At 57.8% G+C, this 57,671-nt stretch carries 50 protein-coding genes and 1 riboswitch (1 of these 51 running past the window's edge); of the genes, 16 read left to right on the forward strand and 34 right to left on the reverse strand.

Annotation, left to right across the window (positions count from 1 at the left end):
• Window positions 1-601: HAD family hydrolase (locus IIY41_RS02040; RefSeq protein WP_287399456.1), on the reverse strand; the 601-nt coding region annotated here is incomplete at its 3' end.
• 215 nt (window positions 602-816) lie between these two features.
• Here IIY41_RS02040 and IIY41_RS02045 point away from each other — a divergent pair.
• From IIY41_RS02045 to IIY41_RS02065, 5 genes are all read left to right on the forward strand, one after another.
• On the forward strand, window positions 817-1,092 hold the full coding sequence (locus tag IIY41_RS02045) for a YlmC/YmxH family sporulation protein (protein WP_009325974.1): 276 nt from the start codon (window positions 817-819) through the stop codon (window positions 1,090-1,092).
• Between the two features lie 96 nt (window positions 1,093-1,188).
• Window positions 1,189-3,096: an LTA synthase family protein gene (locus IIY41_RS02050; protein WP_287399459.1), complete on the forward strand. Its 1,908-nt coding sequence runs from the start codon at window positions 1,189-1,191 to the stop codon at window positions 3,094-3,096.
• A 164-nt stretch (window positions 3,097-3,260) separates the two neighbouring features.
• A complete protein-coding gene (gene rpsB / locus IIY41_RS02055) occupies window positions 3,261-3,992 on the forward strand; it encodes a 30S ribosomal protein S2 (protein WP_009325971.1) in 732 nt (243 codons plus the stop codon).
• 21 nt (window positions 3,993-4,013) lie between these two features.
• Window positions 4,014-4,934, forward strand: a complete 921-nt coding sequence (gene tsf, locus IIY41_RS02060) for a translation elongation factor Ts (protein ID WP_287399461.1) — start codon at window positions 4,014-4,016, stop codon at window positions 4,932-4,934.
• Window positions 4,935-5,112: 178 nt separating this feature from the next.
• Complete coding sequence (locus IIY41_RS02065) at window positions 5,113-5,424, forward strand: YerC/YecD family TrpR-related protein (protein ID WP_009325967.1); 312 nt, start codon at window positions 5,113-5,115, stop codon at window positions 5,422-5,424.
• A gap of 136 nt (window positions 5,425-5,560) precedes the next feature.
• On the opposite strand, the gene IIY41_RS02070 is transcribed toward IIY41_RS02065, so the two are convergent.
• Window positions 5,561-6,601 (reverse strand): uroporphyrinogen decarboxylase family protein, encoded by a 1,041-nt coding sequence (locus IIY41_RS02070; RefSeq protein ID WP_287399463.1) that lies wholly within the window; start codon window positions 6,599-6,601, stop codon window positions 5,561-5,563.
• A 1,146-nt stretch (window positions 6,602-7,747) separates the two neighbouring features.
• Between IIY41_RS02070 and IIY41_RS02075 the strand changes: the two genes are divergently transcribed.
• The 5 genes from IIY41_RS02075 to IIY41_RS02095 all read left to right on the forward strand — a co-directional run bounded on the left by IIY41_RS02075 (window position 7,748) and on the right by IIY41_RS02095 (window position 12,598).
• A complete protein-coding gene (locus IIY41_RS02075; protein ID WP_050004554.1) occupies window positions 7,748-8,923 on the forward strand; it encodes an ABC transporter substrate-binding protein in 1,176 nt (391 codons plus the stop codon).
• Between the two features lie 226 nt (window positions 8,924-9,149).
• Window positions 9,150-10,031: a branched-chain amino acid ABC transporter permease gene (locus tag IIY41_RS02080; RefSeq protein ID WP_009325961.1), complete on the forward strand. Its 882-nt coding sequence runs from the start codon at window positions 9,150-9,152 to the stop codon at window positions 10,029-10,031.
• Between the two features lie 9 nt (window positions 10,032-10,040).
• Window positions 10,041-11,114 (forward strand): branched-chain amino acid ABC transporter permease, encoded by a 1,074-nt coding sequence (locus tag IIY41_RS02085; RefSeq protein WP_287399466.1) that lies wholly within the window; start codon window positions 10,041-10,043, stop codon window positions 11,112-11,114.
• Window positions 11,115-11,117: 3 nt separating this feature from the next.
• Complete coding sequence (locus IIY41_RS02090) at window positions 11,118-11,882, forward strand: ABC transporter ATP-binding protein (RefSeq protein ID WP_009325959.1); 765 nt, start codon at window positions 11,118-11,120, stop codon at window positions 11,880-11,882.
• Complete coding sequence (locus tag IIY41_RS02095) at window positions 11,882-12,598, forward strand: ABC transporter ATP-binding protein (protein WP_009325958.1); 717 nt, start codon at window positions 11,882-11,884, stop codon at window positions 12,596-12,598. Before IIY41_RS02090 ends, IIY41_RS02095 begins: the two co-directional genes overlap by 1 nt.
• A gap of 95 nt (window positions 12,599-12,693) precedes the next feature.
• On the opposite strand, the gene IIY41_RS02100 is transcribed toward IIY41_RS02095, so the two are convergent.
• The 12 genes from IIY41_RS02100 to IIY41_RS02155 form a co-directional block, all read right to left on the reverse strand.
• Window positions 12,694-12,990, reverse strand: coding sequence for an alpha-helical endospore appendage domain-containing protein (locus IIY41_RS02100; protein ID WP_009325957.1), 297 nt, complete (start codon window positions 12,988-12,990; stop codon window positions 12,694-12,696).
• Window positions 12,991-13,103: 113 nt separating this feature from the next.
• Window positions 13,104-14,279, reverse strand: coding sequence for a SpoIIE family protein phosphatase (locus IIY41_RS02105; protein WP_050004403.1), 1,176 nt, complete (start codon window positions 14,277-14,279; stop codon window positions 13,104-13,106).
• A 19-nt stretch (window positions 14,280-14,298) separates the two neighbouring features.
• Window positions 14,299-15,966, reverse strand: coding sequence for a [Fe-Fe] hydrogenase large subunit C-terminal domain-containing protein (locus IIY41_RS02110; RefSeq protein WP_058723249.1), 1,668 nt, complete (start codon window positions 15,964-15,966; stop codon window positions 14,299-14,301).
• Entirely contained in the window at window positions 15,963-16,220 is a 258-nt protein-coding gene (locus IIY41_RS02115; RefSeq protein ID WP_009325954.1) for a (2Fe-2S) ferredoxin domain-containing protein, read from the reverse strand. Before IIY41_RS02115 ends, IIY41_RS02110 begins: the two co-directional genes overlap by 4 nt.
• 263 nt (window positions 16,221-16,483) lie before the next feature.
• Complete coding sequence (locus tag IIY41_RS02120) at window positions 16,484-17,287, reverse strand: inositol monophosphatase family protein (RefSeq protein ID WP_287399470.1); 804 nt, start codon at window positions 17,285-17,287, stop codon at window positions 16,484-16,486.
• A 66-nt stretch (window positions 17,288-17,353) separates the two neighbouring features.
• On the reverse strand, window positions 17,354-18,874 hold the full coding sequence (locus IIY41_RS02125; RefSeq protein WP_117460292.1) for a bifunctional metallophosphatase/5'-nucleotidase: 1,521 nt from the start codon (window positions 18,872-18,874) through the stop codon (window positions 17,354-17,356).
• 2 nt (window positions 18,875-18,876) lie between these two features.
• Window positions 18,877-19,686 carry a phosphonate ABC transporter, permease protein PhnE gene (phnE, locus tag IIY41_RS02130; protein ID WP_009325951.1) on the reverse strand — a complete coding sequence of 270 codons (810 nt, stop codon included), beginning with the start codon at window positions 19,684-19,686 and terminating at the stop codon, window positions 18,877-18,879.
• 13 nt (window positions 19,687-19,699) lie between these two features.
• A complete protein-coding gene (phnE, locus tag IIY41_RS02135) occupies window positions 19,700-20,521 on the reverse strand; it encodes a phosphonate ABC transporter, permease protein PhnE (RefSeq protein WP_009325950.1) in 822 nt (273 codons plus the stop codon).
• Window positions 20,518-21,270: a phosphonate ABC transporter ATP-binding protein gene (phnC, locus tag IIY41_RS02140; protein ID WP_009325949.1), complete on the reverse strand. Its 753-nt coding sequence runs from the start codon at window positions 21,268-21,270 to the stop codon at window positions 20,518-20,520. Before phnC ends, phnE (IIY41_RS02135) begins: the two co-directional genes overlap by 4 nt.
• Before the next feature lie 90 nt (window positions 21,271-21,360).
• On the reverse strand, window positions 21,361-22,458 hold the full coding sequence (locus IIY41_RS02145) for a phosphate/phosphite/phosphonate ABC transporter substrate-binding protein (RefSeq protein WP_287399474.1): 1,098 nt from the start codon (window positions 22,456-22,458) through the stop codon (window positions 21,361-21,363).
• Between the two features lie 77 nt (window positions 22,459-22,535).
• Window positions 22,536-23,513 (reverse strand): LacI family DNA-binding transcriptional regulator, encoded by a 978-nt coding sequence (locus tag IIY41_RS02150; protein WP_050004399.1) that lies wholly within the window; start codon window positions 23,511-23,513, stop codon window positions 22,536-22,538.
• 136 nt (window positions 23,514-23,649) lie between these two features.
• Complete coding sequence (locus IIY41_RS02155) at window positions 23,650-24,828, reverse strand: cation:proton antiporter (RefSeq protein WP_050004398.1); 1,179 nt, start codon at window positions 24,826-24,828, stop codon at window positions 23,650-23,652.
• A gap of 53 nt (window positions 24,829-24,881) precedes the next feature.
• Window positions 24,882-24,956: riboswitch (Fluoride riboswitch) on the reverse strand.
• A gap of 120 nt (window positions 24,957-25,076) precedes the next feature.
• Here IIY41_RS02155 and IIY41_RS02160 point away from each other — a divergent pair.
• Both IIY41_RS02160 and IIY41_RS02165 read left to right on the forward strand, forming a co-directional pair.
• Window positions 25,077-26,204, forward strand: coding sequence for a LuxE/PaaK family acyltransferase (locus IIY41_RS02160; RefSeq protein ID WP_333492258.1), 1,128 nt, complete (start codon window positions 25,077-25,079; stop codon window positions 26,202-26,204).
• Window positions 26,201-27,493, forward strand: coding sequence for an acyl-CoA reductase (locus tag IIY41_RS02165; RefSeq protein WP_287399478.1), 1,293 nt, complete (start codon window positions 26,201-26,203; stop codon window positions 27,491-27,493). The genes IIY41_RS02160 and IIY41_RS02165 overlap by 4 nt, the downstream gene beginning before the upstream one ends.
• Before the next feature lie 64 nt (window positions 27,494-27,557).
• Here the strand turns inward: IIY41_RS02165 and IIY41_RS02170 are convergent, their stop codons facing one another.
• The 18 genes from IIY41_RS02170 to IIY41_RS02255 form a co-directional block, all read right to left on the reverse strand.
• Window positions 27,558-28,520, reverse strand: a complete 963-nt coding sequence (locus tag IIY41_RS02170; protein WP_117460286.1) for an aldo/keto reductase — start codon at window positions 28,518-28,520, stop codon at window positions 27,558-27,560.
• A 135-nt stretch (window positions 28,521-28,655) separates the two neighbouring features.
• Window positions 28,656-31,400 carry an ATP-binding protein gene (locus tag IIY41_RS02175; RefSeq protein WP_287399481.1) on the reverse strand — a complete coding sequence of 915 codons (2,745 nt, stop codon included), beginning with the start codon at window positions 31,398-31,400 and terminating at the stop codon, window positions 28,656-28,658.
• A gap of 619 nt (window positions 31,401-32,019) precedes the next feature.
• Window positions 32,020-32,343, reverse strand: coding sequence for a hypothetical protein (locus IIY41_RS02180; protein ID WP_009325940.1), 324 nt, complete (start codon window positions 32,341-32,343; stop codon window positions 32,020-32,022).
• Between the two features lie 95 nt (window positions 32,344-32,438).
• The gene (locus IIY41_RS02185) at window positions 32,439-34,067 is read right to left on the reverse strand and encodes a hypothetical protein (RefSeq protein ID WP_287399482.1); all 1,629 of its coding nucleotides are present in this window, start codon (window positions 34,065-34,067) and stop codon (window positions 32,439-32,441) included.
• Window positions 34,064-34,774 carry an ABC transporter ATP-binding protein gene (locus IIY41_RS02190; protein ID WP_009325938.1) on the reverse strand — a complete coding sequence of 237 codons (711 nt, stop codon included), beginning with the start codon at window positions 34,772-34,774 and terminating at the stop codon, window positions 34,064-34,066. The genes IIY41_RS02185 and IIY41_RS02190 overlap by 4 nt, the downstream gene beginning before the upstream one ends.
• Before the next feature lie 285 nt (window positions 34,775-35,059).
• Window positions 35,060-35,464, reverse strand: coding sequence for a hypothetical protein (locus tag IIY41_RS02195; protein WP_009325937.1), 405 nt, complete (start codon window positions 35,462-35,464; stop codon window positions 35,060-35,062).
• A 14-nt stretch (window positions 35,465-35,478) separates the two neighbouring features.
• Window positions 35,479-36,408 (reverse strand): hypothetical protein, encoded by a 930-nt coding sequence (locus IIY41_RS02200; RefSeq protein WP_287399485.1) that lies wholly within the window; start codon window positions 36,406-36,408, stop codon window positions 35,479-35,481.
• Window positions 36,395-37,480 (reverse strand): HAMP domain-containing sensor histidine kinase, encoded by a 1,086-nt coding sequence (locus IIY41_RS02205; RefSeq protein WP_009325935.1) that lies wholly within the window; start codon window positions 37,478-37,480, stop codon window positions 36,395-36,397. The genes IIY41_RS02200 and IIY41_RS02205 overlap by 14 nt, the downstream gene beginning before the upstream one ends.
• Window positions 37,477-38,148 carry a response regulator transcription factor gene (locus tag IIY41_RS02210; protein WP_009325934.1) on the reverse strand — a complete coding sequence of 224 codons (672 nt, stop codon included), beginning with the start codon at window positions 38,146-38,148 and terminating at the stop codon, window positions 37,477-37,479. The genes IIY41_RS02205 and IIY41_RS02210 overlap by 4 nt, the downstream gene beginning before the upstream one ends.
• Window positions 38,149-38,278: 130 nt before the next feature.
• Window positions 38,279-40,087 (reverse strand): ABC transporter ATP-binding protein, encoded by a 1,809-nt coding sequence (locus tag IIY41_RS02215; protein WP_009325933.1) that lies wholly within the window; start codon window positions 40,085-40,087, stop codon window positions 38,279-38,281.
• On the reverse strand, window positions 40,088-41,794 hold the full coding sequence (locus tag IIY41_RS02220) for an ABC transporter ATP-binding protein (RefSeq protein ID WP_287399488.1): 1,707 nt from the start codon (window positions 41,792-41,794) through the stop codon (window positions 40,088-40,090). It lies immediately after the preceding gene.
• Entirely contained in the window at window positions 41,791-42,213 is a 423-nt protein-coding gene (locus IIY41_RS02225) for a MarR family winged helix-turn-helix transcriptional regulator (protein ID WP_009325931.1), read from the reverse strand. The genes IIY41_RS02220 and IIY41_RS02225 overlap by 4 nt, the downstream gene beginning before the upstream one ends.
• Window positions 42,214-42,400: 187 nt before the next feature.
• Window positions 42,401-43,609, reverse strand: a complete 1,209-nt coding sequence (locus IIY41_RS02230) for an FprA family A-type flavoprotein (RefSeq protein ID WP_050004388.1) — start codon at window positions 43,607-43,609, stop codon at window positions 42,401-42,403.
• Between the two features lie 222 nt (window positions 43,610-43,831).
• Entirely contained in the window at window positions 43,832-44,530 is a 699-nt protein-coding gene (locus IIY41_RS02235; protein ID WP_009325929.1) for an ATP-binding protein, read from the reverse strand.
• Between the two features lie 412 nt (window positions 44,531-44,942).
• Entirely contained in the window at window positions 44,943-45,428 is a 486-nt protein-coding gene (locus IIY41_RS02240) for a hypothetical protein (RefSeq protein WP_009325927.1), read from the reverse strand.
• Between the two features lie 344 nt (window positions 45,429-45,772).
• The gene (locus IIY41_RS02245; protein WP_287399490.1) at window positions 45,773-46,396 is read right to left on the reverse strand and encodes a TetR/AcrR family transcriptional regulator; all 624 of its coding nucleotides are present in this window, start codon (window positions 46,394-46,396) and stop codon (window positions 45,773-45,775) included.
• Between the two features lie 123 nt (window positions 46,397-46,519).
• On the reverse strand, window positions 46,520-47,836 hold the full coding sequence (locus tag IIY41_RS02250) for a sodium-dependent transporter (protein WP_050004385.1): 1,317 nt from the start codon (window positions 47,834-47,836) through the stop codon (window positions 46,520-46,522).
• Window positions 47,837-48,022: 186 nt separating this feature from the next.
• On the reverse strand, window positions 48,023-50,674 hold the full coding sequence (locus IIY41_RS02255; RefSeq protein ID WP_502709813.1) for a cation-translocating P-type ATPase: 2,652 nt from the start codon (window positions 50,672-50,674) through the stop codon (window positions 48,023-48,025).
• 531 nt (window positions 50,675-51,205) lie between these two features.
• Here IIY41_RS02255 and pfkB point away from each other — a divergent pair.
• The 3 genes from pfkB to IIY41_RS02270 all read left to right on the forward strand — a co-directional run bounded on the left by pfkB (window position 51,206) and on the right by IIY41_RS02270 (window position 55,195).
• Window positions 51,206-52,108 (forward strand): 1-phosphofructokinase, encoded by a 903-nt coding sequence (pfkB, locus tag IIY41_RS02260; RefSeq protein ID WP_009325922.1) that lies wholly within the window; start codon window positions 51,206-51,208, stop codon window positions 52,106-52,108.
• Window positions 52,109-52,136: 28 nt separating this feature from the next.
• On the forward strand, window positions 52,137-53,846 hold the full coding sequence (ptsP, locus tag IIY41_RS02265; protein WP_287399494.1) for a phosphoenolpyruvate--protein phosphotransferase: 1,710 nt from the start codon (window positions 52,137-52,139) through the stop codon (window positions 53,844-53,846).
• 209 nt (window positions 53,847-54,055) lie between these two features.
• On the forward strand, window positions 54,056-55,195 hold the full coding sequence (locus tag IIY41_RS02270) for an MFS transporter (RefSeq protein WP_117460260.1): 1,140 nt from the start codon (window positions 54,056-54,058) through the stop codon (window positions 55,193-55,195).
• Window positions 55,196-55,307: 112 nt separating this feature from the next.
• Here the strand turns inward: IIY41_RS02270 and IIY41_RS02275 are convergent, their stop codons facing one another.
• The gene (locus IIY41_RS02275) at window positions 55,308-56,219 is read right to left on the reverse strand and encodes an N-acetylmuramoyl-L-alanine amidase family protein (protein ID WP_009325919.1); all 912 of its coding nucleotides are present in this window, start codon (window positions 56,217-56,219) and stop codon (window positions 55,308-55,310) included.
• On the reverse strand, window positions 56,216-57,052 hold the full coding sequence (locus tag IIY41_RS02280; RefSeq protein ID WP_287399498.1) for a polysaccharide deacetylase family protein: 837 nt from the start codon (window positions 57,050-57,052) through the stop codon (window positions 56,216-56,218). Before IIY41_RS02280 ends, IIY41_RS02275 begins: the two co-directional genes overlap by 4 nt.
• Before the next feature lie 288 nt (window positions 57,053-57,340).
• Here IIY41_RS02280 and IIY41_RS02285 point away from each other — a divergent pair, with 288 nt between their 5' ends.
• Window positions 57,341-57,671: the 5' portion of a RidA family protein gene (locus IIY41_RS02285; RefSeq protein WP_009325917.1), read on the forward strand. The gene runs 47 nt beyond the window's last position; only the first 331 of its 378 coding nucleotides appear in the window; the start codon lies at window positions 57,341-57,343; the stop codon falls past the right edge of the window.

Below are 57,671 nucleotides of genomic sequence, written 5' to 3' on the forward strand. Positions count from 1 at the left end.
CCACGCCGTAGCTCAGCAGCGCGCGCTGCAGCGTACGCACATTTTTGAAGTGGATCCCAGTGATATCCGCGTCGAAAGCGGCGGACGCATTGGCGGTGTTGTCGTCAATGAAAATGGATTCCGCTGCCGAAAGACCGTATTTGGCCAGAAGCGCATGGTAGATGCGCAGGTCGGGCTTGGCCAGCTTTACCTCACAGGAAGCAACTCCGCCGTCGAACAGCTGCCAGAATTTGCGCTGCTGCAGCATTTCCAGCACGTCCCAGGAAATATTAGAAAGGTAAAACACGCCGTATCCGCGCTTTTTCAACCGCTTGATGAGCTGCACGGTGTCGTCCTTGGTGCGCAGCATATCGTACCAGTCGTCCAGAATAACGCCCACCTCAAAGGAACGGCGCAGAGCCGCGCCCTTTTCGCGCATGATGCGGTCGCCTTCCTCGCGGGTGAGCAGCCCGGCGTCCATCTGCAGCCATTCCTCGCTGCCGAAGGTAATGTCGTAGAGCTGGTCCTCCACACGTTCGTTCATGAAATGGTCGACGAGGAATTCGCGAGGGTCAAAATCCACCACGACGCCGCCCAGATCAAAAATAATATTTTTATACAAAACGTTCACCTGTCCTGTGCGGGGGAACGCGTTCCCCTGGATTCTGCGCGCCTTATCCGGGGCGCCCGCCGCCGCGCGCGTGGACGGCCGGGACCCAAAAAGCGGCTTTCGGCAGCTTTTTCACTATTATACAACATTTTTTGCGGTATAGAAAGGGCTTCGTTCGGAATAGGTATGGAATGCCGGCGTGTAGCCGGAGAAGGGAGGTTGTCGTTATGACAGTATATGAGCTGTGCGAACGGGACGTTGTAAATGTTACCACAGGCCAGAACCTTGGTAAAGTGGATGATATTTCCTTCGAGCCGGAGACGGCCAGCATCACGGGCGTTATCCTGTACGGGCGGCTAAAGCTGTTCGGCCTGCTGGGCCGGGAGGAGGACACGGCCATCCCGTGGGGAGACATCGAAAAAATCGGGACGGATGTTCTTTTGGTGCGCACGGCGGTATCCGCGCCGCCCAGAAGCAGAAAAAAATTGTTTGGAGTGAAATAAAATGGGTTGACAAGGTGTTTTATAATAATGAAGTGGAAAACGTAAAGTTTTTGAAAAGCGGAAGCTTGGCATTTGAAAATCGGGAGGACGTTTGACGTGCAACAGATCGGACCCGGTGCGCAGCCCACGCGTTTTGCGAAGCTGCGCGCCTCTTTCTGGCTGAGCGCCGTATGGTCGGTGCTGGTGCCAACTGTTTTTTTTGTTACGATGGAGTGGATCCACCGCGGTACGCTGGGCGGCGATTTCTGGAGTGCCCGCGTGCAGCCGCATCCCTGGGGCTTTATTTTTGAGTGGCTGTTTTTGGTGCTGCTGTATGTGTTCATCAGCCAGCTTTCGGGCCTGCACTGGCTGGCCACGCTGCTTACGGGCATCATCAGCAACGTGCCGGGGACCGTCACCTATTTTAAGCTGGAGATGCGCGGCGAGCCGTTTCTGCCTTGGGATATCACCCAGGTAGGGGACTTTGCCGGCGTGGCCGGCAAGGTGGAGCTGGACATACAGCCCACGATGCTGTGGACGCTTGCAATTTTCCTTGTGCTTTTGGCAGCGAGCTGCTTTTTGCGCATGCCCTATAGAAAAGAGACGCGCTGGCGCTGGCGCATCGGCAGCGCGGCGGTTTCGGGCTTTTTGTGGTGCCTGCTGGTGTTCGGCGTATACCTGAACGCCTCCATGTGTGAATTTTTCGGCATTTATTCCGATATGTGGATGCAGGACCGTTATTACAAAAACTACGGCGTCATCACGGGGTTCATGACGAATCTGCAGGTGCTGGACATCGAAGCGCCGGAGAACTACTCTGAAAAATCGGTTCTGGAGCTGGCCGCCCGCGTGGAAGAGACGGCCGAAACGGCGAAGCCGCTGTATAAGGAATCCTACGCGGCCACGGCGGACGCGCCCGAGCAGCGGCCCAATATCATCTTTGTGATGAACGAATCGTTTTGGGATGCCTCCCGCCTGGAGGGCATATCCTATGACCGGGAGCTGACGCCCAATCTGACGGCGCTGAAAAACGAGGCGGCCTACGGCTACTGCTATACACCGTCTTTCGGCGGCGGAACCTGTGATGTGGAATTTGAGGCGCTGACGGGTTTTTCAGTGGAGCATCTGCCTGCGGGCAGCAAGCCCTATCAGCAGCATGTCACCCATGATATGTTTTCTCTGCCGCAGTATCTGCGGGCGCAGGGCTACGATACGCTGGCCGTGCACGGATACTACCGCAAGTTCTGGAGCCGCAACACTGCGTACCCCTACCTCGGCTTTAACGAGTTCATCGCCGCCGAGGATTTTGTGAACCCGCACACCCGCCGCGGCTTTATCTCGGACGCAGCCATGACGCAGCGCATTATTGAGGAATACGAAGCGCGGGACGGCGGCGCACCGCTTTTCATCCATGCGGTGACGATGCAAAACCACACGACCTACGACGCAAGCCGTTACGCGGCGGACGAACTGGTGAAGATCACGGAGCATCCCGGTCTTTCCACGCAGACGCTTTCCCAATTGCAGGATTTTGCAACGGGCGTGTATGAGGCGGACGCGGCGCTGGGCGCTCTGGTGGATTATTTCCGCAATGTGGACGAGCCCACCATCATCGTGTTTTGGGGCGACCATTTCAACCCCGTGGGCAAGGGCTACGAGCTGTTTGAAAAGACGGGCTATATCGAAAAGGGAGATACCGGAAGCCCGGACCTGCACCGCACGGACCTGCTGATCTGGAGCAACTACGGCGGCGCCTCCATCGACCTGGGCACCATCGCGGCCTATGATATCTCGCCTGTAATGCTGGACCTGTACGGCCTGGAAAAGCCGCTGCTGTTCGAGTATCTGACAGACAGCCTTTCGGTGATGCGTGCGCGCACCCGCGGTGTTACCGTGGAGACGGACGGCTCCTTCAGCGAGGAAATGACCGAGGCGCAGCGGCAGTGCTATGACGGCCACTGGCTGCTGCAGTATGACCTGATGTTCGGCAAGCCGTACCTGGAAGATTACACGCCGCAGGAATGAACGGCAAAAAAACGCGCTGTACAGCGAAAAACACTTGTAATCCGAGCGCGGGTATGGTATACTGATTCGGCAATACGCACGCATGTCTTTGGCGTCCGGTGCCTTCGGGTGGCGCGCCATGCAGGACATGCGGAGGAAAAAACAAATTTTAGGAGGACACAATTATGGCAGTAGTATCTATGAAACAGCTTCTTGAAGCCGGCGTGCATTTCGGTCATCAGACCCGCCGCTGGAACCCCAAAATGGCGAAGTATATCTTCACCGAGCGCAACGGCATTTATATCATCGACCTGCAGAAGACTGTGAAAAAGCTGGATGAGGCTTACAGCTTTGTGCGCGACACGGCCACCGCCGGCGGCAGCATTCTGTTCGTGGGCACCAAAAAGCAGGCGCAGGATTCCGTGCGTGAGGAAGCCACCCGCTGCGGCATGCACTATGTCAATGCGCGTTGGCTGGGCGGCATGCTGACGAACTTCCGCACCATCCGCCGCCGTATCGACCGCATGGAGCAGATCAATAAAATGCGCGAGGACGGCACTTTCGACATGCTCCCCAAGAAGGAAGTTGCGAAGCTGGAGCTGGAGCTGGAGAAGCTTGAAAAATTCCTGGGCGGCGTGAAGACGATGGATAAGCTGCCCGCCGCCATGTTCATTGTGGACCCGCGCAAGGAGCGTATCGCTGTTGCCGAGGCCCGCAAGCTGAACATCCCCATCGTGGCCATTGTCGACACCAACTGCGATCCGGACGAGATCGACTACGTCATTCCGGGCAACGACGACGCCATCCGCGCTGTAAAGCTGATTGCGGGCGCAATGGCGGACGCTGTGCTGGAGGGCCGTCAGGGCGAGCAGATGGACGAGGCCGAGGCTGAAGAAGAAGTCGCGGCTGCTGAATAATCGAACAGGGGGAAAAGAAAAATGGCATTTACCGCTTTAGATGTTAAGAAGCTGCGCGAACAGACCGGCTGCGGCATGATGGACTGCAAAAAGGCGCTCACCGAGTCTGACGGCGATTTTGACAAGGCTGTCGAGTATCTGCGCGAAAAGGGTCTTGCCGCCGCCGCGAAAAAGGCAGGCCGCATTGCCGCCGAGGGCATGGTCTACGCTGCGGCCGACGTGGCAAACAAGGTGGGCGTTGTCATCGAAGTGAACGCCGAGACCGACTTTGTTGCGAAAAACGACAGTTTCCAGACCTTTGTAAAAGAAGTTGCAGACGTTGTCATGGCGCAGAATCCCGCCGACGTGGAGGCTCTGATGGCCTGCAAGCTGGGCGAGCAGACGGTAGAAGCCGCGCTGCAGGAAAAGATTCTTGTCATCGGCGAGAACATTAAGATCCGTCGCTTCGCGCGCTTCGAGGGTGTTTGTTCCGCTTATGTGCACGGCGGCGGTACGCACGGCGTGCTGGTCCAGTTCGACACCGACGATGCGACGGCTGCGAAAGCTGAGTTCACGGCGTTCGGCAAAGACATTGCCATGCAGATCGCCGCGGCCAATCCCGGTTATCTGTGCGAGGCCGAGGTGCCCGCGTCTGTGATCGAGAAAGAGAAGGAGATTCTGCTGGCGCAGATCAGCAACGACCCGAAGCTGGCCGGCAAGCCCGAGCCTGTGAAGGTGAAGATGGTCGAAGGCAAAATCGGCAAGTTCTACAAAGAGAACTGCTTGGTGGATCAGGCATATGTCAAGGAGCCGGATATTTCTGTCTCCAAGTATGTTGAGAACACCGCTAAAGAGCTGGGCACGGACATCGAGATTGTCAAGTTTGTGCGTTTTGAGAAGGGCGAAGGCCTGGAGAAGCGCGCCGACGATTTTGCGGCCGAAGTTGCCAGCATGATGAAATAAGCGTATCGTTCGGATACAGGCCGCCCGCACGGAAGTGTGGGCGGTTTTTTGACGCCAGGCCTGCGCGCCCAATATTTAACAGATTCGTCATTGCTTTTTTGCATTTAATATGTTAAAGTATTAAAGCAATATCGGGAATGATATAAAAACGGAACCATCAAAAAGGACGAGGTGCATCATGGCAGAAAAAAATACCCGCAGAGACAAAGACATGGATGTGCTGTTCAAAGCGATCCTTTCTTTGGAAACGCTGGATGAATGCTACGATTTCTTCGAGGACCTCTGTACGATGAAAGAACTGGCGGATATGGTGCAGCGCGTGGAGGCGGCCAAGATGCTGCTGAGCGGCAATACATACGAGCAGATCGTCAAAAATGTCGAGATCAGCACAGCGACCATCAGCCGGATTAATCGTTGTATCCAATATGGAAGCGGCGGTTACGAGAAAATTCTGAATCGTGCAGAAAAAGCCAGTAAAATCAAGGGTTGAGTTTTTTCGCGGAAGTAAAATAGTGTAGGGATAGTGTATGAGTTGCATACACTATCCCTACACTATTTTTGCACCGCATTCTTACGCTCTATTTTATATGATGTATATTTTTTACTGACAAATGGACGTTTGATTCTCAGGCCATATCTTTGCAAGCCTTGGAAAGCATTTTGACATTTTCCAACGGAGTATCTGCACCCAAATCACACCCGGGGGCAAGAATGTGAGAATGCCCGTTTGCAATTTTTATCCGTTCGCATGCCTCTTTGTAAACTTCGCTGGGCGTACCGGTAAGGAGCGTGCCGGCTGGATTGATATTTCCCATCATAACCATTTTTTCGCCTGCTGCCTCTACAGCCTTTTCGAAGTCCACAAGATAATCTACCGAAAATACGTTCACTCCGCATTCGCGTAATGCTGCAACGCGGTTTCCGGATGCGCCGCAAACATGGGCGTAAAAATACTTATAAAAGGGGAGTTTTTCTTTTAGCTTTTTTAATGATGGAACAACCCATTCTTCGAACATTTCTTGGCTGATCAAACTGCCGCTTCCAACCGGTTCTGCAGGGAAAGCTATATCACACCCGTTCTCGTGCAATAATGTGAACATTTCAGCACTGACGCATACCGTAAAATCCAGCAGTTCATGCACAATTTCCGGCTCCTCCAGCATGAGCATGATAAAGTCACTTGTTCCGACCATGACGGCTGCCATAGTGAATGGCCCTGCTACATCCCCGAATATATATTTTTGATTTCCCACCAGGGCCTTGACATGCCGTGTCTGATTTATCATTTTTTGAACAAAATCATTAGCAAGAAGGGTATCACGAATTGTTTCTCTATTGAGTTGCGGAATCTCGTTTATTGGATCTTTAAAAACAGAGCCGGTATCGATTGCACCTCCAATTTTATCAATACTGATTGGGCAGCCAAATGCGTTGAGACATGCAGTGAAAACTCCAGAAACTGCGCTGATCATATCGCTGTCAATTTTGTTGAGATAATCTACAACAGATGAAGCCCCGCTGTCCGGCCTGCTATATAGCTCCCGATATGTCACCCCCTCTGTTTTAGCAATCCATGCTCCGCCATCGACTACGGTAAAAGGAGTGCGGTCTACAGCTTGGTGCTTAATAACTGCGTCAATTCTTTCTTTGGGTGTCATCGTTTCCATGGACAGTTCCTCCCATAATTGTTTTGTTTTACATAACATATTGGGCTTGTTATGTGTTTCATGCCTGTATCATACAATTGTTTCAATTCGAAGTATTGTACTATGATTTAATTTTTGGGAATATTTTGTTTTTTACTTAAAAAATTCCAAACCGTTTGAAAAGCGTGTGCAGATAGCCCAAAAGCTCTGTTCCTTTTTTAGCCAAGAAATTTCACGTTCAGTGTATACGCTTTTAGCGAGATCGTTTATTTCGTAACTACCCATGTACTTGATGGCGCACCCATCGACTTTGTGGTTCTCCGCCATTGCTGCAAAGTGCTTTCCACCATCGTGCGGTTTGTGCGCAGGGGTGTATATAAGATTGCCTCGAACTGTTATAGCGCCGGCTTTTAATACATACGTCTGCATCGGGGCATTTTCTTTGAGGACCTCTTTTTGGCTTTCGAGGTTGAGGCTTAGTTTATAGAGGGTATCCGTGGTGTGGGTACGACAAAGCCTTATCGCTTACTTGTTATTCGCACTCAGGCATTTTATGAGCACTGTTTTCTCCTTTCCGTTATTTGAATTAATATTTGTGAGAATATATTGTAGTATAGGAATTATCAACTCCGGCACTGTGAGGTGTGATATGGTTAGGAATAATGTATCGATCTGTCCTGTGTGCGGGGAGAATTTAAAGCCATACGATAAGATTTTGCGTATTGCATGTACGAAAGGGCGAAAAATACTATGGAAATGGGGGCTGTAAGAAAATTTTAAAGCATTCCAGAGAGCAAATGAACGATGCGCGAGAACGATGTGCGGGGCCGTAAACCGGCCCCGCGTTTTGCGCCGGAAACCGAGACCGGAAAAGCGTGACGGTGAAATTGGCCTTCTCGGTTCCGTTTGCCGTGTGCATTCTTGTGCAAAAAAGAGAGTGAATATACGTATACGGCGGACAACTTTGCCCGGTTGTACGGGAGCGACGGAGCTTTTTTCTGTTTTTTTATGCAATATCACACAATTGAACGCTTTAGCAAAGAAAAGTATGTAAAAATAGTGTATTGAATTTTGTGCATCTTCCGCGTTAAAATAGATTCAATTCCTATCAAAGGCTTTGTTGGAAGCTTTGTGTATGGAAAGTTTGAAACATTGGAGGAAGAAAGTATGAAAAAGTTTCTGAGCGCAGCGCTGGCCCTCTGCCTCGCCTTTTCGCTGGCGGCGTGCGGCGGTTCCGGCTCCAGCACACCGGCGTCCACCGCGCCGTCCGGCGGCACGGCGGGTTCCGGCGCGGCCATTAAGATCGGCGGTATCGGCCCTGTTACAGGCAGCACCGCGGTTTACGGCAATGCCGTGAAGAACGGCGCGGAGATCGCCATTGCCGAGATCAACGCGCTGGGCGGCCAGCAGTATGAGATGAAATTCGAGGATGACGAGAACGATGCCGAGAAGGCGATCAACGCGTACAACAGCCTGAAGGACTGGGGCATGCAGATCCTGATGGGCACCGTCACCAGCAATCCCTGCATCGCCGTTGCGGCCGAGACGGCAAACGACAATATGTTCCAGCTGACGCCGTCCGGCTCCGCTGAAGGCTGCATCGCAAACGACAATGCGTTCCGCGTTTGCTTCTCCGACCCGGAGCAGGGCACGCTTTCCGCCGATTATATCGTTGAGAACAGCCTTGCGGCAAAGGTCGCCGTCATCTATGACAGCTCTGACCCGTATTCCTCCGGCATTCACGATGCGTTCGTGACCGAGGCGCAGGAAAAGGGCCTGGAGATCGTTTCCGACGAGGCGTTTACCGCCGACAGCAATAAGGACTTCACAGTCCAGATTCAGAAGGCCCAGTCTGCAGGCGCAGAGCTGGTGTTCCTGCCCATTTACTACACCGAGGCGTCCCTGATTCTGACGCAGGCTGACAAGATCGGCTATGAGCCGGTGTTCTTTGGCTGCGACGGTCTGGATGGTCTGGTGTCTGTGGAGAACTTCGACACGAGTCTGGCCGAGGATGTCATGCTGATGACTCCGTTCACCGCTTCGGCTACCGATGACAAAACGGCCGCGTTTGTAAAGGCTTATAACGAAGCCTACGGCGAGGACCCCAATCAGTTCGCGGCCGATGCCTATGACGCCATTTACGCCATCCACGCGGCTGTGGAGAAGGCCGGCGTTACAGCCGACATGGATGCGTCCGCCATTTGCGACGCCCTGAAGGCCGCTTTTACTGAGATCACGCTGGAAGGCTTGACCGGCAAGGGCATTACCTGGGACGCCAGCGGCGCGCCTGCCAAGAGCCCGCTTGTCTACATCATCAAGGACGGCGTTTACACCGCGGCATAATTTCTGTTACAAAAAGGCCAAGAAGGCTGCCGGCTTTTACCGGCAGCCTTCTTTCCAATCGACATCTTTTCGGTGGAAAACAGCGTGCAAGGCCGTTTTTTGTGGTTTTCAATTGCCGGGCGGCACCCGGTATGGTATACTTATAAAGTCTGGTACCTGTGGAGCGATCCTCTCTTGGACGCCGGCGGCACGGCGTTTTATGGGAAACAAAAAAGGGGCGAAACACATGCAATTTTTATCTTACCTTGTGAACGGCATCAGCCTGGGCAGTATTTATGCGGTCATTGCCCTGGGCTATACGATGGTGTACGGCATTGCCCGTATGCTGAATTTCGCGCATGGCGACGTCATCATGGTGGGCGGCTACGTTGCTTTTGTAATGATGACGTCGCTGGGCCTGCCCGCGCTGGCGGCAATCTGCGCGGCGGTGGTGGTTTGCACGCTGCTGGGCGTTGCCATCGAACGCGTGGCCTATAAGCCGCTGCGGGAGGCGCCCAGCCTCGCCGTGCTCATTACGGCCATCGGTATGAGTTATCTGCTGCAGAACCTGGCGCTGCTCATCTGGGGCTCTGCGCCGAAATCCTTCACGTCGGTCGTGTCCATCGAACCGCTCCGTCTCTTCGGCGGGCAGCTCGTCGTCACGGGCGAGACACTGGTCACCATTGTTACATCCGCAGTCATCATGGTGGCGCTCACGTTGTTTGTCAACAAGACGAAAGTGGGGCACGCCATGCAGGCCGTATCCGAGGACAAAGGAGCCGCACAGCTTATGGGCATCAATGTGAACGCCACCATTTCGCTCACCTTTGCCATCGGCAGTGCTTTGGCGGCCGTCGCGGGCGTGCTGCTGTGTTCGGCCTATCCCACGCTGATGCCAACGACGGGCGCAATGCCCGGCATCAAGGCTTTTGTGGCTGCGGTGTTCGGCGGCATCGGTTCCATCCCCGGCGCGATGCTGGGCGGCGTGCTGCTGGGCATCATCGAGAGCCTGAGCAAAGCGTATATTTCGTCCCAGATGGCGGACGCCATCGTGTTCGGCGTGCTCATCATCGTACTGCTTGTCCGCCCTGCGGGCATACTGGGCAAGCAGACGCGAGAGAAAGTGTAGGTGGGCGCAATGAAAATGAAAACTTTGAGCCGCAGTTTCCGGCGCGATCTTGTGACCTATGGAATGGTCGTTGTGATGTTTTTGGCCATCCAGCTGCTTTCAGGCATGGGCATGCTCACAAATTCCCTGTCGGGGCAGCTCGTTCCGATCTGCGCATATATCATTATGGCGATTTCCCTCAACCTCACCGTGGGCATCCTGGGCGAGCTGAGCCTGGGGCATGCGGGCTTTATGAGCGTGGGCGGTTTTGTGGGGGCGTTTGTCTCCGTGTGTGTTGGGGACGCCGTGCCGGGCTGGCTCTGCTTTGCGCTGGCGTTGCTGGCGGGGACCGCGGCCGCAGCCTTGTTCGGTTTTTTGATCGGCATTCCTGTATTGCGCCTGCAGGGGGACTATCTTGCCATCGTAACGCTGGCCTTTGGTGAGATCATCAAAAACCTGCTCAATTCCTTCTATGTCGGCAGAGATGCGTCCGGCTTCCATGTTTCGCTGAAGGACGCGCTTTCGCTGAACCTGGACGAGACAGGCGATGTGATCATCAACGGCGCACAGGGCATCACCGGCATGCCGCGAAGCGCCACCTTCGGGCTGGGCTTTGTACTTATTCTCATCACGCTCTTCATCGTTCTGAACCTCATCAATTCCCGCACGGGCCGTGCGATCATGTCCATCCGGGACAACCGCATCGCAGCGGAATCCGTGGGCGTCAATGTCACGCGGTATAAGCTCATCGCGTTTACCATTTCCGCAGCGCTGGCCGGTTTGGCGGGCGCGCTGTATGCGCATAATTTCTCCTCGCTGGTGGCGAAAAAGTTTGATTACAACACTTCCATTCTGATTCTGGTGTTTGTCGTTGTGGGCGGTATGGGCAACATCCGTGGTTCCATCATTGCGGCTGCGCTGCTCACCATCCTGCCGGAGCTGCTGCGCGGCTTCAGCGATTACCGCATGCTGGTGTATGCTGTCGTGCTCATTGTGATGATGCTGTTCAACCAGAGCCCGCAGCTTGTGACCTGGCGCCGCAGGCTGGCCGCCAGGCTGCCGCTGCCGCGCAAGAAGGCTGCGGCGGGCGAGAAGGAGGTGTGATGCATGGCTTTGCTGGAAGTAACGAACCTTGGCATCGCATTCGGCGGCCTGCAGGCCGTGGAAAAATTTGCGCTTTCCATTGAAAAGGGCCATCTGTACGGCCTTATCGGTCCCAACGGTGCGGGCAAAACAACGGTGTTCAACATGCTCACCGGTGTGTACCAGCCCACGGAGGGCGATATCGTGCTGGACGGAAAAAGCATCGTTGGCCTCAAGCCGGCTGTCATCAATAAGGCGGGCATCGCGCGCACGTTTCAGAATATCCGTCTGTTCAAGGATATGACGGTGCTGGACAACGTGAAGGTGGGCCTGCATAACCAGGTGAAATACACTACGGCCACGGGAATTCTGCGTCTGCCCTCCTATTTTGTGAAGGAGCGGGCCATGAATGAAAAGGCAATGGAGCTGCTGAAGATCTTCGATTTGGACGGAGAAGCGGGGCAGCCGGCCTCCAGCCTGCCCTACGGAAAGCAGCGCAAGCTGGAGATCGCCAGAGCGTTGGCAACGAATCCCAAGCTGCTGCTGCTGGACGAGCCTGCGGCTGGCATGAACCCCAATGAGACTGCCGAACTGATGGAGACCGTCCGTTTTGTGCGGGATAAATTCGACATCGCGGTTCTGCTCATCGAACACGACATGAGCTTTGTTATGGGCCTGTGTGAGCATATCACGGTATTGGATTACGGCCGTATCATCGCGGAGGGCGACCCCGAGACCGTCCGCAGCGACCCAAAGGTTATTGCGGCATATTTGGGAGGTGAGGCGTAATGGGCGTGATGCTTTCGGTCAAGGACCTTGTTGTAAATTACGGCGCCATCAACGCCATCAAGGGCATTTCATTCGATGTGAACGAGGGCGAGATCGTCACGCTGATCGGCGCAAACGGTGCGGGCAAAACGACCACGCTCCATGCTGTTTCCCGGCTGCTCAAGCCCAAACAGGGGGAGATATCCTTTTGCGGCCAGCCCATCAGCAGCATGGAAGCGCATAAAATCATCCAGCTGGGCCTGACGCAGGTGCCGGAGGGGCGGCGCGTGTTTTCGCAGCTGACGGTGCAGCAGAATCTGGCGCTGGGGGCGTACACCCGAAAGGACGGCGCGGATGCCGTTGCGGCGGATTATGAGATGGTGTTTCAGCGCCTGCCGCGTCTGAAGGAGCGCCGCAGGCAGATTGCCGGAACGCTTTCCGGCGGTGAGCAGCAGATGCTGGCCATTGGCCGCGCGCTGATGTGCAAACCCAAGATGCTGCTGCTGGACGAGCCCTCCATGGGCCTGTCTCCGTTGTTGGTGCAGGAGATATTCAGCATCATCCACGATGTGAATCAATCCGGCGTGACTATTCTGCTGGTGGAGCAGAACGCCAAGATGGCGCTGGAGATCGCGAACCGGGCCTATGTCCTGGAGACAGGTTCCATCGTCATGTCCGGCGACGCGCATGAACTGGCCAATAACGACCAGGTGCGCAAAGCGTATCTGGGCGGTTGAAACAGCAAAACAGAAAGGAGCGCGTCCCTGTCGGGGACACGCCCTTTTCTTTTTTGCACGCCGCCAGGGGAGGCAGTAAGCCTGTGCGGCATGCCTCAGCAGCTTTCCCGGGAAGGGTAATAAAGGTTGTTGGAGATGAACTCCAGCTTGTCGCGGAGCGTGTGCTCCAGCTCGTTGACTGTGGTGACCATGTTCATGACGGTCTCGTTCACATCCAGGATTTGATTCAGCGAAACGTCTTCCATGGCGAGCACCTTTTGCAGCTTTTCGCCCTCTGCGTTCAGAATATGGCTCAAAGCCGTTTCCTCCAGCGCAATGGACTCGATGAGATCGGTAATGGCCTGGCTCATGGAGATGGGGTTCGGGGACGTTGTGATGGTGGGCATTGACATTGCGGTTTCCTCCCTTATCTGCGGTTGATTTCCATATCTGCCGTATGGTTATTATCAGTATATGAGAAACCGCCGAAACTGTGAAAACCCCGCCTTGCGGCGGGGTTTTCTGCTTAGAAGTAGCTCACTTTGATTTGTTTGCCCATCTTTTCCAGATATTCGGAAAGCTCTTGTACCAGGCGTATTTTGATGCCGAAGGTAATGGGCAGATCCGGGTTCTGGTGCGCCGGATTGATGGCCTTGCCGATAAAAAAATTGATGTCCGTGGCATACTCGAACAAAAGCTGGGCGATTTGCGAGGCTCCGTCCGTCTGCACGCTCCACAGGTTGGTAAGGTCGGTGCCTTCCACAAAGGCCTTGGCGTATTCCACCACTCGGCTCATGGTGATGACGCCCTCTGTCACAAGGTCCACGCCCTTCATATGGCCCACGGGAGGAATGGCGGGGTCGGTGCCGTAATCCAGAGAGGTGACGATGGTTTCGTGCAGATAGTCTGCCGCAATCTGGGAGGTGGTGCCGCCGCAGACGATTTTTTTGCCTTCCTTTGAGAAGAAAAGCGTCATCATTTTCGTTGCGTCGCGCGGGTCTGCGGGCGGGCCCATCAGCAGATTGACAGGCGTGCGTTCCCGGATGCGCACGGCGGCCACGGTGGTATCGTCGCCGGGCTCGCCTTCATACAGGCGGTTGCACTCGTCCACGATCATGGACGCGATCATCTTGGCCGAGAGCGTGTCGTCGTACAGGCGCTCGGCGTATTCGATGATATTCTCGCGCTGCCAGCCGAAATTCATCGTCTTGCCTACGCCTGCATAGATGGCGCCGTCGCTCATGGCGATGAACACATCATGCAGCTGCAGGGGAATGCGGCTTTCCAGTATGGTTTTGCCCTCGATGACGCGGCTGACGATGGGGTAATCCACGCTTTTGCCGTTCCGCAGCAGGATGACGTTGGGGTTATCGAACTGAATGATCTCGGCCGTGGTGTTGTCGGTAATGCGGATGATGGTGAATGTGGAATAGGCCACCTGCCGAACACTGCACACGGGCAAAGTTTTTGCAATGGTGTCCACACATTCCTCAATGGGCATGCCGTTTGCCATCATCGTGCAGATGATTTTGCTGGTGAGCGTAGAAAGGATGTTGGCCTTTACGCCGCTGCCCAGACCGTCCGCCAGCACCATTGTCAGAGATTTTTCATTGTTGCCGATGATTTCCACACGGTCTCCGCAAAGCTGCTCATTCACGTGGTTCAGGCTGATGTAGCCGGTGTCTGTCCAAAGGTTATTCATGGGTGCCTATGGCCCTCCTTTATTTTTGCAGGGCGTCCTTGAGCTGCGTCAGCGCGATCTTCGTCTCGGCGGTGGTTTCGCCCAGCAGGGAAGCGATCTCCTGCACCACGCGCATCTGCTTTTCAATCACTTCATTGGTGATGGCCACCGTCTTATTGCACAGCTCAGAGCGTTCGCTCTGGCGTTCCTCCTCGCTGGTGATATCGCGCATAATGCTGAACACGATGTGGTACTCGTGGTCGTAAACGATGGTTTCAGCCACATATTTTTTGTATTCGGCCAGATAGTGCTTTTTCTCCTTGATGGGCACTCCGCTGGTCATCACGCCCAGGTAATCGGCCGGGTTCAGCAGCCGCACGATGGGGGAACCCAGGATATCAGAAGGCGTTTTGAGGTTGAACAGCGCGCAGCCTGCTTTGTTGATCTGCTGTACGCACAGATTTTCATCCAGCACAAAAATGGCATTGGGCGTATTGTTGATGACATAGCCGGAGAATGTTTCGGCCTTTTCTTTCAGGAAAGGCAGGCACATGGAAAGATCGGCCTTGCCTTGATATACGGCAATGGCCTTTTCACGGCAGGTAGGATAACCGCAGCTGCCGCAGTTGAGCTCCTGCTCGGGGCTGGTTTTGCCCATCTTGGCCAGGATCTCTTTGATGGCTGCTTCTCCGGGTATCTTTTCGTGGGTGCCGATGTAGGGGATGTTCTTGAATGTGTCGATGGGCATCGCCACACGGAACTCATCGTCCCCGGCAAAGGCGACCACCTTTACCTCGCCGCTGAGCAGGGGCTTGTGATGATGGCTGATGGCCGGGCCGTTGATGCATGCGCCCTCGCAGGCGTTCATTTCGATAAAGCAGTTCTTCAGCGCACCGGATTCGATCTCCTTGATGGCGGCGATGCAGTTCTGTACGCCGTCCACGGCCAGATAAGTGAAACCAGTGTTTTCGGTGTGCATGCTTTTGATGATGCCGCCCTTGATGGGGAAGAAGCGGCCGCGCTTTCCCTCATCCGGCTCGGTGGAATCACCCGCGGGCACCACGCCGGCCTCGTTCATCCATGCCTCCAGCTCCTCGTAGGTGAGGGCAACGTCGCACTCGCCGTACAGCTCAGCCTCTTCCTTCTTGGAAATGCACGGGCCGATGAATACGGCGCATGCGCCGGGATTTTCCTCCTTGATGACGCGGCAATGCGCCAGCATGGGGGAGAGCACGTCCGCCAGATACGGCAGCACGCTGGGATAGTATTTCTGAATGAGCGCGTTGACGCTGTGGCAGCACGAAGAAATGATCACGTCGTGCTTGCCGGAGGCGATCATCTTTTCGTATTCGGTTTTGACGATGGTTGCGCCGATGGCGGTCTCCTGTGCGTCGGCAAAGCCCAGCTTCAGTAGAGCGCTCTTCATCGCGGCGAAGTCCATCAGCGGAAATTCCGCGATAAACGAGGGCGCCACACTGGCGATGACCTTTTTGCCGGAGGCGATCATCTCTTTTACGCGGGGCACGTCGTCGCGGATCTGTTTTGCGTCCTGGGGACAGTTTACGAAGCAGCGGCCGCACAGGATGCATTCATCCGGGATGATATTCGCCTGCCCGTCGGCAAATTTGATGCTTTTCACCGGGCAGTTGCGGATGCATTTGTAGCAGTTTTTGCAGTTCGATTTTTTGAGCTGCAGGAATTTGTTCATTCCGGCTTCCTCCCCAGCTTCGCCAGCACCGAGCCGGCAAAAATATCATCGAAGTTATCACGGTTCAGCCCGGTAACGATCTCGTCATCCACCTTGATGGAGACGCCGTGGGTGCATTTGCCCAGGCAGAATGCGGCCGAGAGATCCACCGTATCCGTGAGCCCGTACTTTTCAAGCGCCGCCTTCATCAGGTTGATGATGTCGTAGGAGCCTTTGAGGTGACAGGAAGAACCGACACATACGCAGATTTTCATAAGTACATCCATCCTTAACAAGTTTGCGCCGTTAAAAACATAACAACTGCAATTGTTTATATTATAATATGAATGAACAGGCGAGGTCAATCCGCAAAAGAAGCTTTTGTGGGAATTGAGGGCGCTTTTCCGCGAAATACACCGCCCGGTGTGCAGCAGAACAGCCGCCGGGCTTCACAGAAGGCCCGGCGGCTGTTTAGGGGGAGTGCACGGTCCAGAATACGTCGGTGCAGTGGCGCGGCCTCGGCCGGGCAAACGGTGCGTCAACCGTTCTCCCGGCTTGACGTATTTGCGGAAATGCCGGCGAGCACCTGTTCCAGAAGCGGGCGGGAACAGGCCGCAAGCACTGCGCTGCCCGTGTCCTGCGGCAGAGGGGCTCCGTCCAGCGCACAGATACAGCCTCCGGCCTCAGCCAGAATGATGCGCGCCGCGTTGTGGTCCCATGGACACGAACGCAGCGCCACAAACAGCTCTGCTTCACCCGCGGCCACGGCGCACAGCTCCAGTGCCACACACCCCATGCTGCGCACCCCGCGGACAGCTCCGGAAAGCTCTACAAGCCCAGCGCGCCGGGGGTGCTCCCGCAAAAAAGTGTGCAGAACGCCCGGTGTCGTGAGCAGTGCGTCCCGCAGCACGCCGCAGTGCGAAACATGAATGGGCGTTTCATCGCGCAGTGCGCCGCCGCCGTGCCGGGCGGAGTACAGTGCGCCGCGTTCAACGTCCAGCACAAGGCCGAAGGCAGGCACACCGTCCTGGTAGCAGCCCACAGACACCGCATAGTTGCGGTGCTGGCTGACAAAATTTGTTGTACCGTCGATGGGGTCCAGATACCACACGCAGCCCGTACCGCCCGGGGGCGTGGCGGGATATTCCTCGCCTACGATGGCGTCGCCCGGAAAGGCGGACAGGATGCCGCTGCGCAGGAACTGTTCCGTCTCGCGGTCACAACGTGTTACAAGATCCTGATGCCCGGTTTTCTCCCAAACCGCGCCGGCCTCCGGGCGGGCCAGACGCAGGCGCGCGCCCGCCGCCAGCACCAGCGCGCGGGCTGTATCAAAGCGGTCCATGTTCCTCCTCCTTTCCGCAACATCCTGCTTTTATCAAAGCATAACCGGCATATTGTGTCAAGTGTGTTACCATATAGCCTCCATCCGGCCGTTACACGGCAGGGAAACGGGACTGTTGGCGCGCACATACTCTGCCACAAGCTCAGGCATTTCCACGCTGCCGCGCCACAATACGGGGCATGTGCGCAGTGCGTCGTAGCCACCGGTGCCCGTGGCACGGTAATTGCTGGTACAAAGCCGCAGAGGCCCAGGCCCCAAGGGGGTGCCGTCAAGCCGGGAGAGCCGGGTCAGTCGGCGGCCCACAGGCTGCCGCAGATCAAACTGATAAGAGATTCCAGCGAAGAAATCGTAGTTGTAATGCTCCACCTTGGGGGCGAGAAAAGCATCGGACACCCGGGGCGTTCCGTTTTCCAGCGTGAAATAGGAGGCGCAGCGTTCCAGAAGCGCGCGCAGGATCTCTTCCGTAATCTCCAGCACCACCAGTGTGTTGGAGAACAAGTATGCCGCCGTAATGGCACGCATGGTTACGGACGCGGCAAGGCCTGCGGGTTCATTGCCGAGGCTGGTGCAGGAGATGTCGGCACCGGTGTGTGAAAGCTGGACTTGGTTGAACAATGCCGCCACAGCGCTGCCGTGCAGCGCTGCGCGCAGCTTTTCCTCAGGGGGGATGGCCTGCTCCAGATGCCCCACAGGTTCGTCCAGCCAGCGCTGTGCGGCCTGCTCCAGAGGAAGGAGGCGGCGGTAAGGCTGTTCTCGGTGTATGCCGCCCACAGGCAGCAGGCGTGCGGAAAATTCTGCACCGCCGTCCCGTACCGCGGCTTCCACCTGCAGATAGCGCCCGGCATTGGCGGGGGGCTGCACGGCGAAGGTTCCGCCGATGCGCACGCTTTCTACGGGCATGTGCTGGTGGCCCGTAAGAAGCAGGTCAAAGTCAAGCTCGCGCGCGATCCTGCACGCAAGGTTTTCTCCGCTGCCGGACAGCACCGCGCCCGTGTGCAGATCCTCTTCAAAGCCGCCGTGATAGATACACACGCATATGTCACATATCGGGCGCAAACGGGCACAGGCAGCACGCGCGGCGTCAAAAGCCTCGGTGATGCGCAGCTTTTTCAGATTCTGGGGCTGCTCCCAGACGTTTACATAATCGGTGACAATGCCTGTGATGCCGATGCGCAGGCCGTTTTTCAGCGTGTGGACAGTCTCCGGAAGCAAAGGCAGCGCGCCGCCCAGATCTTGTACATTGGCGCACAGGCACACGCCGTCCATGGCGCACAGATATGCGCGCAGCGCGTCATAGCCGAAGTTGAAATCGTGGTTGCCAAGTGTGAAATAATCACAGCCCATGGCATTGAAGGCTTCGGCCACAGGATGATGGGGAAATTCGTCCGCGTGCGCCAGATAATACTGCACCAGCGGCGTGCCCTGCAAAGAGTCTCCGCCGTCCAGCACCAGCGTGTTTCCGTTCTTGTCGATTTGTGCGGCCAGGTTCAGCAGGCCGGAGCTTTCGCCGCATCCGGCAGCGTAGTTGACAGGGAAGATATGCCCGTGCGTATCGGACGTATAAATAATTTTAAAAGTACGTTCCATGTTCAGCCTCTCGCCAATTTTATGCGGATTTTTGTTGAGAGCCACTCCACGGCCAGCACCAAAACGATCAGCCCGGCAAGAATGGCGCCGGCTTCGCTCCAACGGTAGCTGTTCATTGCAAAGATAAGCGGCGCGCCGATGCCGCCAGCTCCCACAAGGCCCAGAACAGTAGCGTCGCGCAGGTTGATGTCAAAACGGTAGATGGCGGTGGAAGCGAAGTTGGGCATCAGCTGAGGCAGGATGCCATAGCGGATCTTCTGCCAAGTGGTGCATCCGGCGGCGTCCAGAGATTCCAGCACGCGTACATCCAGGTCTTCTATGGCTTCAATATACATTTTGCTCACCATGCCCACAGAGCACAGCGACATCGTCAGTAGGCCCGCGAAAGCGCCCGGCCCCGTGACACGGATAAACATCAGCCCATAGATGAACGCGGGCACCGTGCGCACGGCCATAATGATGATGCGGCCGATAAAAGCAATGGGCTTCGGCGTCAGGTTGGACGCGGAGAGAAACGCCAGCGGAATGGAGATGACGGCGCCCACAACAGTGCCGAGAAATGCAATGCATACGGTCTCAAGAAGCAGATAGGGAACACCCTGCACCGTCAGATTGAACAGCAGGCCCGTGTCCGGATGAAAGATGCCGGAAAGGATGTTCAGAGCGATTTTGCCGCCGTTCTGCGTTGTACCGCTGGTTTCCACAGCTGTTGCGCTCCACACAATCAGAGCCGTAACGATAACCGCGACGGAAAGCTCAAAGACCCAGCGCTTCGGGCGCTGGGCATAGGCCTTTTCAATGCGTTCGTTCATGTCCTGCGCCTCCTTAAACCAGCCGTTTGCGCGCGGCGCGGCTGATGCTTTCGATGATGAATACTGTCACGAACAGCGCCAGCAGGATCATACCCACACTGGAATATTCGCGCCAGCCAATCTTTTCATTCAAAATCAGTCCAAGGCCGCCCGCCCCCACATAGCCCAGGATGGAGGCGTAGCGCACATTGCCCTCAAAGCAGAACAGGCAGTTGGAAAGGTAGGAGGGAAGCACCTGCGGCACGATAGAACTGATGAATGCGCGCACTTTGGTAGAACCCATGGCCTCCATGGCTTCAAACGCGCCCATGTCTACGGTCTCGATCTCCTCATACAAGATCTTGCCGATGTAGGCGAAGGTAAACACGGCAATGGCTGTGGTGCCGGCCAGCGTGCCCAGGCCGAACACATAGGTGGCAATAAGCGCCGTAACGAGCGTGGGCAGGGTGCGGATGATACTGAGGATCAAACGCATGACGCTGACGACCGCACGGTTGTGGATAATATTGGAGGAAGCCAGCATGGCGAACGGAACCACCAGCAGCGAGCCGATAACGGAGCCAAGCAGAGACATCTTGATGGTGTCGAACAGCGGCTGCCAGATCTGAGGCATATAACTCCATTGCGGCGGTATCATCTGTCCCAGAATGACGAAGAATTCCTTGATGCGCCGGGCCAGCAGAGACATGTCAAAGCCTGTCACCTTAACAGAGAGCACCGTGAGCGCCAAAAGCACAGCGGCGGCCAGCGGGGCGCGGGAGCGGGGCTTCGTCACGTTTTTTCCGTTGGGCAGTACAATGACTTTGGGCGGGAACACCTTGTCGTAAAGGTTCATGCCGTGGCCTCCTTCCGGTCCTGATAAATGGCGTCCAGGACGGCGCCGTCCACCTCACCGGCCGGGCCGTCATATACCACGCGCCCTGCGCGAATGCCAATGACGCGGGTAGCATACTGCAGCGCCAGGTCCACATGGTGGATGTTGATGAGAATGGTGATCCTCATGTCCCGGTTGATGCGTTGGAAATCATCCATCACCTGTTTGGCGGTGACGGGGTCCAGCGAAGCCACAGGCTCGTCGGCCAGGATGATCTGTGGATTCTGCGCCAGTGTGCGGGCCAGCGCGACACGCTGCTGCTGGCCGCCGGAGAGCTGGTCTGCACGGACAAAGGCCTTGTCCAGAATGCCGACCTTGTCCAGCGCTTCCAGCGCGGCTGTCTTTTCCGCTTTGGTAAAGATGCCGAGAGCTGCACGCCACCAGGGAAGCTCCGGCACAAAGGCGGTGAGTACATTCTTGATGACTGTGGTGCGTGTGACCAGATTGAAGGATTGAAAGATCATGCCAATGCGGCGGCGGAACGCGCGCAGGCTTTTGCCGTGCAGCTGCATCACATCGGTGCCGTCCACCGTCAGAGTGCCGTTCGTGATGTCATGCATGCGGTTGATGGTGCGGATCAGCGTGGATTTGCCTGCGCCGGAAAGGCCGATGATGGCCACGAACTCGCCTTGTCCAATGGTCAGGTCAATGTCCTTCAGCGCCTCGAAGCCGTTGGGGTATTTTTTGTTTACATGTTTGAATTCAATCATCTTATAAACCTCACACTCTCAAAAAAAGGAGGGAGCGCATAGCTCTCCCTCCTTTTCTGCATTACACGTTGTCCGTCTGTTTCGGGGAAATCAGGCGGCGCTGTTCAGCTCCTGGATCATTTTCTGGGCGGCGCGCTCGGAATCATAGTCAGAGGCCTGCGCGGGCTGATAACCCTGGTGGCTGTAAATGGAAATGACAGCCTTGCCCTCCTCGGTGTCGCCGATGTTGATGAACGCCTGGGAGAGAGCGGCTTTAAAATCATCGTCCATGATGGGGGATGATTTGCTGACACTGATGGTGTCGTTGTAAATGGCGGGGGTCACGCCGATGACGGCAGTATCCTCCCAGATACTGTTCGTCATCGCATACTCGCTGGTCCATTTGTCGGCATAGTCGCGGCGGGCGTCAGCGTAGGTGCACAGCACGTCGATCTGGCCGGATGCCAGGCGGGCGAAGGCGCTGCCGTAGGAATCGGACTGTACGGCGTGGGGCAGCTCGGTGATATTTTTGTCGAACTGCTCCTGCAGCCAAAGGGAGGGATAGATGTAGCCCGCGGGGGAAGAGGAACCCATAACGCTCCAGTTTACGCCGCTCACATCCTCCCAGGTGAGATCCTCGCCGGCGTTGACCTTGGCGGCAAGCGCCTGTCCCTTTTCGGACGGGCCGGCGATCATCAGAGCGCGGTAGCTGGTGACCTGGTTCGTGGTAGCCTCGGTGGGGGCGTTGTCATTCCAGTCCTTGGCGCTGTCGGAATCAATGGACAGGCCGTCGCGGGTGGCTGTCAGCAGTACGTCGCATCCATCGTCGTACAATACATAGGTGCCGCCCGGAATCAGGCCAACGTCGGCAGTGCCGGCGGAAAGGGCCTCACCCACAGCCTCATAGCTGGTGCCCACAGTGATCTCCACCTCGCCCACGTCATAGCCCAGGCCGGCAAGCTCGGCAGTGAGCATTTCTTTCAGAGGCTCGGTGGCGGTGATGATCTCCTCCGGTTCGCGGGAGGGAACAAAGGCGATGCTGAGCTTTTCGATGGATTTGCTGCCCGCTTCACCGGAGACAACGGACGAAGGAGCAGTGCTGCCGGAAGCGGCCGCAGAGGTGCCGCCGGATGTGCTGGACGAACTGCAGCCGGCCAGCAAGCCAGCGCACATCGCGCCTGCAAGGAGCAGGGAAACAGATTTTTTCATGTTAGGTCCTCCTGTGTTTTCTTGTTTGTGGCAGATATATTGTAAGGGACGACGCGCCCTTGCAACCGGAAAAGCGCTCATGCCGTATCGCCGATGCGGATGTGCGTGGGGACAACAACCGTGACCGCCTGCGTCCGCTTCTGGCTGATGCGCCCGAATAGGATCTCCAGCGCGTTTTCCCAGATATAGTCCGGAAACATTTCGATGCAGGTACCGGTGGGCCATTTGCTTTCCAGCGTTTGGATATCCTGATAAATGATGACGGCAACATCCTTGGGCACGCGCAGGCCCAGTTCACGGAAAGCCTCCAGCGCGCCTTCGGCCACCTCGTCACTGCCCAGCAGCATGGCCTCGGCCAGCCTGCCCTCGCGTGCGGCCTGCCGGGCAAGAGTATAGCCGCTTTCACGGCTGATGTCTCCCACATGGAACACAGTGGGATCATACAGGCCGCGTTCCTCTAAAATACGGCGCAAACCGGACAGGCGGCGGCCGCCGATGCGCACGCCGCCGTGCTCGTACACGCCCCCGATATAACCGATGCCGCGGTATTGCTTTTTGTCCAGCAGGTAAGCTGCCATCTGCTTCAGGCCCTGGTCGAAATCCACCTGGATCTGGTCGAACTCGTAATTGTGCTGGTCAGAATTGACGAACACGATGGCGAAAGACAGAGAACGGAGAAAATCCATCTCCGGCGCGGTGAATGCGCCAAAAGCGATCACGCCGTCCACGGGCTGAGGTTGGCCGAACATCAGTCGGATAAAGGAAACGTCGTACTGGTCCGTCATCATCTGCACCAGGCACGACAGAGAAGAAAGGCGGATGTTGGGCCTGTCCGGCCGGATGATGCGCCAATCAGCCACGCCGATGATGAGCTTTGTCTTTTCCGCCGCAGCCCTGCGCTGACGGGGAGAAACATAGCCCAGCGCATGGGCGGCCTGGAAGATGCGCATGCGCACCTCAGGCGTGACGGACATGTTGTCATCCCTGTTCAGCACCCGTGATACCGTTGTGGCAGAGACCTGTGCGCTCTGTGCAACGTCTTTGATGGTGGCCATGTGCAGTTCCCTCCTCTGGTTTTACAATTTAAGTATACCGGGCACGATGCCAAAGTCAACTATTTTTACTGATTTTTTACTAAAATAAAACAAAAAAGAACAGCGCGCTCTGAAGGAAACGCGCCGTCCGGCAGAGTCAGTTTTTTTTCAGCAGCCTTTGATAGGTACAGTCGATGGCAAACGCGCCCAGCGGCGCGGTGATGAGGATGGACAATACGGCCACTGTCAGCACGATATCACCGCAGGCAAGGCCCATGCCCAGCGGGATGGAGCCGATTGCAGCCTGTACGGTCGCCTTGGGACAGTAGGCCAACATACAGAATGCGCGCTCTCTGAGGGAAAGGCGGGTGCGCAGCAGGCACACCCATACGCCCAGCATTCGGAAGAGAAGTACCAGAAAGATGAGCAGCACCGCCTTTGTGCCGGCGCCCGCGGCATAGCGCAGGTCCACTGTGGCGCCCACCAGAACAAACAGCAGCAGCTCGGCGGCTACCCAAAGCTTTGCATATTTGGCCGAGAGCCGCGCGGCGACCTCACCCCGCTTCCGCTGAAGCGCCACACCGGCTGCCACCACCGCGATGAGACCGGAAAAGCCCATCCGGCCGCTGAGGCTATCCTCCAGCGTGACGAGCAGGAACGAAATGCTCAGCAGGATCAGCACCTTTGCGCTGTCCCGCAGACGAAGGCGGCGGAACACGGCCGCCAGCAGGGAACCGCATGCCGCACCCGCCAGAATGCCCAGCACAATGGAGAACGGGATCCGCGCAAGCGTGCCCGCCGAGATACCGCCGCCGTCCGCAAGCCCGGTGAAGGCCGTAAAAAGAACGATAACGAACACATCGTCCACCGAGGCGCCGGCCATGATCATTTGTGGGATGCCGGCGCGCGTACCTCTCCCTTCCTCCATTAGACGCAGCATTTTGGGAACGATCACAGCGGGCGACACCGCCGCCACGACGCTGCCCATGATGGCTGCGTCCAACACAGAGATGCCCAGCAGGCGCGGCGCAAGCAGCACCATTCCGGCGATCTCGAAGCAGGCAGGCACGAAGCAAAGCAGCACGGCAGGCCGTCCGGCCCGCTTCAGGTCGGCAAGCTCCAGGTTCAGGCCCGCGCGCGTCAGGATGATGATGAGCGCAATGCGGCGAAGATCGGCCGAGATGGCAAGGATGCTGCCATCCAGCACATCCAGCGCATGAGGACCGAGCAGGATTCCGGTGAGCAGCATGCCCAGCAGCGGCGGCAGTTTCAGCTTTTTACAGAGCCCGCCCAGCAGCATGCCGCACAGAAAGATCACGGCCAGACTGAATAACATAGTGTTCCTCCTTTTCGCAGAAACAAAAAAGCCGATGCTTCTGCGACGTAAATAAAATCGCAGAAGTCATCAGCTTGAAAAGCGGTTTTGGATAAAATCCAGGGGAGAACTTCATTCCCTGTAATGGATTATAACCTGGAGAAAAAGGCGTGTCAAGAGGGAGGGGCTTTTCTGGCGTTTCCGTATTCGCCGTGTTACAATGTGTTCAGAAAAAACAGCGTAGAGCTGCGCTGCAGATTGAAGGAGGAATGGATTTGAGATACAGAAGAAAGCTTTTCCGCTTGCGCGACCCTTACGACATAGAAGCTTCGCAGGATCTGTTTTTACAGGCTGTCCGGGAAAATTGTGCGTACCATTACGCGCATTGCGGAGAATACCGTGCGATTCTTGAGCATTTTCATTTCTCACCTGAAACGCTGCGTTGTGAAACGGATCTGGCCCGTCTGCCCGCCTTGCCCACCGCCTTTTTTAAAGGACGTGAGATTTATTCCATGCCGCGTGGGCGCCAGCTGGTCCGGGCAACGTCATCCGGCACAAAAGGACAGATGAGCCGGATCGGCTTTGATGCGGGAGGGCTGTTGTGCGGGCTGGAGATGGTGGTGCGCATCGCGCAGCGGCACAGCCTGTTTTCTGTGCGGCCCGCACATTACATTCTGCTGGGATACAAGCCGCACCGGGGCAACCAGACGGCTGTCACAAAAACTGCATTCGGAGCAACGCTTTTCACGCCGGCGCTAAGCCGTACCTACGCACTGCGCTATGGCCCGCAGGGGTATGAGCCGGACCTGGATGGCGTTGTTGCTGCGGTGCGGCGGCATGCGGATTCTGCGTTCCCGCTGCGGTTTATGGGGTTTCCGTCCTACACTTATTTTATGCTGCAGAAAATGGAGGAACAGGGAATGCGGCTGCGGCTGCACCGTGGGTCCAAGATCATGCTGGGCGGGGGATGGAAACAGTTTTACCGGCAGCAGGTAGACAAGCGCACGCTTTATGCGTTGGCGGAAAAAGTATTGGGCGTGGGACAAGAGAATATCGTTGAGTTTTTTGGGGCTGTGGAGCATCCGATCCTGTACTGCGCCTGTCCCAACCAGCATTTCCATGTGCCTGTATACAGCCGTGTGATAATCCGGGATGTGCGTACGCTTGCGCCCCTGCCGCACGGGAAGCCGGGCCTGGTGAATTTGATTACGCCGATGGTAGGCGCAACACCGGTCGTAAGCGTGCTTACAGACGATTTGGGGGTGCTGCATGACGGCGCCTCCTGTGGCTGTGGCATCGAAAGTCCTTATTTGGAGCTTTTGGGGCGTGTGGGCTTAAAGGAAATCAAGACCTGTGCGGCGGGTGCCGCGGAGCTGCTGGCGGGGGTGAACGGATGATACTGGCGAAGGGGAAGCTGTACGGCGAAGAAGAACGTGAAGTGCTGCTGGCACGGCTGGAAGATGAAATCAATGAGACACGTGTCCGCGCGCCGCTGCGCTCAGAAACGGTGATTGCAGCGCTGGACGCACTTGGGAGACATATCGAAAACGGACAGTTTGACGCACAGCTTGCTGCGCTGGGGCTTTCGCGCCGCACAGATGCGGTGCGTACAGCGACCGCCATGCTGCGGCGGGAAAATCTGGAATACCGTCTGCACATGGAACTGGGAATGCACCTGGGGAGTGAGTATCCGCTGACGCCGCCGAACGGGAGCGCACGGCGCATATGCCGCGCTGTGCCGCTGGGCACAGTGCTGCATATTGCCGCGGGCAATGCAGACGGCCTGCCGGTTCTGAGCCTTGCGGAAGGGCTGCTCACCGGTAATATTAATCTGCTCAAGCTGCCTCAGGCAGACGGCGGGCTTTCGGTTGAAGCGGTTCGCTGCATGCTGGAAATCGAACCGGAATTGGCGGATTATATCTATATCTTCGACACGCCTTCCAGTGATGTTGTTACGTTGCAAAGGCTGGCAGCCCTATGCGACGGCATCATTACGTGGGGAGGAGATGCGGCTATAGAGGCGGTGCGCCGTTTTGCACCTGTGGGAGCAAAATTGATCGAATGGGGGCACAGGCTGAGTTTTGCTTATATCTCCGGCTACGAGGATGAACAGCTGGAGCTGCGGGCCCTGGCGGAACATATCATTCAGACAAAGCAGCTGCTGTGCAGCTCCTGCCAGACAATTTTTCTGGATACAGAGGACATGGAACAGGTATATGCTTTTTGCGAGAAGTTTCTGCCATACTTAGAAGAAGCGTCACGGCGTTTCCCACAGGAAGGCATCGAGGAAACGGCGGAGCAGACGCTCCGCCGCTATCTGGATGAGATGGTGCAAGCCATACAGGGAAGAGCGACGGACACACGCGTGTACAGAAGAGAATTTTGCCGCCTTGAAGCGTGTTTGGATGACAATCTGGTGCTGTCGGGATTGTTCGGGAATTGCCCGGTCAAGCGTCTGCCGGCGGCACGTATGCTGCCGGTGCTGCGCAGAGAAAAGGGCAGGCTGCAGACGGCGGGGTTAATTTGTGCGCCGGAGCGCCGTTTGGCGCTGGCACAGCGCCTTATGTGCTGCGGCCTTGTGCGCATTACGCGTGCGGGAGATATGTCTGAGAGTCTGTGCGGAGAAGCGCACGATGGGGAATATCCGCTGCGCCGGTATGTGCGCATTGTGGAGGTGGAGCCCTGAAACACAAAAGGAGACGCGCCACACAGCGCGTCTCCTTTTATGGAAAAATGGTATGGTCAAATACTCACAGCGCTCCCACAACGCGGTGGGGGACGTACAGTTCTTCCAGATAAGCAACGTCTTCAGCGCTCAAGCGGACGTCCAGCGCACCGGCCGCGTCATCCAGGTAGCGGGCCTTCGTGGCGCCGATGATGGGTGAGGTCACGCCGCGGGCAAACTGCCATGCAAGCGAGATTTGTGTCATCGTGGCGGCGTGCTTTTGGGCAAGCTCATGGACGCGCAACACAATGCCGTAGTCGCTCTCCCGGGTGCTGTCATATTTGGAAACGGCGGTTTTGTCCGTCCGGCTGCGCTTGGTGTCTGCGTCCCATTCCAAACGGGAGAGCCGCCCCGCCGCCAACGGGCTGTACGGGGTGCGGGCCACGTTCTGCTGCGTGCAAATGGGGATCAGCTCCCGCTCATCCTCGCGGTAGAGCAGGTTGTAGTGGTTTTGCATGGAAACAAATGGCGTCCAGCCGTTGTCCCGCGCTGCAAGCTGCATGTTGAAGAATTGATAGCCGTACATTGCGGAAGCGCCCAGCGCACGTACTTTTCCCGCCCGTACAAGGCTGTCCAGCGCCTCCATCGTCTCCTCGACGGGCGTGTCTGCGTCATAGCGGTGGATGATGTACAGGTCCAGATAGTCTGTGCCCAGCCGCTGCAGCGTGCCGTCGATCTCGCGCAGGATGGCCTCCCGGGAGAGGTGCCCCTCGTTGAAGTAGACCTTGGAGGCGAGGATGACCTGGTCGCGGGGGACGTTGCTGCGGATGGCGCGGCCCAGGTATTCTTCGCTGGTACCCGCTGAGTAGGTGTTGGCAGTATCGAAGAAGTTGATGCCCAGCGAAAGCGCGTGCTTCACGATCTCTTCGCTTTCAGCAGGGTCCAGCGTCCAGGCGTGCATCCGGCTGGCCGGGTCGCCAAAACTCATGCAGCCTACGCAAAGGCGTGACACCGTGAGAGGTGAATTACCGAGCTTTACATATTCCATTGTATTTTCTCCTTTTTAACAATAGGGGGCTTCCTGTTGCACAGGCAGCTTCCGAGCCTTTACGCCGTTGTGGGCAGACATGCCCGCCCATAGCGGCCTTGCAGGAAAAGCTTATCATATGGAGTTCGCTCCAAGTCAAGCGAAATCGGAAAAAACACATTTTTGCAGTACAGCCGGTCCGTTTTGCGGCGGGGCGGAAGGAGTGTCTGATGCAGGCAGCGTGAACCAGAATACAGTGCCGTGGGGGTTGTTGTCACGCACGCCGATCTGGCCGCCGTGGGCTTCCACGATGGAACGGCACAGGGAAAGCCCGAGGCCGAGCCCGCGCCGTCCGTCGCCGCGCTTTGCCTGTGCGGTGTAAAACATTTCAAACAGCTTTTCTTTGGCTGCGTCCGGGATGCCGGGGCCGTCGTCAGCGACCTCCACGCGAACCGTTTCTCCGCTGCGCTGTGCGCTCACTGCAATGCTGCTGCCCGCAGGCGTATATTTTATGGCGTTGTCCGTTAGATTGATGAGCACCTGGACGATGAGCTGCGGGTCCATTTTGGCCATCAGAAGATCGTCGGGGACAGCGAGCGTGACGGTGTGCTCCGCGCTGCGGCGGTTTAAGTGACGCAGCGCCTCCTGGGCTACTTCGTCGATGAGCTCCGGCTCCAGTGTGAGCTGCATGGTACCGTTTTCGATGCGCGTTACGGTGAGAAGATTTTCCACAAGGCTGATGAGCCACATGGCGTCGTCATAGATATCGGTATAGAGCTGCTGTTTTTTCTTCTCGTCCAACAGCTCCGGGCCGCCCATCAGGATGCTGGCGTTGCCGGAAATACTGGTGAGCGGGGTGCGCAGATCGTGGGAAACAGCGCGCAGCAGATTGGCGCGCAGCTGCTCCTGGCGGGCCTGGATGAACAGCCGGTTACGGGCCTCGGCAGCCTGCTGGCGCTCCAGAGCAAGAGCAAATTCATTCAGCATCGCCAAAAGCAGATTGCGGTCGTAAACGTCGAGCGGGCCTCCGAGATCCATGGCGATACCCGCCACCGCGAACACCGTGTCCTGGCTGCGCACGGCAAGATAGAGGCACTTCGCGCCGGGCAATGTGTCCGTGCCGGCGCCGGCGTGCTTGTTGTTGCGGAATACCCACTCCGCCACGGCCTGTTCGCCGGGTGTGATATAGGGAGCGGTATCCGTGCCGGCGTCCGGGGCGGGAAAGACGGTTGGGCGGCCCAGCGTCTTTCCGTCGGCCAGGTACAGGCAGATGGTGCGCCCCAAAAGGCGCTGCATCTGCCGGGCCATTTGGCGGATGATGTCATCCTGCGTTTCGCTTTGCTGCAGCTTCTGGCTGGTCTCCAGCAGGACCTCGGTGCGGTAGGCCTTCAGGGAGGATTGCCGTGCCTGGCGCTGGGCGCGCACCGTCAGGGTGCTGGTGATGAATGATGCGGCGAACATGATTGCGAAGGTGACGGCATAGCCGGGATCGTTGAACTGGAGCGTGAAGCGGGGCACGGTGAAAAAGAAGTTGAACAGAAGCACGCTGAAAAATGAAGCAGCGGCACCGTAAATACGGCTGCCGGTGCAAACGGAAACAAACAGTACCCCAAGAATGAACACCGTAATGACATTGGCCTCGCTGAGGCCAATTGCGGCGAAGCCGAGTGCCACCGCGGTGGAAAGGCCAAGCAGGCCGAGCGTCTTGAACGTATCTGCCGGCGTCAGCCGCTCGGGCGGCGCGCGGCGGTGTCTGCGGTAGGGCGGCAGATTATCCGGAATGATGTACACATCCACATTGGGGGCCAGCGCCGTCAATTGCTCCACCAGCGTGGGCCGCGGCAGAATGCCGCGTCTGTTGTTGGAACGTCCAATGACGATTTTGGAAACGCCGCTGGCGCGTGCGTATTCGGCAATTTGCGCGGCGACGTCCTCGCCGTAAACCGTGGCGATGCGTGCGCCGAGCTGTTCGGCCAGGCGCAGGTTGCCGCGCAGGCGGGCGAGGCTCTCGCCATTCAGCTCCCGGGTGCCGGGAACCTCGACAAACAGGGCGGTGAAACGGCCGTGAAATGCATCGGAAAGGCGCGCCGCTGTGCGGATGACACGGGCATTGGAGGGAGAGGATGACAGACAGATGAGGATATGTTCGCCGGTATAATAGCCGGCGCTGGCATCCTTGCCTTTTTCCGCGCGGCGGTTCACACGGTCGGCCGTGCGGCGCAGAGCAATCTCCCGCAGCGCCACAAGGTTCTCTCTGGTGAAAAAATGGTCCATGGCGCGGCGGGCCTGAAGCGGACGGTAAACTTTTCCCCTGTCCAGCCTGGCCAGAAGGTCATCGGGTTCGATGTCCACCAGCTCCACCTGATCGGCATTATCGAACACACTGTCCGGCACGCGTTCGCGCACTGTAATGCCTGTAACAGCGGCTACAATGTCGTTCAGGCTTTCCAAATGCTGAACATTCACGGTGGTGTACACATCAATGCCAAGCGCCAGCAATTCTTCGATATCCTGGCAGCGCTTTCGGTGCCGGCAGCCCTCCGCGTTGGTATGGGCAAGCTCGTCCACAAGAAGAAGGGCAGGGCGGCGTGCGATGGCAGCGTCCAGGTCAAATTCGCGCAGCGTCACATTTTTGTATTCCATGCACAGCGGAGGAAGCTGTTCCAGTCCCTCCAGCATGGCGAGCGTATCCGGACGCGTGTGAGGCTCGATGTATCCGGCCACAACGTCGGTTCCCGCCGCGAGTGCCGCGTGTGCGGCTTCCAGCATGGCGTAGGTTTTTCCCACGCCCGCAGCATAGCCGAAGAATATCTTCAGTCTGCCGCGCACATGCGCCGCATCGGCCTCTTGCTGCTGGATCTGATGCAAAATCCGGTCGGGGTCCGGCCTTGTGTCCTGCATGAAAACGCCTCCTGTCGTGCGCTTGCTAAAATTGGAAATAAATAAACTCCGCAAACAAAAAGAACTCCCGCACATCACGCGGCGGGAGTGAAAAGCATGTGCGCTCAACAAAACAGCAGCATGGGCAGCGCGAACAGGCATGCAAGGGCTGAAACGCCGCTCAGCAGAAGAACAGGTATGCCGATATAGCTGAAAAACCAGAATGCCGCAGTGTGTGTTTCAAGATATGCTGCGATGCTCCTGCGCAACGCGGCGAAAGAAACCGCCGCACGCCTCTTTTCTCTTTTGGCCGGGCGAGACCATTCTGCGGGACAACGTACAGCCTGTGTGTTCATCATTGTGAAAGCCTCCTGCAAAGGGGGAAAACACTTGTTCCCCTTTGCAGCTTCAGTGTATCACAACCGCTGTGAACGTGCCGTTAAGGTGCCGGAGGGCGCGCAAAAAAGCTGCAAAGCCAAAATAAAGGCTTTATTAAGACCGTATTCCGGACAATTTCAGTATAAGACGCGAAGGCTTTGCGTGCCGTTAAGAGTTTTTCGATACTGTTAATATTGCATAAGGACACAGAATAAAAGCCGCCGTGAAAGCTTCACAGCGGCTTTTGGCTATTGCACAGGATTCACTCAGAAAGGGGCATGCCCAGCTTTTCCGCGATTTCGTCCAGCTTCATTCCGGACTTCTGAGCCTGCTTTACAAGCTCCCGGATGCGCTCGGCCTTGCTTTTGCGGGGCTTTCGCTTTTTAGGGGAAAGCACTTCTTTTTTGCGCTCGGCCAGTTTTGCGGCCTTTTCCTGCACAGCGGCAATCTTCGCGTCAAATTCCGCGCACGCCGCGATTTTTTTCTCCTCCAGTCCGCGAATGTTTTCCTCCAGTTTGGAAATCTGCCCGTCGATATCGGCGGCGATCTGTTCAGGCGTCCTGCGGACACGTTTTTGTTCAGCCATCTATCAACAACTCCCAGCGGTAAATTTTTCTAATAACAATATAGCACAAGACGTTTGCGGGAACAAGGGCTTTTTTGACGAAGCCATACAAAATGTTACTTTATGCGGAACGAGCGCGGAGCGCGGAAATACACCAGCACCAGTGCGGCGGCAATGTACAAAACTGTGAATCCAAGCAGCACCGCCGTAAAAAAGCTGCCGCCCACCTCTATCTGCAGGCAGGCGAAGCAAAGCAGATACATGGCGGCATGGATGCCCGAAAACAGAGGGTTCTTGGTTTTCAGGCTTTCGGAATAGGGCTGGAAGATGTAGTAAAGGCACAGGTGGTGCGCGGTGAACAAAAGCGAGAGCAAAAGAAGCGCGGCACAGAACAGGGCAAGATCCGCGGTGAAAATACCGGTGCCGCTGATGAGGCAGAAGCCGGCCGCCGCAAGGCACAGCGCGCCCGCTACAAGCCCGTTGTACAGGGCTACGCGGCGCAGGCGAATGCCGAAGCTGCGCAGGATGACCTTAGGCTTGCGGTACCAGGCATAGCGGAGCAGGTCTTTATCGCAGTTGTAAAACATGGCGCGGCAGGATTTATCCGCCACAGTGATGCTGTACATGATGAAAACAAAGGAGGGGAGCATAGCGGTCAGGTTCCGGCTCAGGGCTGCGGCAAGTTCCGGGCTGGAGATGCGCAGCGCCGCGGCCGCGGCAAAGGCCAGCGCCGCAGCGGCCAGGCGGTACCACACAGGGCGCAGCAGCTGCCGTCGGTGCCTCGCAAAGAACAGCGCGTTCAGGTAATCGTACCCTTTCAGGCGCTGGAGCTTTGCCAGCGCTTCCGAAGAAAGCGCGGCGTCGGCCTCCCGTACTTCCACCTCCTTGAACGAGGAGCCGGAGGCAGTTTTGAGCATGGAGGACAAAAGAAAGTTGAGGTCCAGCGAGCGCGGCAGCTTGCGTGCATAGCCGGGATATCCGGCGGCGATGTAATAAAGGCACAGCGCACCTGCCGCGGCAAAGGCCGATATGGATGCGGGATGCAGCAGAAATGCGGCCAGGCCCATGTGCCAATCAAGGCCCAGCAGCGGCGGCACGTATGCCCCCGCCAGCCCCACGGCGATGACGAGCCAGGCGTACCCGGTGCTGCGGACAAGCACACGCCCCGTGCGGTCGAACACAAACAGATGGAAGGCTTCGCTCATCATGCGGAAAGCCGCCAGCAGAACCCAGGCGGCCGCGCCCTGCCACAGCGGCGCGCCGAAAAGCCATGCAGCCAGCAGAAGGAAGGGAAGATAATAGGAGAAAAACGGCACATACCGCAGCGCAAGAGAAGCCTGAATATAGCTTCGGGCATCGGCGTGCAGATATTTGAGAAATGCGACCTTTTCCCGCGTTACATTGAAAATATGGCTGTCGCCAAAAGCGCCGAGGATACAGCTGAGGAAAAACAGCATGGATAGGAACAGAGAGAATTCCTGCCCTGCAAACTGCGGGCGGCTGCCGGCCAGCAGAATGACCGGCAAAAGCAGAAATGTAAGCAGATAAAGCGGTTTGCCGCACAGGTCGATGATCTGCCGGACGGCCACCGCCGCAGCGGAAAGCGCTTTTTTTGCACGGTAGCCCGCGTAGGCCGTCGGCGGCACAAGACGGCCAACCATCCAAAGACGGCTGAAATAATAAAGAAACGCGTTCACCCAAAGAGCGTCCCGCATTTTTATGATTTGTCCGACCATCTGTCTCATGCTTCGCCCTCGTCTTTCAGAAGCTCGATGAGTTGTGCCTCAAAATCTCCGCTATGCAGCAGCGCGTGGTCCAGTTGGCTCAACATGCCCTCATGCAGCACGGCGATCTCATCGCAAAGGTCTGTGGCAAGCTGCAGAATATGTGTGGAAAATACGATGATGTGCTCGTGCTTGATTTGGCGCAGAAGCTGTTTTATTTCCAGCGCGACCACTACGTCAAAGGAGGTGAGCGGTTCGTCCAGCAGAATAACGGGCGGCCGCGCGATGAGAAAGCACAGCATCTGCACCTTGTTTTTCATACCGTGGGAGTATCCCTTGATGAGCCGGTGCCGGTCCTCCGGAGCAATCTGCACCATGTCGAAATAATCATCGGCGGAGCGTCCGTCCCGAATACGTGCAGCATTGACGTCCATATAAAAACGCACGAATTCATATCCGGTGAGAAAGTCCGGCAGAATGGGTGTCGCGAACACATAACCCACGTCGTCCGGATTCAGAGCGCGGCGTGTGCCGTCTTCCAGCACAAGCTCCGCTGTGCCGCCGTCGGGCGGCACCTCGTCCGTCAGGCAGTTGAACAATGTGGTTTTGCCTGCGCCGTTGCGCCCCAGCAGGCCGTAGATCTTGCCTTGCTGGAACGTGAAGCCGCAGCCCCTAAGGACTTCCTTTTCTCCAAAGTGTTTTCGGATGCCTGTCAGTTTCAATTCCATTTGTGCTTGTTCTCCTTTCGATCCTTCCGGTCACGGAAACGCGAAAAGGCACCGCCGGCACCCTGTCCGGAAAAGGGCGCGGCAATGCCTTGTCTCCGGGAAAAGCGCAGTGGGCGCAGGAGCGGTGCTGCCGCTGTTCTGCATGGTTTCCTCCAATGAACGGGTCAGATAGCGCCCTTATTATAGCAGACATCCACAAAATACTTCAAGAATTGTCGCAGGCAGCTTTGGGCATTTTCAGGCCGGAAAAACTGGTTTGTCCGGCGGGAGGAGCAGAGACTGCCGTTATCGTTCTGTTTCTCGCCCGCATGCAGGCGATTGCCCCAACAGCTCCCGGCTGAGCGCCTCGATCTGCGGCGCAAGCTGTGCGCGCCGGCGTTTTGTCAGATGCAGAAACATCGGATAAGCCAGCGCCAGCACGGCGATGCCGGTGCAGCCGACGGCCACGCCCAGGGCGAAAACACCTGTCCACACCATGGTACAGCACATGCCCAGCCCGAGCATCAGCGTACCGCATACGCCGAGCGCGATGCCGGCAATGGTACCGGGCTGCTGGGCGCTTTTATCCAAGCGGCGCAGAAGCTCCATTTTATCCTCCTGGAGCGGCGTGTATTTTTGGAGGATGCGCCTGACCTCCTCCTGCTGCCGGGCGGAGTAGGTATAGGTGAAAATCTCCTTGTTTTCTTCCATAAACAGACACTCCTTTAGAAATGAATGGACGGCGGTGCAGCGGAAGCAGCCGCGTTCTGCCGCGCGGCCCGCCGGAGAAGGATATTTCCGCGTACGGCCATAAATACGGCCATGCAGAATACAAGCGAGCACACACAGGCTCCGGTGACGGCGTTCATCGTCCGGCGCATGGCCGCGTCTCCGCCGAATTGGGCAAGCATGGCGGTCTGCAGGGTCAGTACGCTCATCAGCGCACCGGCCAGGCCCAGCATTTTTGCGGCCGCATGCACGGGGTCATGCATGCGGTGCGCTTTCACCGCGCTGGCTGCTGCGCTGCCGAAGCAGTAAAACGTATATGCGGCTGAGGCATAGATCAGCGTGCCGGGATAACGGTATGCGCGGTTCTGCCAGACCATTTGTGCGGCTATGGCCGTCATGGCCAGATTCAGGGCAAACATCAGCACACCGCAGCGCCGGTAGACACGCAGCCCGCGCATCTGCCGGACAGGAGCGGCAGACGGCCCGGCGGGCGGAGCGTTCCGCACGCCGCGAAGTACTGCAAAACGCATGGTGCTCAGAACGGTGTAATACACTGCCGCCGCACCGAACCAGGGTGAGCGGAACCAGATGCCCGCGTACAGCTTGCAGGCGGCGAAGCAAAGATTGACGCACAGCCCGGCGCGAAGGGAAACAAGCGCGCGCAGCGCGGCGTCGGCACGCCAGCGCCGCACCGGGGGCAGGCCGTAGACAGCGGTTTTTGCACGCCGGGCTGCAGGCACTGCACGGCAAATGGCCACGACCAGTGCATAGGTGGAAAAGGCATAGGCTGCGCGCGCGGCGGGAGCGTCCTCCCAGCCGTTGGAAAAGACGGTCCACAGGGAGGCCACGGCAGCAAAGGCAGCCAGCGCCGCCCAACCGCCGCCGGGGAAAAGCAGGCGGCGCAGCAAAGGCTCAGGGCGTTTCATTGGTTTCGGCGCGCAGCACCACGGAAAACGTGCTGCCTTTGCCCAGCGTGCTCTTCACCGCGATCTCTCCGCCCACGATATCCACCACACGGCGCACCAGCGCCAGCCCCAGTCCGTTGCCCTGCGTTGCGTGGGAGCTGTCGCCCTGATAAAATTTTTCAAAAATATGCCGTCCCGTTTCGGGACTCATGCCGCAGCCGGTGTCTGTGACGCACACCTCGGCCTGCGTGCCGGTACGCCGAAGGGAAACATGGATGCTGCCGCCTGCATCCGTGAATTTGACGGCGTTGGAGAACAGGTTGTTCCACACCAGCGTCAGCAGCTCGCGGTCCGTACGGACGGCCACGCCGTCCGGAATGTCCGCCTCAACAGCAAGCTCTTTTGCCTCCCATGCGTCCTCAAAGCCCAACAGGCATTCTCGAAGCTGCTCACCCAGATCGTAAGTCTCCGCCTGCGGGAAGATCTGCTGATTTTCCAGCTTGTTCAGTTTGAGAATATTGGCGATCAGGTCCGCCAGGCGGCGGGATGCATCTGTGACGGCCTTGGCATATTCGACGCGCTGCTCTTTCGGCAGGGCAGGGTCCTGCAGCAGGGAACCGTAGTTCTGGATGACGGCTAACGGCGTTTTCAGCTCGTGTGAAACATTGGCGATGAAGTCTGTACGCAGCGTTTCCACGCCGGAAAGCTCCCGGGCCATCTGGTTGAAATCCTCAATGATGGCGTCGAAGGCGTCGGCACGCTCCGGACCGTGAAGCGGCTCGATGTGCACGCTGAAATCGCCCTGGATGATGCGCTGGGTAGCGGCACGGATGCGCCGCACCGGGCGCTCCACTGTCAGCCTGCGCCGGATGCCGTCGATGACGGTGAAAAGCGCGCTCAGAAGCAGGATATTGAGAAAAGTGAGCAGCGCGTTTTCCCGCAGGATATCCGGGTCGAGCCGCATGGAATCAAGAAACAGCAGGAAAGAGCAGGTGACCACGAATGCGATCAGTGCGAAAAAAATCAGGAATTTTGTTGCGGAAAACAGATACCGGGGAAGCCGCCCGGCTCCCGAGAAGCGATCCCGGTTCATTTCAGCACCGCCTTATAGCCCAGCCCGTGCACGGTGACGATCTCAAAATCCGGGCAGGCGGAAAATTTGTCCCGCAGCTTGGTGATATATACATCCACAGTGCGCGGGCCGGAGGATGTTTCCATTTCCCAGAATTCCTCCATAAGCTGTGCGCGGGTGAAGGTCTTTTTCGGGTAGGAGAGCAGTTTGTACAGCAGGTCGAATTCCCGTACGGTGAGCGGAACCTCCGCGCCGCTCAGATAGGCCGTGTGCTCGTCTGCGTCCAGCAAAAGGCTGCCTGCCGTAAGCCTTTTGCTGCTGGCGATCTTTGCCCTGCGCAGCAGCGCGCCGATCCGCAGCAAAAGCTCGTCCAGGTCCACGGGCTTTACCATGTAATCGTCGGCTCCGGCGGAAAAACCGCGCTGTTTAGCCGTGAGATCATCCCGGGCCGTCATAAACAGGATGGGCAGCTCCGTGTTCTGCTCCCGCACGGTACGGGCAAATTCAAAGCCGTCTGTCCCAGGCATCATGATGTCGGAAATGATAAGGTCGAACACAGTTTCATACAACGCGTCATAGGCTTCCTCCGCACAAAGGCAGCCCACCGCTTCGTATCCGTTCCGCCCCAGAAACGCGCAGACCGCACGGTTCAGCTCCCGGTCGTCCTCCACCACCAATATCTTGAACAAAACATTTCCCTCCTCAATTTTCTGCTGCTATTATAAAATGCGATTGTTAAAGTTTTGTTTGCGCGCGTTCCGTTTGAGAAAATGGCGAAAAAAGCGGGAGCGGCGTTTTGGCCGCGCCCGCCCCGTATGGTCAGCCCGCATCCTGAGCGGCGTCGAACTGGGCACGGTACAGCTCGCTGTAATAGCTTCCCCGGCGCATCAGCTCGTCGTGGGTGCCGCATTCTGCTACCGTGCCCTCACGCAGCACGGCGATGACGTCCGCGTTTCGGATGGTGGACAGCCGGTGTGCGATGACAAAGCAGGTGCGTCCTTCCATCAGCCGAAGCATGGCGGCCTGGATACGGCGTTCGGTGCGGGTGTCCACATTGGAGGTCGCTTCGTCCAGAATGAGCATCGGCGCGTCCAGCAGCATGGCCCGTGCGATGGTGAGCAGCTGGCGCTGGCCCTTGGAGATGCTGTTGCCGCCGTCCCGCAGCACGGTGTCGTAGCCCTGGGGCAGCGCTTCTATAAAGCGGTCGATCTTGGCGGCCCGCGCTGCAGCGCGCACCTGCTCCAGCATCACACCCTCCTTGCCGTAGGCAAGGTTTTCGTATACGGTGCCCGAAAACAGCCAGGTGTCCTGCAGCACCATGGAATAGGCGCGGCGCAGGCTGGCGCGGGTGAGGGAAAGGATCTCCTGTCCGTCCACGGTGATGGAACCGGAATCTGCATCGTAAAAGCGCATCAGCAGGTTGATGACAGTGGTTTTGCCCGCGCCCGTCGGCCCCACTATGGCAACCACCTGGCCGGGCTGCGCGGCCAGCGTGAAGCCGTCCAGCACCGGCGCGCCGCCGTAGCCGAAGCGCACGCCGCGCAGTGCCACTGCGCCGCGCACACCGGAAAGCTCCCACGCGCCGGGAGCATCCGGGGCCTCCTCTGCTTCATCCAGCAGCTGGAACACGCGCTCGGCGGCAGCCAGCGCGGACTGCAGCTCGCTGATGATGTTGGCAAATTCGTTGATGGGACCGGAAAATTTGCGGGAATACAATACGAAAGAGGACACACTGCCCAGGCTGATGCCGCCCGCCATGTACAGCAGCGCGCCGAACAGGCTCACCAGTGCCAGAGACAAATTATTGATGAAGTTGACGCCCGGCCCAGTAGAACTGGAAAAGGCGTCCGCCTCATAGTTGGCGTCGCAGGCGAGGCGGTTCTTTTCCTCAAAACGGGAAAGAAACACCTCCTCCCGGCCATAGGCCTTGATGGTTTTCAGCCCGCCCGTCATTTCCTCGGCAAAGCCGTTCAAAGCGCCCAGACCGGCAGAGCGGCGGCGGTACAGCGGCCGCACCCGTTTGGAACGGTGTCGTGTAAACATCACGGAAATGGGAATGGTCACAACGAAAATAAGGATCAGCTGAGGAGAGATGGAGAGCATCATTCCAAAGGAACCGGCCACGGTGATGACGCTGGTGAGCATCTGTACCAGGTCGTTGGAAAGGGAGGCGTTGATGGTATCCACGTCGTAGGAGAGCACGCTCAATACGTCGCCGATGGCATGCGTATCGAAAAAGCGCACAGGCAGGCGCATCAAATGGTCATAGATGTCCTTGCGCATGCGGTAAACAACGTTGCGGCTCAGCCGCACCATCAGCGCGGCCAGCACATAGCTCAGCGCCGCTGCGGCAAAATAAAACACAAGCATCCGTTTTGCATAGTGGAAAACCGTGGTGAAGTCCACTCGGCCCGGCCCGGGGCGGATGGCGTCGATGGCGTAGCCCGAAAGCTTCGGGCCTGCCAAAGCAAGCAGATTGCCGGTAAGGCTGAGCGCCACTGCGGCGGCCAGCAGCCATTTGTAATGGTACAGATAGCGCCACAGGCGCCTGAGAATGGCTTTTGCTCCCGCGCGGGGCTTCTCGAAGGCCATGCTCGGCCCGCCGCCCATTCCTTTGCTGCGTGCCATTTATTCCACCTCCCCCATTTGGACCTGCGCGATCTCGCGGTAGCTTTCGCAGGAGCGCAGCAGATCGCTGTGCGTGCCGAGGCCTGCGGCGCGGCCGTCCTCCAGAACAAGGATACGGTCCGCGTTCTGGATGGAGCTGACGCGCTGGGCCACGATGATCTTTGTGGTATCCGCAAAGTCGCGCGCCAGCGCGCGGCGCAGCGCAGCGTCCGTCTTGTAGTCCAGCGCGCTGGAGCTGTCGTCCAACAGCAGGATCTCCGGGTCAGCCGCAAGGGCGCGGGCCAGCAGCACGCGCTGCTTCTGCCCGCCGCTCAGGTTGGCGCCTTTTGCGGCCAATTGAGCGGAAAAACCGCCCTTACGCTGTGCAATGAAATCCGCCTGCGCCGTGCGTGCCGCCGCAGCAGTCTGCTCCGGGGAAATTCCCCGCCCGAAGTCGATGTTTTCACCGATTTCATCCGCGTAGAGAAAGTCGTTCTGAAACACCACGCCGAACTTGCTGTGCAGCACCTCGGGCGGAATGGAACGAACGTCGCGTCCGTTCAGCCGTACCGCGCCGCTGTCCGGGTCGTAAAAACGCAGCAGCAGCCAGAGACTGGTGGTTTTTCCGCTGCCCGTCGGCCCAATGATGCCCAGCGTCTGGCCCCGTTTCAGAGAAAAGCTGACGTCTGAAAGCGTGTCTTTCACCTTGTCATAGGAAAAGGAGACATGGTCAAAGCGGAGGAACGCGTCCGCCTGCACCGGAGGAATGTTCTGGGGCGCAAGGTCCGCGGGCGCGGCCAGCACCTCGGCAATGCGCCGTCCGCTGGCCGCGCCCTTGGAGTACATAACAAACAGGCGGGAGACCATCATCAGCGCGTTGAGGATGATGGTGAAGTAGCTCAAAAATGCGATGATGGAGCCGGGCTGTGCAAGTCCTGCGTTTACGCGGTATGCGCCCAGCACGATGACCACCGTGAGCCCTGTATTGAGCAGAAGGTTCATAGCAGGGTTCGTTACGTTCATCAAAAAGCCGGCGCGCTGGTCGCAGTTCACCGCACGGGCGTTGGCTTCGTCAAAGCGGGCGCGCTCATAGTCTCCCTTGGACAGCGCGTGGATGACGCGGATGCCCGCCATGCTCTCCTGCGCGCGCCGTACCAGGGCGTCCAGTGCAAGCTGTGTACGGGTATAAAGCCGTATGCCCCGTGTGGAAACGAACCACACCACAAGCCCCAGCAGAGGCAGTGTTGCAATGAGCACCAGTGTGAGCACCGGCTCCAGCGAAAGCGTCAGCGCGATACCGCCCACCAGCAGGATGGGCGCACGCACACCCAGGCGCTGCATCCTGTCCACCATCTGGTGTACGTTGTAGGTATCGCTCGTCAGGCGGGAGATGAGGGAGGGCGTGGTGAATGCATCCTCCTGTGCGCAGGACAGCTGCATCACCCGTGCAAACAGGTCGTGCCGCAGCCGCCGCGTCACATCCCGGGAAGTGGAGCAAGCCAGTCGGTTGGCGATTACGTTGCCGCCCAGCGCCGCCGCTGCGCAGAGCACCATAAGCCCGCCCCAGAAAAGGATGCCGCCCAGCGCTCCGGCGGGAACAGCCTCATCCAAAATAACAGAGAGCATCCACGGCAAAAGAAGCTCGGCAACGGTGCCGAAAAACTTGATGAGCAGCCCCACGCTCATAATGCCCAGACGGGGGCGCAGATAATGCAGAACTGTTTTCATTGAATGTCCTCCGCGCGGCGGGCCAGGCGCTCCAGAAGTGACTCCAACCGGTCGCGTTCTTCCGAAGTCAGGTCATAAAACAGCTTTTCCCGCCAGGACCGGTATACGGCCCGTACGGCGGAAAGTGTTTCCTCGGCCTTCTGCGTGGGATAAACCTCCACCGCGCGGCGGTCGCTTTCACTGCGGCGCCGTAGGACGAAGCCGTTTTCCTCCAGCATGGCCAGCTGGCGCGTTACGTTGCTGCGGTTCACGTGCAGGCGCAGAGCCAGCTGATCCTGCGTAATGCCCGGCGCGGCGCAGATTTCCGGAATATAAGGCGCCTGCCAGCCGCTCAGCCCGCAGTCTGCAAGGTGAGCGTCCCGGTACAGTGCGGCACACCGGGAGATGGTATTGATGTTGCGCATCAAATGCTGCTTCATAAAAACCTCCTTCGCAGAAAACGCGCGGCAAAGGCGCAAAATGGTGAACTGCTGCGCGCGCATTCGTTGCGCACGCAACAATATGGGCCGAACGACGCCCCGCCGTCCGAATGGGGAAAGCGGGGCGTATGCTTATAACAATAACAGTATACAGAGTGGGCGAAAAAATGCAACCGGGAAAAGCAGTTCACTCTGCCATAAGGGAAGCGATCAATGCATCACGCAGCGCGTCCAGTTGGGCCAGAGAATCGTCCTTCAGCGCGGACTTCAGCGTGACCACAGGCTCCAAGATCTCCATGCTCTTCATTTCTTCCAGAAGGGCGCGCATCTGCCGGGCGCAGGACGGTGCCCAGGAGCCGTTTTCCATCAGGGCAACGGTGCGGTTTTGCAGGTTGAGCGCCTTCATGTCGTGCAGCAGATTCAGCATGGCGGGGTAGACCCCATTATTATAGGTGGGCGCGGCAAGGACCAGGTGGCTGCAGCGGAACACCTCGGCGATCATCGTGGAGACATGTGTGCTGGAAACATCATAGACGGCGATGTTTTTTACACCGGCCTCCGCCAAGCGGGAGGTAAGGATATTTACGGCATTTTCCGTATCGCCGTACATGGAACCGTAGAATACGGCCACGGAGCGTTCCTCCGGTGTATAGGTGCTCCAATGCCGGTATTTGTCCAGCAGCCTGTCCAACCCGGAGCGCCAAACGGGCCCGTGCAGCGGGCACACCATGCGGATCTCCACGCCCGAAAGCTTGTTCAGTGCGGCCTGGACCTGCGGGCCGTATTTGCCCACGATATTGCCGTAGTAGCGCCGCGTATCCGCCATCCAGCCGCACTCAAAGTCGATCTCGTCGTCGAACAGGTGGCCGTTCAGTGCGCCGAAGCTGCCGAAGGCGTCGGCGGAAAAAAGGATATGCTCGTGCTCTTCATAAGTCATCATCACTTCGGGCCAGTGGACCATCGGTGTAAACACAAAGCGCAGCGTATGCGCACCAAGGCTGAGCGTATCGTTTTCCACCACAGTGATGATGCGGCCCTCCAGGTCGAAGTCATAGAACTGGCGCATCAGAGTAAAGGTTTTGGCGTTTCCCACGACTTTCAGCTCGGGAAAGCGCAGCAGCAGTTCCTCAATGTTGGCGCAATGGTCCGGCTCCATATGGTTGACGACAAGATAGTCCAGATGCCGTCCGGCGAGCGTATGCATGATGTTTTCCAGAAACTGGCGCGAGATGGAGGCATCCACCGTGTCGATAAGCGCGGTTTTTTCATCCAGGATCAGATAGGAATTGTACGTGACCCCGCGTGGGATGGGGAACAGATTTTCAAAAAGGGAAAGGCGGCGGTCATTGCCGCCGACCCAGGTAACGGCGTCGCTGACAGCGCGTGTGCAGTACATGAGAGACAGCTCCTTTCTTGATAAAAACAGGCCCTCCGCACAGCGGCAGGCCGCCCCGCGGAGGGAGGAGGACCTGTATGCGGAGTGCTCTGCATACAGGTTCGATCCGGGCGGCAGAGGTTAGCAAAAGCTAATAGAATCATAGCATATTTTGCCCCGAATTACAAGAAAATGCCTCTGCACATGCATGAAAAAGCGAACCGTGCTGCCGCGGCATACCGGTCAGTCCGACAGAATGCGCCCGTCTGTGGAGATAACTGCTACACGCCAGGGAATGAATTTGCCGCTCTGCTGCAATGCGCGCTTGACGGCGTTTTCAATGCCGCCGCAGCAGGGGACCTCCATGCGCGCCACGGTCACGCTCTGGATATCGTTTTCACGCAGGATGGCGGTGAGCTTTTCCGCGTAGTCGCCCTCATCCAGCTTGGGGCATCCGATGAGCGTTACGCGGCCGCGGATGAAATCCTCGTGAAACGCACCGTAGGCGTACGCGGTGCAGTCCGCCGCGATGAGCAGTCGTGCGCCTTGAAAATAAGGCGCGTTCACCGGAGCAAGCTTGATTTGGACCGGCCACTGGGACAGCGCGCTGGCGGTACGGGGGACGGCGCTGTCCGCCGGGGCGGCTTCACGCCGGATGCTGCGGGCACCGCTGCCGGGGCATCCGCAGGGCTGCGGGGCGGCGTTCTGCGCTTTGGCGGCCATGACGGCCGCATGGTCATAGGCGGGAGCTTCGCGTTCTTCAAAGCGGATCGCGCCTGTGGGGCAGGCGGGCAGGCAGTCGCCCAGGCCGTCGCAGTAATCCTCGCGCAGCAGCCGCGCCTTGCCATCTATCATGCCGATGGCCCCCTCATGGCAGGCGGCGGCACACAGGCCGCAGCCGTTGCATTTTTCTTCGTCAATATGGATGATTCGTCTTTTCATGTCATTTTCCTCCCGGTTCATTTGCCGGCCGGGGCGCGTGGCTGCACACGCACGGCCTTTGCTGCTGTAAGCATACCGCGTCCACAAGAAACAGTATGTTGTTTTTACAACGAAATCCACATTTTTGCAGATACAGATAAAAAGCGCTCCGTGCACCGTGCGCAGCAAAAAAGGCCGATGCTATTCCGCGCTTGTGGTGAAAAAACAAGAGCGGCGCGGTTCTCATTGCGTCGCTCTTGCTGGCTCTACGGTGCGCCAAGGGGATAGGGGAGCGCGCCTGTGACCGTTTGCTTTGGGAAAAATATTCTTCTCCGTTTTTGCAGCTCTGCTGCAAATAGGCTTCGGACCCTGCCAATATCGGCATAACCGTGCTCCCGATCGGTTCTCCGTTTTTTAAGAGGAGTGGCCTGTATCACTTTTTGGCAAAACGGTTCATAAAAAAATCTGTGAAAGCGGCGAGCGCTTCGGTCTGTGACACATATACATAGAGACTCTCGTCTTCCAACCAGTCGCAGGCATTGATACCGATGTAGCTTTTTCTGTCAGGGTAGATAATAAAGGCATCGGTGGGGTACTTGTTCCGATAGGCTTTCAGAATTTCAGAACGGCGGTAATAGGTAGGTGCACCGCACCCAGAGAGAGCCGGTACGGTGGGAAGCGCCACGATCGTCTGATTTGCCTCATTCCAACCGACGATCAAATTCCCTACTTTTGTTTTACTGCCGTGGATAAACCCGTAATTGAACCGCGACACATCCTCTGTGTAGGCGAAAATCAGTTGATAGTCGGCTCCGTTTTCTACCGCTTGGTTGAACAGCAGACGCATTTTTTCGGCGTTTGCATTGCTCTTTTCCATGTCGATTTCAGGCCCCTTAAATAATTTGCTGAAAAAACCCATAACCATTCTCCTTGCTTGTAAAACAATTTTGTTTTATCACCACAGCGTTTCTGCTGTCATGAATAAAGGGGGACATACGCTTGGTGGACTGGCCAAGCCCTCCATAAGCTCTTGCCGCTGGAATCCTTGCATGGCTGTTCCAATCGCCAGCCGCACAGGCCAGAGGTTCTGGAAAGTGCGATACTTCCATGTGCGAATTTTCAGTCTCAGAGATATATAAAACTACAGCAGCCAAAACTGAAATAAATACAAATTTTATAATTTGTATTTATTTTGCTCAAAAAACTATCCGGATGTGCGGCATTAAAGCATACAATCCGGATAAATCTATGCGATGCATACCATCATCGGCAGAAGTTTTCTTTCTTTAAAGGCTCCAGGAAGTCCACGATGGCCTTGATTTGAAATGCGACTGTTTCATCAGCCGCTTCGGGAACAAACAGCGGCATTGTTTCCGGGATCGCTCTGCGGACAATCATGGCCATCAGGCTTATATTTGTAAACAAACCAACTCTCGCACAATCTGCCCCGATCCCAAAACACTCTAAAATATTGCCGAACAAACGGGTCTGCTTTTCCCGAAAGGTCCGATAGGCTTCGTGCGACAAACGGCGAAAGAGCATTTGCTGCTCTTCAATGGTCAAAATCAGGATCCCATTTTTTTCACCGTAGCAGCAGGCGTAAAGAAATTGTGTGACAGCCTCTCGCCAACTCAAAGAGGGAGCATCCATCAATTTCTGTGCGTATACAAGAACCCTTGGCTGCTGGAGGTAAAGTGCCTCTATGATGAGGGACTCTTTTGTGGAAAAAAAAGAATAGAAGAATGTGCGAGAGATTCCTACCGCCTTGTAGATTTGTTCCACAGTCGTATGCTGTATTCCCTGTTTCGCCAGGAGCTCAAGGCCTTTGGTGAGCAGCGCCTCTCGCACTTGCGCCTTTTCCGCTTCAGAATAAGCGACCTTTGGCATTTTATCCTCCTAAAAATAAAAACAAATGCATAAACTTGTTTTTATTTTACCATATACAATCGAAAAAAACAATTCAGAGTTTTTTGAAACAAAGAAGAAGCCGGAGCTAAAAGTAGAAGCGGCTCAGCCGATGCCGCCGCAAATGATGCTTAAAATGAATACCAACACGGCCAGCCCTACGTAAAGGTACCGCGCCGTGGGCAGGAACGCCCGGCACAGCGCTTTTTTGCGGCCCAGAACAAGCTCTTCTCCGATGCGTTTGCCGCCCAGCACCCAGTAGATGATGAACGCGCACAGCAGCGCTCCGAAGGGCACGACATAAATGGTGATGGCGTCCATCCATTTGCCCAGGTACGGCTCAAATTCAATAAACGCGCCCGCCGCAAAGGCCAACGCGCCCACCAGTACAACGGCGGCTTTGCGCGGCAGCTTTAGATGTGTCGTCACTGCCTCGGCGCACACCTCAAACATGTTGATGAGGCTGGTGATACCGGCAAAAATAACAGAGAGGAAGAACAGCACGGCAATGAAGCGCCCGCCCGGCATCTGTGCGAATACTTTGGGCAGCGTGATGAAAATAAGCGGAGGGCCTGACGCAGGGTCCATGCCGAAAGCGAACACCGCGGGAAGGATGGCAAAGCCGGCCAGCAGAGCCGCGCAGGTGTCCAGCAGCGCCGTCTGCATGGCGGCGCGGGGGATATCCTCTTTCTTGGAGAGGTAGCTGCCGTAGATGATCATGCCCGAGCCGGTGATGGACAGAGAGAAAAACGCCTGTCCCATGGCCATGACCCATGTCATCGGGTCCAGCAGCTTTTCCCACTGGGGAATCAGCAGATAGCGGTAGCCCTCGGCAGCGCCGGGCAAAAAACCCACATAAACAGCCACAACGAGAAACAGCACGAAGAAAGCGGGCATGATGATGCGGTTCACCTTTTCAATTCCCTGCAGCACGCCGCGCGCCAGGACCAGCACCGTGACGAGCACCACCACGCCGTGCCACAGCAGGCTGCCGAACGGCCCGGTGATCTGCCCGAAATATTCCTCGGATCCCACGGCAAACAGTGAACCGGAGACGGCTCCCCAGCAGTAACGCACCACCCATCCCACAATGACGGCGTATCCGATGGCGATGCCCAGCGAACCCAGCAAAGGAATGGCGCCCAGCACGCCGCCGCCTTTTTTGCCGCGGCTGCGCAGCGCGTAAGCGTAGGAGCCGATGGGCCCCGTGCCCGTCAGACGGCCGAAGGCGAATTCGCCGGAAAGGCCCACCCATCCGAAAAGGGCAACAAAGCCGAAATAAATCAGCAGGAACGCCGCGCCGCCGTACTGGCCCACGCGGTAAGGGAACATCCAGATGTTGCCCATGCCCACGGCGGAGCCGACAGAGGCAAGGACGAAGCCGATGCGGTTTTTGAAATTGGCAGGTTGGTTCTGCTGCATGAGAAAGCGTTCCTTTCAGCCGCTGCGGAGCTGCGCCCTGCGGCAGTGTGATGTCATTCAGTATATCATAAAACAGGATGCTTCCCAAGCCTTTTTTGTGTTTTTACCGGCATGAGCGGTATAAAAAAGGCCGCTGCATTTGCAGCGGCCCGTAAAAACCAAATGGGAAATCTTCAAAGCGCGCGGTTACGCAGGCTGTTTTTCCGCGCGGCGGCGTGCGGCCTTGCGCTGGAAGAACTTGACGCATTCCACAATGGGGATCACACACACGGCCAGAGCCATGGCAACGGCATATTCCGGCGCGCTGATGTGCGTAAAGCCGAACGCGTCCGAAATGCCGGGCAGGTAGATGACGCCGGTCGTCAGCACAAGGCTGAGCAGCATGGCGCCCCACAACACCTTGTTGTGAGAGCCGAGCGTGAACACACTGCCGCGCTGGCTGCGCATGTTGAAGCTGTGGAAGATCTCGGCCATGCTCATGGTGAGAAAGGCCATCGTCACGCCGTCGGGGCTGGCGGCGATCTCCCATACGCCGGATTCCATCCAGTGGCCGATAAAGTAGGCGGCCAGCGTTACGCAGGTGACCATAAAGCCCTGATACGCCACGTCTACGCCCAGCCCGCCGGAGAAGATGCCGTCTGTGGACGGGCGCGGCTTGCGGTGCATCAAATCCGGCTCGCCCTTTTCAAGGCCCAGGGCCAGAGCGGGGAAGCAGTCGGTGATGAGGTTGATCCACAGCAGGTGCACGGGCTCCAGGATAACAAAGCCCATGAGCGTGGCAAAGAACACGCTCAGCACCTCGCTCATATTGGAGCCCAGCAGGAACTGGATGGCCTTGCGGATGTTGTCGTAAATGCGGCGCCCTTCCTCCACGGCGTTGACGATTGTGGCGAAGTTGTCGTCGGCCAGCACCATATCGGCCACGTTCTTTGTAACGTCCGTGCCGGTGATGCCCATGCCGATGCCGATATCCGCGCTCTTGATGCTGGGCGCGTCGTTGACGCCGTCGCCCGTCATGGCTGTGACAAAGCCGTTTTTGCGCCATGCGTTGACGATGCGCACCTTGTGCTCGGGCTGCACGCGGGCATACACGCTGTAACGGCCGATCACTTCCGCAAACCGGTCGTCGGAGATGTCGTTCAGCTCCGCGCCTGTGATGGCTTCATCCGCTGTTTCGATGATGCCGAGCTGCTTGGCGATGGCGATGGCGGTATCCTTGTGGTCGCCTGTGATCATGATGGGACGGATGCCGGCTTGGCGGCACTCTGTAATGGCGTCCTTTACCTCGGGGCGGATCGGGTCGATCATGCCCGTCAGGCCCAGGAAGGTCAGGTCATGCTCCAGCGTGTCCGGCTCGAAATCCGGCGGAAGCTGGGGCCATTCGCGGCTGGCCGCGCACAGCACGCGCAGCGCTTTGTCGGCCATCTGCTTGTTCTGGCGCAGGATCTCGGCGCGGGCTTCCTCCGTCATGGGCAGTATCTTACCATCCTTGGCGTAAGAGGTACAGCGGCTGAGCACCACGTCGGGCGCGCCCTTTGTGTATTGGATATATGCGCCGTTGTTTTCGTGCACGGTGCTCATCATTTTGCGGCCGCTGTCAAAAGGAGCCTCGCCCACACGGGGCTGGGCCGCCTCCAGCGTGCCCTTGGGCAGGCCGACGCCGGTGGCGTAATTTACCAGCGCGCATTCGGTGGGCTCGCCCTCAGCGTCGCCGTTTTCGCCGGGCTTGGCGTCGCTGCACAAAGACATCGCGCGGGCCAGGGGCTCTTCTTCACCCACGTGCTCCACAACCGTCATCTTGTTCTGCGTCAGCGTACCGGTTTTGTCCGAGCAGATGACCTGTGCGCAGCCCAGCGTCTCCACAGCCGTAAGGCGGCGGATGACGGCATTGCGCTTGGACATGTTCGTTACGCCGATGGAGAGTACGATGGTAACGACGGTGGCAAGGCCCTCGGGGATGGCCGCGACGGCAAGACTGACCGCTACCATGAACGTACTGATGATGACGTCGAGGTGGAAATCGCCCGCCTTGATAAGGCTGAAGGCGAAGATGAATACGCAGATGCCGAGCACCAGCCAGCTCAGGATCTTACTGAGCTGCGCCAGCTTTTTCTGCAGCGGAGTCTGTCCCTCTTCGGCCTGCGCCAGCGCGCCTGCGATCTTGCCCATCTCGGTGTCCATACCGGTGCCCGTGATGAGGACACGTCCGCGGCCGTATACTACGGTGCTGCCCATATAGGCCATGTTTTTGCGGTCGCCCAGGGGGACGTCCTTGCCGTCGTCGAGGCCCAGTGCGGAAACGACTTTGTTCACGGGTACGCTTTCGCCCGTGAGCGCGGCTTCCTCGATCTTCAGGCTGGCGCTCTCCAGAATGCGGCCGTCTGCGGGCACGGCGTCGCCGGCGTCCAGAACGACAACGTCGCCCGGCACCAGCTCCTCGCTTTTCAGCGAGACCTGTTTGCCGCCGCGGATCACCTTACTGGTGGCGGCCGTCATTTCCTGCAGCGCCTCAATGGCTTTTTCCGCCTTGCTCTCCTGATACACGCCGAGTACGGCGTTGATGAGCACGACGATAAGGATGATGAACACATCCGCAAAGCTTTCGCCCGAATAAGCCGCCGTTACACCGGACACTGCCGCCGCAACAAGCAGGATAATGATCATAGGGTCGCTCAGCTGCTGCAGAAAGCGCTGCAGCGTTGTGACCTTTTTTCCTTCGGCCAGCTTGTTGGGGCCTTTTTCGGCCAGCCGCCTGGCGGCTTCCGCGTCGGTAAGGCCGTCCGGGGTGCTCTTCAGTTCGGCAAGCGCCCGGCCGGCCTCCTCACAATAAAACTTCAACACACAACATCCTTTCTCGTTTCAAGGGTTTCCCAATTTGGTGTTTCTATGAAAAAACAGCAAGCTGTTTTTCATCCGCGGAACATGCGCCGAGCGCCCGGCATGGGGGAACAACGCAAAAAAGCCACGCACAATACCAGACCCCGGCAAAATGCAGGGGCGGCCTGTGGGGCATATCCCTGTCCGTCAAGAGGCCTGGATAAGAAAAAAGACCCACGTGCGGCTTGGCGCCACACATGAGTCTCGTTCTTACTTTTAAGCCAGGTCCGTGTGCGGGCCATGCTGTTGACTTAAAACCGCCCCGGCGGGGCGTGAACTACTCCCTCATGGAGAAAAGAAAAAGTTTCCTTTGTTCAATATTATACACCAGCTTTCGCCGCTTGCAAGTCCCTGTTTGTAAAGGAAACGTTAACAAAAGACATTTTTCGCACGTTTTCCGCCGGAAAACTCAGGCTTCGTGCGCGGTGGGAAATATTTGAAATTGAACGCATGCAGTGTTATGATAGCATCAACGATCAAGGAGGCAAACATATGATCTATACAGTTACATTCAATCCGGCCATCGACTATGTGGTGCAGCTGGAGCACCTGACGCAAGGAACTGTGAACCGGACCGGCGATGAGGCGGTCTATTGCGGCGGCAAGGGGATCAACGTCTCCACGGTGCTGACGAACCTGGGCATAGAAAATGTGGCGCTGGGCTTTTTGGCGGGCTTCACAGGCGATGCCGTTGAAAACGCGCTGCAAAGAAAAGGGCTGCGCACGGATTTTATCCGTCTGCAAAACGGGATGACCCGCATCAATGTGAAAATTCGCGGCGCCTGCGAGACGGAGATCAACGGCAAAGGGCCGGACATAGGCCCGGCGGCGCTGGCGCTGCTGTACAAAAAGCTGGACGCCGTCACGGACGGCGATGACCTTGTTCTGGCGGGCAGTATTCCCGCGGGTATGCCGGGCGATATCTATGAGAAGATCATGGCCGCGCTGCAGGAAAAGAAGGTGCGCGTCACAGTGGATGCCACAGGGGATCTTCTGCTGAATGTTCTGAAGTACCGCCCGTTCCTTATCAAGCCAAACCAGCACGAGTTGGGCGAGCTGTTCGGCCGCACACTGAAAACCGGGGATGATATCCGTGCATGCGCCGCAAAGCTGCAGGACAAGGGCGCGCGCAACGTGCTCGTTTCTCTGGCGGGCGACGGTGCGATCCTGCTGGACGAAACGGGTCAGTTCCAGGAGATTGGCGTTCCGCGGGGCACGGTGCGCAATGCAGTGGGTGCGGGCGATTCCATGGTGGCGGGCTTTTTGGCCGGTTATCTCAAGCTGGGCACCTATTCCTACGCTCTGCGCATGGGCGCGGCCGCGGGCAGCGCGACGGCGTTTTCCGATGAGCTGGCCACAAAGGAAGAAATATTGAAGCTGCTGAATACCTTTTAAGCGGAATACCGGGAAAGGGAAGAGGAACATGTTGCTGCAAGGCGTAGGCGTCTCCCCTGGTGTCGGCATCGGCCGGGCCGTGGTTATTGCGGAGGGGAGCCTTGATTACACACAGGTCCATTTCGCGGGCGTGCAGCAGGAAAAAGCACGCCTGCGCACGGCCGTGCAGGCATTTGCACAGCGGACGCAGGCTATGGCGGACGCGCTGCGCGCGCGCCTGGACGGACAAGAGGCGGACATCCTCGCCAGTCAGATTCTGATGGCAAACGATCCGGCTCTGCTTGCGCAGACAGACAGCCGCATTGAAGCGGGCGAATGCGCGGAGGCCGCTTTGGACGCAGTGTGTGCGTCATATATCCAGCTGTTTGCCGCGGCAGGCGACGAATTGCTGGCGCAGCGTGCCGCGGACATAGAGGATATCCGCGCCCGCCTGCTGGCGATTTTGCTGGGGCGCAGTGAAGCGTCCATCCCGGACGTGCCTCCGGGCACCGTGCTGGTCGCATGGGATCTCACGCCTTCCATGACCGTGAGCGTGAACCGGGAAAATGTTGCCGCTTTTGTGGCGGAATGCGGCGGCATGACGAGCCATGCCGCCATTCTGGCGCGTGCGTTGGGCCTTCCCGCCGTACTGGGAGCCGCGGGGGCCGCGTCTGTGCTGCGGAGCGGGGAGGATGTCGTCGTGGACGGCGGGCAGGGCGCGGTGATCGTATCTCCAAGCGGGGCGGAGCTGGCGCGGTACCGGAAAAAACAGGAGAAGGAGAAAAGACAGGCGGAGGCGCTGCAGGCGTACCGCGCGGGCCCGGCGGTGAGCGCCCGCGGCCAAAGGTACGCGCTGTACGCCAATATCGGCGGCGTGGGGCAGACCGCTGCGGCGGATGAAGCCGGGGCGGAAGGAGTCGGGCTGCTGCGGACGGAATTTCTGTTTATGGGACGTACATCCTTGCCCACGGAGGAGGAGCAGTACGAAGCTTATGCATCGGTGTCCCGCGCTATGGGGGACAGGCCCGCGGTTGTCCGTACGTTGGATATCGGCGGCGACAAGGCGCTGCCGTATCTGGGACAGGAAAAGGAGGAGAATCCTTACCTGGGCCGCCGGGGCATCCGCTACTGCCTTGCCCGGCCTGAGGTGTTCCGCACGCAGCTTCGGGCGCTGCTGCGCGCGGGGGCGGAGCGTGGGAACATTAGGATCATGCTGCCAATGGTGACGGGCGTACAGGAGCTGCGCGCTGCACGGACGATGCTGGAGCAGGAAAAGCAGGCGCTTTCCGCGAGGGGCGTTGCATTTGACGGGGTGATTTCTCTGGGCGTGATGATCGAAACGCCGGCCGCCGCTGTCATTGCGGATCTGCTGGCGAAGGAGTCGGATTTTTTCAGCATTGGCACCAACGACCTGGTGCAGTACATTTTAGCCGCGGACCGGGGCAATGCAGACATTGCGGAGCTATATGCACCCTGCCATCCGGCGGTGCTGCGCAGCATTCGGGATGTGATCGCCGCGGGCCGTGCGGCAGATGTGCCGGTGTGCATGTGCGGCGAAGCTGCAGCAGACCCGTGTCTTATTCCTCTGTGGATGGCGTTTGGCCTGGATTCTTTCAGCGCTGGGCCCTCCGCTCTGCCGGAAGTGCGCCGGACTGTTTCACGCTGGACGGAGGAAGAAGCGCTTTGCACGGCGAAGGAGGCACTGGCCTGTCCGGATGCGGATGCTGTGCGGGCGCTGCTGGCCGCGCGCCGCAGATAGCGGCAAAGCGGCGGGGAGCAGGATTTGCACAAATTGCGGAAATCCCGCTCCCACATGCCATTCTTGCGGTTTTGCGCCTGCCCGCTTGACGGGGCGGGCGTTTTTTTCTACACTGGAATACAAAAAGACAGGCGCCGCGCCAAAAGCGCCGCACCCATAGCTGCGGGCCGGGAAAGGCCTGCGGCATTACTTTGCCTGGAGGATGTTTTATGAATGCTTTGCGGCAAAACAAGGCGGCCTGCGCATATCCGGCCATGCTGCTCAATGGTGTGTGCGCCAGCAGCGGCGGAGTGGTGATGGCGCTTTTGCAGGAACGGTACGGCCTGAGCTACCAGTGGAGCGGCCTGCTGCTGGCCATGCTGAGCGTGGGCAACCTTGCGGCGGGCTTTGCCGCGGGCATGCTGCCCGCGCACTGGGGCCAGCGGCACACCGTTCTTATGCTGGCGGGCGGTGCGGCGCTGGGTTACGGCGCAATGATCCTCACGGGAAGCCCGTGGGCGCTGCTGGCCGCTTTCACATTGGTGGGCGTGGCCAAGGGCACAACGCTGAACACCAGCAGCGCGCTTATCGCGGCGCATGCACGGGAGCGCACGAAATGCATGAATCTCATCCATGCATGCTTTGCCACGGGGTCGCTGCTGTGCCCGCTGTTTATTGCGGCGCTGGGTATGGGCGGGCTGCCCTGGTGGGCGCCCATGGCAGGTCTTGCACTGTGCGGCGCGGCGCTGTGGGGCGTGTTCGCGTTGGCGGGTCTGCCGGGCCGCACAGGAGACGGCGCGCGTGTCAAAAACGATTGGTCTTTTCTGCGTTCGCCCCGTTTTTGGGTGCTGACCGGGCTTGTCTTTTTTCAAAACTGCACGGAGATCAGCGTCACGGGCTGGATGGTGACATATTTCAAGGATGTGGGCATCCTCTCGGGCCCGGCGGGCCAGATGACCGTTACGGTCATCTGGGGCGCAATGCTGGCCGGGCGTCTGTGCATCGCATTTGTTTTCCCGGTAAAAAACAGCTTCCGCACCCTTTCGCTGATGTCCGCATGCTGCGTAGGCACCTATATCCTACTTCTAATGGCAAAAACGCCCGCATCTGCGCTGATCTGCCTGTTCCTGTTCGGCCTGGCCATTGCAGGCGTGAACCCGACGGCTGTCGCGGCGGGGAATGCGCTCTCCGGCGCGGGCCTCGGCGTGATGCTTCCCGCAGCGGGCGTGGGCGCGGTTTTAATGCCGTACATCACAGGCGCGGTGGCGCAGCGGTTCGGCATCTGGGCAGGCATGCTGTGCACGGTGTTTGCGCTGATGGGCATGACGGCATGCGCCGTTGCGCTGCACCGCAGAAACGATATGAAATAAACGTGCCGCACCGGCGCTTGAAAAACGGCGGCTGCCGCCGGATGCAAAACGCGCCCCCCGTCGCAAGGGCCGGGGGCGCGCTGCTGTATTCGTGGAAAGAGCGGTGCGGCGTTCACACGCTGCCGCCCTGCGGCAGAGGCTCGGTGCCGAAATAGGCGCAGATCGCCTCGTAATAGATACGTGCGGCGCGGGCGCATCCGGCCTCTCCCGTCCAGTTTTCCACATCGCTGTAATTGGTCAGAAAACACTGCTCCACCAGCACGGCGGGGCAGTAGGGCCTTTCCACGATGCCGAAGCTCTTTTGCTCGCGTATCTTGGTGTCGGTGCTGTCCACGATGCGTTTGCTCTTTCCGTTGTAATAGGCGAAACGAATGCCGTTTTCTCCGCGCAGGCGGTGCCCGGCGCCGCCCATTTTCTGCGCGATGCATTGGGCAAAGCGCATGGATTCTTCCGAGTAGGTGCGCCCGGGCGGCGTGGGGAAGCATTCAAAGCCGTGGGACTGTCCCGTGCTTTCGTCGCTGTTGGCATGAACGCTCAGAAGCAGGGAAGCGCCGGCGTCGGTCGCGGCCTGTGCACGCTCCTTGATGGAGCGGTCCTCGCCGTTGGGGCGCGTGCGCACAGGCGCATAGTTGGAGTCCTGCTCCAGAAGCGTATAGAGGGCGTTTACCGTCTGTTCGCATACTTCCAGTTCTTTGATGATCGCCTCCGCACCGGTGTCGAAGCCGCCGTGTCCGGCATCCAGCGCCACGGTGTAGGGCGGCTGGGTCTGCAGCAGATACGGCCGGTCCGGGTCGCCCGTGAGTTGGGGCGGTGAAGGCGATGCAGGCGCCGGGCTGCGGGGCGTGCCCGAAAAACCGGCAGGCTCGCTGAGCACCGTGTGCATGCATGCGGCCATCAGCAGGCCGGCAAGGCATACCGCTCCAAGGCAAAGCGCGCGCCTGCCGCGGGTGTGCAGGCTGTATACGCCGCCCTGCCTCGCAGAGCGCGGGCCGCGGTCTGCGGAAGCGCGTGCGGGCCCGCTCATGCGGCAGGCGCGGCAGGCGGCGCGCCAAGTTCTGAAAGTGTGCCGAAGGTATACCCCATCTCTTCCCACCGTGTCAGCAATTCATCCAGAATTGCCGCATTGGTGGCGCTGGTGGAATGCAGGAGCACGATCGCGCCGTCGTGGGTACGGGGCATCAGTTTGTCAAAAGCGGCCTCCCGCGAAGGCTGTGCATCCTGTTTCCAGTCCACATAGGCGAGGCTCCAGAAAATGGTTTTGTAGCCCAGTTCCTGCGCCCAGGTAAGGTTTTCATCGCTGAATTTGCCTTCGGGCGGTCGATAGAAAAGCGGCAGGGGCGTTCCTGTCGTTTCCTGGAACAGCGCGGCAAGATCATTCAGCTCTTTTTTGAAAGAGGCTTCATCTTTTTGGGACATGTTCGGGTGGTGATAGGTGTGGTTGCCCACCGTATGGCCTTCGGCGACCATCCGCTTGATCAGGTCCGGGTTTTCCTTGATATAGCTGCCTACTACAAAGAAGGTGCCGGGGGCGTTGTGCTTTTTCAGCGCGTCAAGAATGGGTGCGGTATTGCCGTTCTCATACCCTGCATCGAACGTCAGATACAGCCGCTTCTGCTCCGCGTCTCCGCGGTAAAAAGCATCGAAGGGGCGCAGCTTTTCGGCTGAGAGGTTGGGAATGGGCGGTTCGTTTTCCGTCTGAAACGAAAGGCCCCATTCATAAGAAGCAGCAGCCACAGCCGCGGGTTCTGCCTCCGCCCGCGGCCAGCCGAGCCCCAGCAGAACGCCGCCCGCCGCCGCAGCGCACAGCACGGCAGCCAGTACGCGGTGGGCCGCTTTTTTCGGGATGCATAGATACATCTTTGTTCACCTGCCTTGTGGTGCAATCATATGCGGGCGCAAAAAGAAAAATGTAACGGCGGACAGATTTTGTTCGCCGTGCACACCCTGTGACGGAAAAGAATGAGCCGCCGAATATTTTGCAGAGCGATGCGCCCCGTGGAGAGGCATACACGAGAAAATACAGCGCTTCGGTTGACAAGTGAAAACGCCGGTGCTACGATAAATCCATATCTATTATGCGAGGTGGAAGAGGTGCGGCATTCGGTACGGCACATGGCGCTTTTGTTCCACAGAAAGGAAAGAAACATGGAAATCAAATACACGCAGACAGAAAAAGCACCCGCGGCCATCGGCCCGTACTCGCAGGCGGTGTCTGTCGGGAATCTGCTGTTCACTTCCGGCCAGATCCCCATTGATCCGGCCACGGGCGAGATCGCGGGTGCGACCATCGAGGAACAGGCGCGCCAGAGCGTCGCCAATGTCGGGGCGATTCTGGAAGCCAACGGCACTTCGTTTGACAAAGTGGTGAAAACGACCTGTTTCCTGGCGGACATGAGCGACTTTGCGGCTTTCAACGCTGTGTATGCTGAGGCGTTCGTGTCACGTCCCGCACGGTCCTGTGTGGCGGTGAAGACAC

The sequence above is a fragment of the Ruthenibacterium sp. genome (assembly GCF_017421385.1).
Lineage (GTDB): Bacteria > Bacillota > Clostridia > Oscillospirales > Ruminococcaceae > Ruthenibacterium > Ruthenibacterium lactatiformans.

Coding starts and splice junctions, on each gene's coding strand:
- IIY41_RS02045 (WP_009325974.1), top strand. CDS start 817: ATGACAGTATATGAGCTGTGCGAACGGGACGTTGTAAATGTTACCACA.
- rpsB (WP_009325971.1), top strand. CDS start 3,261: ATGGCAGTAGTATCTATGAAACAGCTTCTTGAAGCCGGCGTGCATTTC.
- tsf (WP_287399461.1), top strand. CDS start 4,014: ATGGCATTTACCGCTTTAGATGTTAAGAAGCTGCGCGAACAGACCGGC.
- IIY41_RS02065 (WP_009325967.1), top strand. CDS start 5,113: ATGGCAGAAAAAAATACCCGCAGAGACAAAGACATGGATGTGCTGTTC.
- IIY41_RS02070 (WP_287399463.1), bottom strand. CDS start 6,601: ATGGAAACGATGACACCCAAAGAAAGAATTGACGCAGTTATTAAGCAC.
- IIY41_RS02075 (WP_050004554.1), top strand. CDS start 7,748: ATGAAAAAGTTTCTGAGCGCAGCGCTGGCCCTCTGCCTCGCCTTTTCG.
- IIY41_RS02080 (WP_009325961.1), top strand. CDS start 9,150: ATGCAATTTTTATCTTACCTTGTGAACGGCATCAGCCTGGGCAGTATT.
- IIY41_RS02085 (WP_287399466.1), top strand. CDS start 10,041: ATGAAAATGAAAACTTTGAGCCGCAGTTTCCGGCGCGATCTTGTGACC.
- IIY41_RS02090 (WP_009325959.1), top strand. CDS start 11,118: ATGGCTTTGCTGGAAGTAACGAACCTTGGCATCGCATTCGGCGGCCTG.
- IIY41_RS02095 (WP_009325958.1), top strand. CDS start 11,882: ATGGGCGTGATGCTTTCGGTCAAGGACCTTGTTGTAAATTACGGCGCC.
- IIY41_RS02100 (WP_009325957.1), bottom strand. CDS start 12,990: ATGTCAATGCCCACCATCACAACGTCCCCGAACCCCATCTCCATGAGC.
- IIY41_RS02105 (WP_050004403.1), bottom strand. CDS start 14,279: ATGAATAACCTTTGGACAGACACCGGCTACATCAGCCTGAACCACGTG.
- IIY41_RS02110 (WP_058723249.1), bottom strand. CDS start 15,966: ATGAACAAATTCCTGCAGCTCAAAAAATCGAACTGCAAAAACTGCTAC.
- IIY41_RS02115 (WP_009325954.1), bottom strand. CDS start 16,220: ATGAAAATCTGCGTATGTGTCGGTTCTTCCTGTCACCTCAAAGGCTCC.
- IIY41_RS02120 (WP_287399470.1), bottom strand. CDS start 17,287: ATGGACCGCTTTGATACAGCCCGCGCGCTGGTGCTGGCGGCGGGCGCG.
- IIY41_RS02125 (WP_117460292.1), bottom strand. CDS start 18,874: ATGGAACGTACTTTTAAAATTATTTATACGTCCGATACGCACGGGCAT.
- phnE (WP_009325951.1), bottom strand. CDS start 19,686: ATGAACGAACGCATTGAAAAGGCCTATGCCCAGCGCCCGAAGCGCTGG.
- phnE (WP_009325950.1), bottom strand. CDS start 20,521: ATGAACCTTTACGACAAGGTGTTCCCGCCCAAAGTCATTGTACTGCCC.
- phnC (WP_009325949.1), bottom strand. CDS start 21,270: ATGATTGAATTCAAACATGTAAACAAAAAATACCCCAACGGCTTCGAG.
- IIY41_RS02145 (WP_287399474.1), bottom strand. CDS start 22,458: ATGAAAAAATCTGTTTCCCTGCTCCTTGCAGGCGCGATGTGCGCTGGC.
- IIY41_RS02150 (WP_050004399.1), bottom strand. CDS start 23,513: ATGGCCACCATCAAAGACGTTGCACAGAGCGCACAGGTCTCTGCCACA.
- IIY41_RS02155 (WP_050004398.1), bottom strand. CDS start 24,828: ATGTTATTCAGTCTGGCCGTGATCTTTCTGTGCGGCATGCTGCTGGGC.
- IIY41_RS02160 (WP_333492258.1), top strand. CDS start 25,077: ATGGATTTGAGATACAGAAGAAAGCTTTTCCGCTTGCGCGACCCTTAC.
- IIY41_RS02165 (WP_287399478.1), top strand. CDS start 26,201: ATGATACTGGCGAAGGGGAAGCTGTACGGCGAAGAAGAACGTGAAGTG.
- IIY41_RS02170 (WP_117460286.1), bottom strand. CDS start 28,520: ATGGAATATGTAAAGCTCGGTAATTCACCTCTCACGGTGTCACGCCTT.
- IIY41_RS02175 (WP_287399481.1), bottom strand. CDS start 31,400: ATGCAGGACACAAGGCCGGACCCCGACCGGATTTTGCATCAGATCCAG.
- IIY41_RS02180 (WP_009325940.1), bottom strand. CDS start 32,343: ATGGCTGAACAAAAACGTGTCCGCAGGACGCCTGAACAGATCGCCGCC.
- IIY41_RS02185 (WP_287399482.1), bottom strand. CDS start 34,067: ATGAGACAGATGGTCGGACAAATCATAAAAATGCGGGACGCTCTTTGG.
- IIY41_RS02190 (WP_009325938.1), bottom strand. CDS start 34,774: ATGGAATTGAAACTGACAGGCATCCGAAAACACTTTGGAGAAAAGGAA.
- IIY41_RS02195 (WP_009325937.1), bottom strand. CDS start 35,464: ATGGAAGAAAACAAGGAGATTTTCACCTATACCTACTCCGCCCGGCAG.
- IIY41_RS02200 (WP_287399485.1), bottom strand. CDS start 36,408: ATGAAACGCCCTGAGCCTTTGCTGCGCCGCCTGCTTTTCCCCGGCGGC.
- IIY41_RS02205 (WP_009325935.1), bottom strand. CDS start 37,480: ATGAACCGGGATCGCTTCTCGGGAGCCGGGCGGCTTCCCCGGTATCTG.
- IIY41_RS02215 (WP_009325933.1), bottom strand. CDS start 40,087: ATGGCACGCAGCAAAGGAATGGGCGGCGGGCCGAGCATGGCCTTCGAG.
- IIY41_RS02220 (WP_287399488.1), bottom strand. CDS start 41,794: ATGAAAACAGTTCTGCATTATCTGCGCCCCCGTCTGGGCATTATGAGC.
- IIY41_RS02225 (WP_009325931.1), bottom strand. CDS start 42,213: ATGAAGCAGCATTTGATGCGCAACATCAATACCATCTCCCGGTGTGCC.
- IIY41_RS02230 (WP_050004388.1), bottom strand. CDS start 43,609: ATGTACTGCACACGCGCTGTCAGCGACGCCGTTACCTGGGTCGGCGGC.
- IIY41_RS02235 (WP_009325929.1), bottom strand. CDS start 44,530: ATGAAAAGACGAATCATCCATATTGACGAAGAAAAATGCAACGGCTGC.
- IIY41_RS02240 (WP_009325927.1), bottom strand. CDS start 45,428: ATGGGTTTTTTCAGCAAATTATTTAAGGGGCCTGAAATCGACATGGAA.
- IIY41_RS02245 (WP_287399490.1), bottom strand. CDS start 46,396: ATGCCAAAGGTCGCTTATTCTGAAGCGGAAAAGGCGCAAGTGCGAGAG.
- IIY41_RS02250 (WP_050004385.1), bottom strand. CDS start 47,836: ATGCAGCAGAACCAACCTGCCAATTTCAAAAACCGCATCGGCTTCGTC.
- pfkB (WP_009325922.1), top strand. CDS start 51,206: ATGATCTATACAGTTACATTCAATCCGGCCATCGACTATGTGGTGCAG.
- ptsP (WP_287399494.1), top strand. CDS start 52,137: ATGTTGCTGCAAGGCGTAGGCGTCTCCCCTGGTGTCGGCATCGGCCGG.
- IIY41_RS02270 (WP_117460260.1), top strand. CDS start 54,056: ATGAATGCTTTGCGGCAAAACAAGGCGGCCTGCGCATATCCGGCCATG.
- IIY41_RS02275 (WP_009325919.1), bottom strand. CDS start 56,219: ATGAGCGGGCCCGCACGCGCTTCCGCAGACCGCGGCCCGCGCTCTGCG.
- IIY41_RS02280 (WP_287399498.1), bottom strand. CDS start 57,052: ATGTATCTATGCATCCCGAAAAAAGCGGCCCACCGCGTACTGGCTGCC.